38 protein-coding genes and 1 pseudogene (2 of these 39 cut by a window edge) are annotated in these 57671 nt (G+C 38.8%); 25 read left to right on the forward strand and 14 right to left on the reverse strand.

Translation table 11 applies throughout. The features are described from left to right. The 3 genes and pseudogenes from C8N37_RS03735 to C8N37_RS03740 all read left to right on the forward strand — a co-directional run. Positions 1-342: the 3' portion of a glycoside hydrolase domain-containing protein gene (locus C8N37_RS03735; RefSeq protein ID WP_108157607.1), read on the forward strand. It extends 1719 nt beyond the left edge of the window; the window shows 342 of its 2061 coding nt (coding positions 1720-2061); its start codon lies off the left edge, out of view; it ends in the stop codon at positions 340-342. Between the two features lie 122 nt (positions 343-464). Continuing rightward, positions 465-638, forward strand: a complete 174-nt coding sequence (locus tag C8N37_RS22730; protein ID WP_170114457.1) for a hypothetical protein — start codon at positions 465-467, stop codon at positions 636-638. A gap of 219 nt (positions 639-857) precedes the next feature. After that, a pseudogene (locus tag C8N37_RS03740) lies at positions 858-1627 on the forward strand (Rpn family recombination-promoting nuclease/putative transposase). A gap of 1581 nt (positions 1628-3208) precedes the next feature. Here the strand turns inward: C8N37_RS03740 and C8N37_RS22910 are convergent. Genes C8N37_RS22910 through C8N37_RS03765 form a run of 3 tightly spaced genes read right to left on the reverse strand, consistent with a single transcriptional unit; the run spans position 3209 to position 9902 of the window. Further along, entirely contained in the window at positions 3209-5269 is a 2061-nt protein-coding gene (locus C8N37_RS22910; protein WP_211322184.1) for a family 16 glycosylhydrolase, read from the reverse strand. A gap of 3 nt (positions 5270-5272) precedes the next feature. Continuing rightward, positions 5273-6823 (reverse strand): RagB/SusD family nutrient uptake outer membrane protein, encoded by a 1551-nt coding sequence (locus tag C8N37_RS03760; RefSeq protein WP_108157611.1) that lies wholly within the window; start codon positions 6821-6823, stop codon positions 5273-5275. Between the two features lie 25 nt (positions 6824-6848). Further along, positions 6849-9902 (reverse strand): SusC/RagA family TonB-linked outer membrane protein, encoded by a 3054-nt coding sequence (locus tag C8N37_RS03765; RefSeq protein WP_108157612.1) that lies wholly within the window; start codon positions 9900-9902, stop codon positions 6849-6851. Positions 9903-10072: 170 nt separating this feature from the next. Here C8N37_RS03765 and C8N37_RS03770 point away from each other — a divergent pair, with 170 nt between their 5' ends. Beyond that, positions 10073-12967 carry a triple tyrosine motif-containing protein gene (locus C8N37_RS03770; protein WP_108157613.1) on the forward strand — a complete coding sequence of 965 codons (2895 nt, stop codon included), beginning with the start codon at positions 10073-10075 and terminating at the stop codon, positions 12965-12967. 165 nt (positions 12968-13132) lie between these two features. Here the strand turns inward: C8N37_RS03770 and C8N37_RS03775 are convergent, their stop codons facing one another. Further along, a complete protein-coding gene (locus tag C8N37_RS03775; protein ID WP_108157614.1) occupies positions 13133-13609 on the reverse strand; it encodes a hypothetical protein in 477 nt (158 codons plus the stop codon). A 164-nt stretch (positions 13610-13773) separates the two neighbouring features. On the opposite strand from C8N37_RS03775, the gene C8N37_RS03780 reads away from it, so the two are divergent. The 21 genes from C8N37_RS03780 (at position 13774) to C8N37_RS03880 (ending at position 44358) form a co-directional block, all read left to right on the forward strand. Continuing rightward, complete coding sequence (locus C8N37_RS03780; protein ID WP_108157615.1) at positions 13774-15750, forward strand: tetratricopeptide repeat-containing sensor histidine kinase; 1977 nt, start codon at positions 13774-13776, stop codon at positions 15748-15750. Beyond that, complete coding sequence (locus C8N37_RS03785; protein ID WP_108157616.1) at positions 15743-16375, forward strand: response regulator; 633 nt, start codon at positions 15743-15745, stop codon at positions 16373-16375. The genes C8N37_RS03780 and C8N37_RS03785 overlap by 8 nt, the downstream gene beginning before the upstream one ends. A 187-nt stretch (positions 16376-16562) precedes the next feature. After that, positions 16563-17513: a hypothetical protein gene (locus tag C8N37_RS03790; protein ID WP_108157617.1), complete on the forward strand. Its 951-nt coding sequence runs from the start codon at positions 16563-16565 to the stop codon at positions 17511-17513. 309 nt (positions 17514-17822) lie between these two features. Further along, positions 17823-18578, forward strand: coding sequence for a nucleotidyltransferase domain-containing protein (locus C8N37_RS03795; RefSeq protein WP_108157618.1), 756 nt, complete (start codon positions 17823-17825; stop codon positions 18576-18578). Position 18579: 1 nt separating this feature from the next. Continuing rightward, positions 18580-19638 (forward strand): DNA polymerase beta superfamily protein, encoded by a 1059-nt coding sequence (locus C8N37_RS03800; protein WP_108157619.1) that lies wholly within the window; start codon positions 18580-18582, stop codon positions 19636-19638. Between the two features lie 243 nt (positions 19639-19881). Further along, positions 19882-20547, forward strand: coding sequence for a fructose-6-phosphate aldolase (fsa, locus tag C8N37_RS03805; protein WP_108157620.1), 666 nt, complete (start codon positions 19882-19884; stop codon positions 20545-20547). Between the two features lie 11 nt (positions 20548-20558). Next, complete coding sequence (locus C8N37_RS03810; protein WP_045755330.1) at positions 20559-21410, forward strand: transketolase; 852 nt, start codon at positions 20559-20561, stop codon at positions 21408-21410. Positions 21411-21511: 101 nt separating this feature from the next. Further along, positions 21512-22489, forward strand: coding sequence for a transketolase family protein (locus tag C8N37_RS03815; RefSeq protein ID WP_108157621.1), 978 nt, complete (start codon positions 21512-21514; stop codon positions 22487-22489). 266 nt (positions 22490-22755) lie between these two features. Next, complete coding sequence (locus tag C8N37_RS03820; RefSeq protein WP_108157782.1) at positions 22756-23601, forward strand: alpha/beta hydrolase; 846 nt, start codon at positions 22756-22758, stop codon at positions 23599-23601. Between the two features lie 136 nt (positions 23602-23737). Beyond that, a complete protein-coding gene (locus tag C8N37_RS03825; protein ID WP_108157622.1) occupies positions 23738-26194 on the forward strand; it encodes a glycoside hydrolase family 95 protein in 2457 nt (818 codons plus the stop codon). 91 nt (positions 26195-26285) lie between these two features. Then, complete coding sequence (locus C8N37_RS03830; protein ID WP_108157623.1) at positions 26286-27767, forward strand: xylulokinase; 1482 nt, start codon at positions 26286-26288, stop codon at positions 27765-27767. Positions 27768-27773: 6 nt separating this feature from the next. Then, entirely contained in the window at positions 27774-29102 is a 1329-nt protein-coding gene (xylA, locus tag C8N37_RS03835) for a xylose isomerase (RefSeq protein ID WP_108157624.1), read from the forward strand. A gap of 276 nt (positions 29103-29378) precedes the next feature. Then, complete coding sequence (locus tag C8N37_RS03840; RefSeq protein WP_211322185.1) at positions 29379-31232, forward strand: sialate O-acetylesterase; 1854 nt, start codon at positions 29379-29381, stop codon at positions 31230-31232. 63 nt (positions 31233-31295) lie between these two features. Beyond that, on the forward strand, positions 31296-33383 hold the full coding sequence (locus tag C8N37_RS03845; protein ID WP_108157625.1) for a hypothetical protein: 2088 nt from the start codon (positions 31296-31298) through the stop codon (positions 33381-33383). A gap of 35 nt (positions 33384-33418) precedes the next feature. After that, a complete protein-coding gene (locus tag C8N37_RS03850; RefSeq protein ID WP_108157626.1) occupies positions 33419-35002 on the forward strand; it encodes a glycoside hydrolase family 43 protein in 1584 nt (527 codons plus the stop codon). Between the two features lie 67 nt (positions 35003-35069). Continuing rightward, positions 35070-36479: a glycoside hydrolase family 43 protein gene (locus tag C8N37_RS03855; protein ID WP_108157627.1), complete on the forward strand. Its 1410-nt coding sequence runs from the start codon at positions 35070-35072 to the stop codon at positions 36477-36479. Between the two features lie 373 nt (positions 36480-36852). Next, positions 36853-38259 carry an MFS transporter gene (locus C8N37_RS03860; protein ID WP_211322186.1) on the forward strand — a complete coding sequence of 469 codons (1407 nt, stop codon included), beginning with the start codon at positions 36853-36855 and terminating at the stop codon, positions 38257-38259. Between the two features lie 10 nt (positions 38260-38269). Further along, complete coding sequence (locus C8N37_RS03865) at positions 38270-39424, forward strand: endo-1,4-beta-xylanase (RefSeq protein WP_108157629.1); 1155 nt, start codon at positions 38270-38272, stop codon at positions 39422-39424. An 11-nt stretch (positions 39425-39435) separates the two neighbouring features. Beyond that, complete coding sequence (locus C8N37_RS03870) at positions 39436-40401, forward strand: glycoside hydrolase family 43 protein (RefSeq protein ID WP_108157630.1); 966 nt, start codon at positions 39436-39438, stop codon at positions 40399-40401. Between the two features lie 96 nt (positions 40402-40497). Then, complete coding sequence (locus C8N37_RS03875) at positions 40498-42537, forward strand: alpha-glucuronidase (RefSeq protein ID WP_211322187.1); 2040 nt, start codon at positions 40498-40500, stop codon at positions 42535-42537. A 57-nt stretch (positions 42538-42594) separates the two neighbouring features. Next, complete coding sequence (locus C8N37_RS03880; RefSeq protein ID WP_108157631.1) at positions 42595-44358, forward strand: glycoside hydrolase family 43 protein; 1764 nt, start codon at positions 42595-42597, stop codon at positions 44356-44358. Between the two features lie 344 nt (positions 44359-44702). On the opposite strand, the gene C8N37_RS03885 is transcribed toward C8N37_RS03880, so the two are convergent. The 10 genes from C8N37_RS03885 to C8N37_RS03930 all read right to left on the reverse strand — a co-directional run. Then, positions 44703-45536, reverse strand: a complete 834-nt coding sequence (locus C8N37_RS03885) for a sialate O-acetylesterase (protein ID WP_108157632.1) — start codon at positions 45534-45536, stop codon at positions 44703-44705. An 83-nt stretch (positions 45537-45619) separates the two neighbouring features. Next, the gene (locus C8N37_RS03890; protein WP_108157633.1) at positions 45620-45988 is read right to left on the reverse strand and encodes a hypothetical protein; all 369 of its coding nucleotides are present in this window, start codon (positions 45986-45988) and stop codon (positions 45620-45622) included. 22 nt (positions 45989-46010) lie between these two features. Then, entirely contained in the window at positions 46011-46370 is a 360-nt protein-coding gene (locus C8N37_RS03895; protein WP_108157634.1) for a hypothetical protein, read from the reverse strand. A gap of 63 nt (positions 46371-46433) precedes the next feature. After that, on the reverse strand, positions 46434-47714 hold the full coding sequence (locus C8N37_RS03900) for a foldase protein PrsA (RefSeq protein ID WP_108157635.1): 1281 nt from the start codon (positions 47712-47714) through the stop codon (positions 46434-46436). 104 nt (positions 47715-47818) lie between these two features. Continuing rightward, entirely contained in the window at positions 47819-49528 is a 1710-nt protein-coding gene (locus C8N37_RS03905) for an endo-1,4-beta-xylanase (protein WP_211322188.1), read from the reverse strand. A 29-nt stretch (positions 49529-49557) separates the two neighbouring features. Continuing rightward, positions 49558-50592, reverse strand: coding sequence for a DUF5627 domain-containing protein (locus C8N37_RS03910; protein ID WP_108157636.1), 1035 nt, complete (start codon positions 50590-50592; stop codon positions 49558-49560). A 20-nt stretch (positions 50593-50612) separates the two neighbouring features. Next, positions 50613-52382: a RagB/SusD family nutrient uptake outer membrane protein gene (locus C8N37_RS03915; protein ID WP_108157637.1), complete on the reverse strand. Its 1770-nt coding sequence runs from the start codon at positions 52380-52382 to the stop codon at positions 50613-50615. Positions 52383-52406: 24 nt separating this feature from the next. Continuing rightward, positions 52407-55265: a SusC/RagA family TonB-linked outer membrane protein gene (locus tag C8N37_RS03920; RefSeq protein WP_108157638.1), complete on the reverse strand. Its 2859-nt coding sequence runs from the start codon at positions 55263-55265 to the stop codon at positions 52407-52409. 36 nt (positions 55266-55301) lie between these two features. Beyond that, positions 55302-57155, reverse strand: a complete 1854-nt coding sequence (locus C8N37_RS03925) for a RagB/SusD family nutrient uptake outer membrane protein (RefSeq protein ID WP_244914331.1) — start codon at positions 57153-57155, stop codon at positions 55302-55304. A 68-nt stretch (positions 57156-57223) separates the two neighbouring features. Further along, positions 57224-57671: the end of a SusC/RagA family TonB-linked outer membrane protein gene (locus C8N37_RS03930; RefSeq protein WP_244914332.1), read on the reverse strand. It continues 2717 nt past the right edge of the window; the window shows 448 of its 3165 coding nt (coding positions 2718-3165); its start codon lies beyond the right edge, outside the window — the gene reads right to left on this strand; its stop codon occupies positions 57224-57226.

Raw genomic sequence — 57671 nt, forward strand, 5'->3', positions numbered from 1 at the left:
ATGGATGACGATGCCGGCGCCATGTCAGGCTGGTTTGTATTGACGGCATTGGGCCTACATCAGCCTTTGATCGGACAGCCTATCTATTATGTCAGCGTCCCCTTATTTCCAGAGATCGTTGTACAGCGGGGAGAGCAGAAACTTAAAATCAAAGTGATCAACTATAACGATAAAAACAAGTATGTCAAACGGATTTTGCTCAATGGTAAAGATATCGACAGACTTTGGTTGCATCATGACGAACTCCGTAAAGGTGGATTACTGGAGATAGAAGCCAGTCCGGAGCTCTCCACTTATGGTGCGGAAAATATCTGGGTTTCAAGTTTGAAAGATCTAGATTAACAGCGAATCCAACCGATCTATACACAACCGTTTGGGATAAACAAACGGCTGTGTATAGCATAAAATAATGATCGTATCTATATATTAAAAGAGCTTATCAATTACTGGTTTAAAGGGAGTGATTGGATAAAGAGTTTGAGTCTTTATTTCCTCCAGAGCCCAACGGTAAGGGAGTGCGTTTTGTAGATAAGTTTATCACCCTTCGGTTTACTTGTCTATTTCCTGTTCTATCTGACAGAATTGCTCAATTTGCAGTAGCCGACAGCAAACGACTACTGTCGACTACAAACGATTAATAAACGGCTAATATTTTTAGTTTTTATCATATTTGGTTTATCTAATTAATGACTTAAGCAAACCACAAAAATTATGTTAGCCCATTCAAAACCCGTATTTATTGATCCGACCACCGATGAGGGATTCAAACGTTTATTTGGAGACAAGATCAACCTGATCAATTTTCTTAACATCATCTTTCGCGGTCGCAAGAGGAGATCGGTAAGGTTATCTTTGATCTGGTTGTCCAACTCAGTACAGGGGAGGAAATTATTATCGAGATGCAGACCAGTACACAGACCAATCTTAACAGCGCATGCTATACTATGCCAGCAAGGTTATTTCAGATACAGCTCCCAAAGGCAATCGAAAGTCCTGGGGTTATGCCATTCCCCAAGTTTACACCATTGTCCTGATGGACGGTTTTCATATGCCGGGAGGTGATCATAAAACCTATTTTCATGATACCTGCCTGTGCAATAGAGATTCAGGACAAATTTTTTATGAAGGCTTGGGGTTTATTTATATGGAATTGATTAACTTTGTTAAAAGCGAAGCAGAGGTTGAAGACGAACTGGACAAAGTATTCTTTATGCTCAAGAATATGTCTACCTTAAAGACCTTGCCACGAATTATGAATTCGGCCGTATTTCAACGGTTCTTTCAGTTTGCCAGCTACGCAAAATTGACAAAGGAGGAACGAACTATGTATGATATTAGTTTAAAACGTAAATGGGATGCCGAAGCAGTGCGGATGTATCAACAGGAACAAGTTGAAGGATTAGAAAAACAATTGGAAGGACTAGAAAAACAATTGGAAGAGGCTAAAAAAGCATCAGTAGTAGCCAAAGCAGAAGGTGTTGCCCAAGGCGAGCACAAAAAAGCTATTGAGACAGCTTTTAATCTTACAAATATGGGTTTACCAGTAGAACAAATTGTTGAAGCTACAGGACTTTCCATCGAAGAATTCCAGAGGATTCTGCGCAGTAAAATCGAAAAACTCAAATAGATCATCTTTTTAAAATATACAGAACCGCTTGAGATGACCATGCGGTTTTTTTTGTGGGTTTGTTATGGATTAAGGGTGACACGCGAGCAATCCTAGTAACTACCTCAATATGCTAACTAAAAATTCGTTAAAAAACATTATTGTACAAACAACTATTTTTGTTTTTTTTAATCTTTTCATCTGCTTATATCAAGTTTCGACTGCTCGTCTGGGCATCCTTGTACTTGAGTCGGGATTGGTTCGAGATTTGTTTGGCAGTTCTTTGACTGCTATTCGGCAAGTTGCCAAAGAAAAACCAAAGAATAAGCATAGAATAACCAAACGAAGTACAAGGCAATGTGCACCAAAGGGGTTGGGAATACCACAGAATAAGCCTTAAAACGGTAAAGAATCGGCAATGAAATACCAAACAAACGGTAAAGAACAAGCAAGGAAATAGTAAAGGTGATGCGAAACGGCAGTTTCTGGCAGCAACCAGATCCATACCAGTTCCTAAGCAGATTCGCACCCTGTTTTACCGAAAGTCGTCTATATACCGCTTCTGCACCGTCTATTTACCGTCCCTGAACCGGGAAATGGACGGTGCATGGACTTTGCAACTGCGGTGCAGGGACGGGGAAGTTTAAAACAAGGTACGAACAAGGTTAAAACAAGGTACGACTCAGATCCAAATAGCCTTGACATCTTTGCTGTTAAATTTGAGGGAAAATAGGGCTTTCAAATTGGCCAAAAGTGTACCGTTAGTGTACGGGTTATTCACGGGGAGTGTACCCATGCGGTACCTAAAGTGTACGGAGAAGCTACTGCGAAGGTGCCAAAGAGCTACTAAAGCCAGTAGCTTGGCTAATGATCTACAGGCGGAGCCTAGACCAACACGGGAACACCGTTGTTCATGTATCTCCCAAGCATGCGTAGTGCATATCCTAAGCAATGGCTAAGCATAGATAGTGTGTAAAAGGGTACCTGTCGATACACTATCCATGCACTATCAACGCATTATCTATGCTTCATCTATACTTTATCGATGCCCGAAAATTGCTTTATTTCAAATAAGCGCTTTTAAACGATCTAATTTATTTTGTCAGGTATTATGAGTGTTTTGAGATTAACAATCTCTCTGATCGCTTAAAATGATTCTTAAATAAGAAGGTTGAGACTATTCAGGATGTTGTGAAGGCTTGCCTCAAAGATTTTTTGCTAAAATTTAAATTTTCAGTGTCGATGATCGCAGTGTTGATGTTTGAATGAAGGGGTCGTGGTAAGATATCCATTTTAAAAATCTGTTTGTGGCTTATGTGCAGCGGTGAAATTGACCGATTGGATTAAAAAAGCAGGAGCTTTCATGTCCGTTTGTTTTATTGTTGTGTATACAACTATATTGAATTTAAAAACAATTTTATGGCGCTGATGCGGTATGTTTAAATCAGAAAAAAGGAGGTGGCATCTCCATGCTAGAAAATTGAATACAAGAGAACCAAAGTGCATGCTATAAAAAAATCTTTCCAGCTCCATACTGGAAAGATTTTTTTGTTAAAATTAGATGTTTTACTTCTTCAATTCCAGATGGATAATGGGAATGATTTAAGGTAGCAATTCATATACCCGGACATAGTCAATTTCAAAAACTGAGGGAAATGATTTTTCATCGATCCCGTTTTTACCACCCCAGTTTCCGCCGATGGCTAAATTGAGCAACCAGTGGAATTTTTGATCAAAAGGCCATTCCGCAAAGGATTTATGTTCGTTTTCAATAGAAAAAATTTCTTGATCATCGATAAATCCTTTGATGTATTCTGGGGTCCAATCTACGCGGTATAAATGGAACACATCGGAAACACCAGCTACCTTTTTTGTGGCCGTTTTTTGAGTATTGATATTGTGGTTATACGCTTGGGTATGTGTCGATATATGCAATACATCTTGATCATAACCCACGTGTTCGAGTATGTCTATTTCACCTGAATTGGGCCAATTGCCATACGTTGATTCTGTAGGCAACATCCAGATCGCTGGCCAAGTACCGCGTCCTTTGGGCAATTTTGCTCGGGCTTCAAATCGGCCATATAAGAAATCACCCTTACCTTTACTGACCAAACGGGCAGAAGTGTAGGGTTTTCCACCTTTACTTTCTTTTAAAGCTTTGATTTTTAAAACTCCTTTGCCTACAATCGAGTTTTTGGAAGAAGACGCGACATAATACTGATCCTCATTATTGCCCCAGCCGTTATATTTTGAACCTACATCGTACGACCATTTTGTCGTGTCTGGTAAGCCTTCGTAATTAAATTCATCTGCCCAAATGGGATCACTTGAAAAACGGTAGGTGTTTTTTGTGCCTGCGGCGCTGATGTTTGACTTATTAGCCGTTACGTAAAAAGGGATGTTGGCTGTAGCCACGTTGTTGTGACCATCGGAAACATAGACAAATAATCGGTATGCGCCTTCTTCTGTGGGAGCTGTAAGCTGTGTGTGCTGTTCACCTTCAGCTGCAATACGTCCTGGAATAGCCTTTGGTCTTTCTTCACGATCACCTCCTTCTTTCAAGTCGGTACTTTCGTGCAGAAGCTCCCAACGTGTGGTGAGTTTGTCTCCATCTGGATCTTGTACAGACACCTGAATAGGATAACTTTTTCCGGGTTTGACATAAACAAAGTCAGCTGCCTTTTTTCCATCCAACAGCAAGGACGATACCTGTGGGGATCGGTTTGCAGGCCATTTTTTTGACCAGAGATATTCCATGACATCTACGACTGCATTTTCTTCACCTGCTTCTGTGAACAAGCCATACCAGGTAGGGGTACGCTCTTGTTTCTGTCCCCACAAAAATACATAAGAACCCAAGCAATGATTGTCTTTTCCGATCGAGGCCTCATAGCGACTTTTGTATACAGCAGCTTTTTCACTACTATTTTCTTCAATAGAAGCAGACCAAGGAGTCTGGGTGACTTCCCAGTGTCCTGTAGGTCCCCATTCGGTGACGATGTACGGTTTTTTCCAACCGACACGTTTTATCTGCTCAGGCACAGAGGCTAGACCGCCATATACTTGAACAGCAATGAGATCGATAGCCGGACATTTTTCTTGGATATAGTCAAACTCCTTTTGGTTGATACCTGCCAGCATAGTGGTCACCAAATGATTGGGATCCAGCTCATGGATCATGGCCGCAATATCATTAACAGCGTCCCAAACTTTGGGATTGCTATAATGCAGGTTGAGCTCATTGCCGATTCCCCAGGCTAAAAGTGCTGGATGGTTTCGGTATTGAAGTACGGTTTTTCGTATTCCTTCCAATTGCTGAGCGACCAGTTCAGGATTGTTATAGTCAAATCCATGCCGTTCAGCGCGGACATCCAATCCTAAGGTGACAGTCAGTCCCAAGCGTTGGGCCTCATCCAGTATTTTGTCGGCATTTTGGGGACTCCAAGTGCGTATGGAGTTACCTCCATACGCTTTTAGACGATCCATATAATTGGTGCCTCCAGCTCCTTTGATAAAATACGGTTGACCGTCACGCTTGATAATATAACCACCGTTTTCTTTAGCGATGACGGTTTTGACGGGTTTGTTTTCTTGCGATACTGCTAGCTGTACGCTAAAAAGGAGCAGGGAACATACAATTCCTATTTTTATATGACTCATAATTTATCTGAAATTAGGATTAGCATCTATTTGCGTTTGTGGTATTGGCAAAGATTCACTCATGCCTGGAATAAATTTAGCGCCAAATACATCTTTTGCTTTTCCAGTACGAACCAAGTCGTTGAAACGTTCGCCCCACCACTCACAAGCAAATTCTGCTCTACGCTCGTCAAGGATCTGGTTTAAAGTGACATTTGAAATTGCTCCTAATTTAGCTCGTTCTCGTACTAATCGGAACGGTTCGTCTCCATTTTGTCCCTTTCTTACTTTTGCTTCCGCATTTAAAAGCAATACATCGGCGTAACGAAGTATCCGGACATTATTGTTTGCGCCATATTCCATTCTTCCTGCTGTCATTTGTGCTTTTGGAAGATACGCTTTTCCATTAAAATATTTAACACCAAATGGATTACCATAAACGACGTCACCACTAGGCGTGGTTGCCGAGGTCGCAGGGTTGCCATTGATTCCACAATAGAGAATAGTTGTTTTTAAACGCTCATTATCTCCACGATTTGTTAGAAAATCGACAATATCTTGCGACGGAGGAACCCATCCCGCACCTGAAATGGGACTTCCTTTTTGATCCCCGGATGGACCTTGCCATTTAAAAAATGTTCCCCAGTCTACTCCCGGACGTACAATATCTCCTGTGCTTAAGCCAAAATCGGAATATTGCAATTCAAATAACGACTCGTTTGCTAGTTTTCCAGGTATCTTAAACAGTTCGTAATAGTTTGGATATAAAGAAAATTTATTGCTCGCAATGATCTTATTGGTTGCATCTAAGACTTCTTCCCAATGGGGACTGCCATTATCATTTCCGGCAAGGTCTGCAGCAGCCTTAGCTTTTAGGAGCAGTGCGGTATATTTGGTGACGGCACCGATATGGATGGACTGATTGGGACGTGCATCTTCGAGATCTTCGATACATTCATTCATTTCAGCCATGATAAATTGTCTTACTTCGGCCGCAGTGCTCTTCTCGATGGTTGCTAGACGTCCTATGTTTTCACTGTCGATCAAAATAGGAACGTTTCCGAAGAGGCGAGAAGCCATGAGATGAGCATAGGCTCTCAGAAATCTTACCTCAGCTTTATATTGCTTATTGAGGATCAGGTCTTTGGTATTGCTCGCGGGTATTTTTGCAGCAAAATTGTCCAGCTCAATCAAAGCATTATTGACTGCGATAACCAGACTGTAATAACTGATCCAAGATTGATTGAGTCCCCAATAGGACTGAACCGTTACATCATTTTGGAAATTTTTGATCGCCATTAACTCTGGATTATCATTTGGATTGGGTGCTGCCTGCAAGTAGTCATCATCACGCATACAGCGTATAGAAAGATCGATCCAATGCACCAGATTGTCGTCTGCTGCTGATCGGTATACCCCAGAAACAGGGCCATACATGAGGGCAGTATTGCTGTAGTCTATTTCTTCCGAACGTTGTTGATTTTCAAGAGGCTTGTCTAAAAACTTTTTACAGCTACTCATGGATAAAGGCACTGCTATACAACTTGCTATGAGGATATATTTAAAGGTATTCATAAGATTAAAAAGTAAGTGTTAAAAATTAAAATGAAACTTTGACTCCTAGGCTGTATGTGGATGCAATTGGATATACATTGGCATCAAATCCCATTTCCGATACTTCTGGTGTAAAACCATTATATTTGGTAAATATAAAAGGCCTATCTGCCGTTACGAATATGCGGGTCGGTAGTTTTGGAAAATCAAAATTATAGCCCAACTGAATGTTTTGAACGCGCAGGTAAGCACCGCTTTCGACAAAGAATGAGCTTGCCTGTAGGTTCCATGAGGCGACAGAGCCTGCTGCGGATGGATGGGTATTGCTTGTACCTTCACCGGTCCATAAATTTTCAACAAAGGCTGCATCCACATTCATTTGATTGTATTTTCTTCTCATCGCTCGGTTGAGGTTATGGATTTTGTTGCCACTTACACCTTGGAAGGCGATACTCATATCAAATTTTTTGTAATCGAATGCTAGGTTGAAACCATAAGTGATCTTTGGAAGGTAGTTCCCTAAATTGATACGGTCGTTTTCATCCAGTTCCCCATTATTATTTTGGTCTTTGTACTGGAAATAACCTGGTACAATAGGGGAGTTTGGATTCTGTTTATTGTATGCACTTGCGATCGGGTCGGCATCGATCTGCGCTTGATTTTGATAGACTCCTGCTACTTCATATCCATAATAATAGTTGATCGGCTCGTTGATCTGGATTCTTGCCGGGAATTCCGCTGACCATTCTGGGTAGCCGTTCATGATATTTTCTAATCCTCCCAGATTTTTGACTGTATTTTTTAATGTGGTTACATTTCCAGCAATAGCATAGCCTAATGCACCAATTTTATCTTTCCATTGAAGTCCGACTTCCCATCCACTGTTGGCTACACTGCCCCAGTTTCCATATACACGATCCCAAGAAAATGGAATTGGTCTGCTGAAAGCCAGATCATGAGTTGTTCTGTGGTAATAGTCTACGGTACCGCTCAAGCGATTGTTCAATAAAGCAAAATCTAGACCGCCATCCCATTCTTCCACGACCTCCCAGCGGACCTGTGAAAAGAATCTGCCGACGCGGTATCCTGGGATTCTTGTACCGTTGGTTGTACCTTCACTACCAAATATTCCTGAAAAATTGTTGCCAGAATACACGGTTGCATACCCTGCATTGGGCTGAATACCGTCATTTCCTAATTTACCCCAGCTTCCGCGTATTTTTAACTGATTGAAAAGCGTCTGATTTTCCATAAACTTTTCCTTAGTCAATACCCATCCTAATCCCACCGATGGAAAATATCCCCATTTCGTTTGATATTTAGAACTTCCATCGGCACGGAAAGTGGCAGTCAATAAATATTTGTTATCATAGTCGTACGTTCCTCTTGTAAAATAGGATATTCCTGCGTTACGAGAGCCCCTTTCACCATATCCCGTTGCCGAACCTATTCCCTGAGCACCCACGCCTACATACCAAAATTCTTCCGATTCGGGTACATCATTGGCCTGTACCCAGGTTTCGCGCCACCGTTCTTCACGTGAAGATTGCCCCAAAAGCACTGTCCAGTGGTGTTTTCCTGCCCCGTCTTTATACGTTAGTAAATTGTCTAAGATATAGTTGTTGTTACGCGCCTGTGCAGATCGTAGAAAAGAGCGATCGTTTCGCTGGTCATTATCGATATAATAAATGGGATTATAACCGATGTTATGTGTGGATTGGTACCGTTGGCTCAGCTGCGATTTGAACGTAATCTTATCTTTCCATAATTCTGCCTCTACGTAAAAACTCGGTAGGATCTGGAATCCTCTAGTCTGATTGTTTCTGTAGAAGGCTGTAGCGACCGGATTGTTGTACCAAAATCCCGATTGCATACCAATTGCGGTACTGGATCCAAATTTTTCAGGTTTCGCAAGTTCGAGCGATGGGTCGTACACCGGATATAAAGGCGATGCAAAATAGGCCTGACGGAAAGCAGCATTATCGGGATGATAGGATTTAAAATTATTTAAATGTGCCATAAATCCAACTTTTAACCAATCTGTGACTTTGGCATCAGCCTGCATGCGCATATTAAATTTTTGGTTATTGTTTTTAGCATCCATGATGCCTTCTTGTTTGACGTAGTTGAGTCCAAACGCATAGCTTATTTTTTCACTTCCGCCCATGACGTCGACATTGTGATTGGTTATTAATGCTTTTGAGCGTAGCAGCTCATTGAACCAATCGGTATCCATCGCCGGATTGGTCTCTGTGCCACCAAATTTTTCAACTGAATTTTTTACAAATGCACCATTTCCCGTGGCAGTAGCATAATGAGCATACTGCTGCGCATTTGCCATTTTTAGCATATTGGTTGGTGTTTGAAAGCCGGCAAAACCATTGTAAGTTACTCGGGATTTCATATTTAAACTCCCTTTTTTGGTCGTGACTAGAATGACTCCATTAGCGGCACGAACCCCATATATCGCTGCTCCAGATGCATCTTTTAAAATAGAGATGTCGGCAATATCGTTGGGGTTTAGGAAGTCAATATTGTCCATAAACATACCATCGACCACATACAAAGGACTTTCATTATTAAATGATCCTACTCCGCGAACCCGTACTGATGGTGTAGATCCAGGCGCACCTGAGCTGACAATCTGTACCCCCGTAACGGCACCTTGGAGGGCATCCATGGGATTAGAAACTGTACGTTTGGCCATATCTTGCATATTGACCGTTGAAATTGGTGCGGTGAGATCGCCTTTTCTTTGTGTACCATATCCTACTACGACGACTTCATCCAGATTAAAATCCGCATTAGCTTTTAATTGGATATTCACTGAATTGCCTGTTATGGCTACAGTTTTTGTTTCATAGCCCAGTGAAGAGACCATCAAATAACTGGAATTTTGAGGAATAGAGATTGTAAAATCTCCATTCTCGTTGCTACTTGTTCCAATTTTGGAATCTCCAGATACGGTAATACTTGCCACGAGCGGAATCCCCAGTTCATTTGTGACTTTACCTGTAATCGTTCTGTTTTGTGCACTTACTGGATTGGTAAGGCAAGACAGAAGAGCAACACTTGCCATGATGCTAACATTATTTCTCATGCTTGATAAATTAAAAATTTAGGAATGTTTATAATTAGCCCAAAATTAGACTTAGATCAGCGTAAGTTAAATTTTTCCACTACTTCAACACTACATCATATTGGGTTTATGATATAAAATTCGGTATATTTGGGGTACGTCAAGTTTACATCAAACCAATATAAATCTTTATGAAGTACCTTTTTGTCCTATATCTTATTGCCTCTTTTTTTTTACCGATTACCTCATCTGGACAACATCTAATTGGATTACCTCTCGTTAATAATTACAATAAAACCGTATATCAAGGGGGGAGCCGTACTTGGGATATCAAACAAGATAGTAGAGGAATCCTATATTTTGGCAATAGTGAAGGGTTGATTACTTTTGACGGGAGATATTGGAAATCTTATGTTTTACCCAACCATACTATTATTCGGTCTTTATGGATTGATGCACATGATCGGATATATGTAGGTGGTCAAGGAGATTTCGGTTATTTTGAACCTGCTGAACAGGGGGGATTGATCTATACTTCATTAAAAGAATTGATACCTGAAGAATACCGTAATTTTGCCGATATCTGGAATACCCTTTCATTGGGACAGTCTGTTTTTTTTAGAGCGACTAATGTGATTTTTGAATTTAAAGGTCAAAAAATAACGGTACATCCCGCTGCTGCAGAATGGAATTTTATGGGAAAGGTGGGAGACTCTTTATTTGCTCAAGATAAAAAATATGGGCTATTGGTGTACCGTAGCCATCATTGGTCTCCATTGATTGCCGCTTTACCGTATAGCAATATGAAAATATCTGCCATGATACCATTAGGTAAGGATCGTATCGTGGTATCCACTTTAAATAATCAGAATTATGAATTGAAAGACAAGGCATTAATCCAATTAAATAAGGAGGGTTGGGAGGATAGTTATACACCATCTTCAGCTCGAATTGATGATTCAACCTTTATTGTGGGCAATGCAAAAGATGGTTGCCATATCCGTCATATGGATGGTAAGACTATACAACGGATCGGTGTTAGGGAAGGATTACAAAACAAGAATATTTCAGCAGTATTTGTTGATCAACAGCAAAATATTTGGGTAGCCAGTGACAATGGTATTTCGGTGATCTCCTACGGATCTGCTGTACGATATTTGAGACCAAATCTCGAAAATGATGTTACTGGTTTATCTTCCTTAATTTTTGACTATAAGCTGTACTTATCTTCTTCAAATGGAGTTTATGTGGCCCCTATCACCAAGGGGATGAAGGATCAAAGCCGTTCATTGAGTTCATTTTCACTTTTTCCAAAAAGTGATGGTGGAGAGGCATGGCTCTTAAAAGAATTAAATGGTCACTTATTACTTGGACATAATAAAGGGCTTTTTCAGGTAAAAGATCAATCTTTAATACCCTTGTCCAATCGGACTGGTATTTGGAATGTATTGCCATTAAGCTCGGTATATCCGATAGATCATGCTGTCGTGGGAACGTATCAGGGTTTAGAGTTACTTCATTATGACCATGGTAGCTTTCATTCTGGAGGACAGCTGCGCGGGATACTTGATTCTTATCGTTTTATAGAGCAGGATGATCGAAAAACAATCTGGGCTTCACATCCCTATCGGGGTATTTACCGCATGCGACTTGCAGCAGATAGACAATCGTATCAAGCAGATCTATTTACTAAAAAAAATGGTTTGCCTTCTGATTATCAAAACTATGTATTTAAAATAAAAGATCAAGTTGTATTTGCAACAGAAAAGGGGATTTATAAGTATGATTATGGCAATCATGTTTTCGTACCTGCACTTGATTTTAAAGTATTTGATGGACTCACGATTCGTTATTTAAAAGAAGATCAGGATGGAAATATCTGGTTTTGTACAAATAAATATGTAGGAGTAGCACAATTTGATCCAAAGGGGAAAACGTATCAGCTGGTCAAATTTCCTGAAATGGAAGGAATGAATACCTCCGGCTTTGATCATATCAATACGTATGATAAAAATAATATCTATATCGTTGCGGAAAAAGGAATTATTCACCTTAACTATGAAAAGTATATCAAAGAAGCACGTAAACCAACGGTACTGTTATCACAGGTAACTGTAAAATCCAGTCGTGATAGTATTATTTTTGCAGGCTATTTTCCTAAAAATTTAAGCGGCAATGATAAGAAATTGAATGCTGACGAGCCACAACTAGCTTCTAATTTGAATTCTTTTCAATTTGCTTTTTCATCGCCCAGTTTTGGGATTCATGAACATGTGGAGTTTAGTTATCAATTAATCGGTTATGACGAAAATTGGTCTCCATGGGCTCATATTTCTGAAAAATCATACACCAATCTTCCGAGTGGTCACTACCGTTTTCAAGTGAAAGTTCGGAATAATCTCAATCAGATCTCCGAAGTATCGTCTTATGGTTTTACGATTTTACCGCCTTGGTATCTAAGCTTGTGGGCAAAGTTTGTATATGTCATCTTGGGTGTATTTGCTGTATATGGTTTTTTCACCATACAGAAACAAATATGGAAAAGGCAGCGTCTCCAGTATGAAAAGAAAATGGAACAGCTTCGGTATATCCATCAACTTGAAATTGAAAAAAGCGAAAAGGAAATTGTCAAACTTAATAATGAGAAACTAGAACAAGAAGTGATGGTCAAAACCAAGGAGTTGGCAAGTGCAAGCATGAAATTATTAGAAAATTCTGGAACTCTAGTTAAAGTTCGTGATGAATTGGCAAAATTAGAAATCGGTGAGGAAGAGGCATCTGATTTAAAACGTGTCCATAGTTTATTGAAAGATGTGGAGAAAAATAGTGCAAATTGGGATCAATTCGCCTCCCATTTTGATGAGCTCAATGATGGTTTTTTGAATAAGCTAAAGTCCAACCACTCTGGACTATCACGTAATGATTTAAAAGTGTGTGCCTATTTAAAACTGAATTTCACGACCAAGCAAATCGCGCAATTGCAAAATATTACGGTTAGGGGTGTGGAAATTCACCGTTATCGATTACGTAAAAAATTGCCGGTTGGAAAAGATCAATCATTAAGTGATTTCTTGAATGAAATCTGATGTACTAGCACATGCGCCTCAGTCAGCTAGGAAATAGCTATGGTTATGAATTTCATCTTTTGGGTGGTATCTTATTGGAAGAGCTTAATCGAAATTTGACTATGGACCGTAAGTCCATAGTCATTGTATTCATTAGAAAATATAGATTTTTAACAGTGATCTGTTTTAAAACGAATATTGTTTCGTTAAGTTAGCACCATCACCAGATAGGGTTGGATTTTCACTGACCTTAACGGTTCCGTCCACTTCAATTTTGTAGTTAACAGGTAGGTCTTCACCATAATTGATAATTTGTACACCACCAGAAAATGCCTGAATAGGCTGCGTTGTTTCAATAACGTAAGTTTTGGTTCCGCCAATGAAATCAGTCTTACTTAAACCTATCGCTGATTCTCCGGTTTTGACCACGCCGTTTACTTTCCATACATCATTTTTTCCAGCTGAAGTACCACCTGCAACAACTACCGATACATAATCGCGATCTTGATTTACGTTGCTTAATGTTACCGTAATTTTATAATTACTTCCTTTAGGTACAACTTCACTATTATCGTTGTCTTTGCTACAACTCGTAGTCAGTGATCCAAATGTGAGTAGGGATAAAACTCCTAAAAGGGCTATTTTAGCATTTACTTTTTTCATAACTGTATTTTTTTGTATTTTGTATGAACAAATTTCAACAGATTGCCCTATTGGAACAATCATCCTAAACCCTGATTTAATTTCTAATGGTTTACCATGATTTTTTCGGGAAATGAAAATAGCCTTCTTTTTATTTTGATATTTGTTATATAAATTGTAGATCGATGTTTAAGCATTTTTTTTTAGTATTCTTTTTTTTTATTTTCATCCTTATCAACAAAACCAAAGCACAGCAACTCATTCCTTTAGATGAAGAGCTGTACTTAAAACAAATAAACAACCTCATCAAGTCAGGTGATACGGATAGTATACGACTGAATAATTCTCTTTTGCTTTCCGAATATTGGGCTCCTATAGATAGTCTAAAAAGCAGGCAGTCGCTTGATGCTGTTTTGCATTCAAAAAGTAAACATGTATTGAGTAGCGGTCTTTTAAATTATTATCAAGCTGTTTTCTATACGAATCAGGGGGATAAAACACAAGCTAAAAATCGGTATGAAGAAGCTATCCGTATCTTGGAGAAAGAACCTCAAAATACAGAGATATTGATTAAATCTTGGTACAATTACGCTTACATTCAAGTGCCCGAAAAGGGATATGATTTTTTAGTAAAAACATTGACGGAGAAATGTATACCTCTAAGTGATAAAAGTGGAAATAAAGAACTTTTGGCTTATTGTTACACGCAGCTAGGGTTGACTTTTATGTCCGTTGGAGATTTTAATAAAGCCGACGAATATCATCAAAAAGCATTGGAAAAAATCCATCAGATTGTACCACAGAACACGGTTCACCTGCTTACTTACCTCAATATGGTAAGCAATTATTGCTACATGCCCGATAGTAAGACCGCGAAGCGCTACCTGGATAAAGCAACGCTACTGATCCAGCAATATCCAAATACGCAACATGCTGCCAATTATTACTATCAGGTGGCTATGTACTACACGACAACGCAGAATTTTGCACCAGCACTGGAAAATCTGGGTAAAGGAATTGCACTCGCAAAGCATAAAAAGCAACTCAAAATGTTGCAAATGTTAAATTTTCGGATGTATAATATTTACCTCATGCAAAAGGATTACAAAAAAGCGAAGGCTTTGATGGAAGGAATTTTGCAAGAAGGAATTTTGACAAAGGAAGGAATAAACCGCAAAATTGTTCTGACGCAATTGGCATCTGTAAACGAATTATTGGGTGATTATAAAGAAGCTTATCATTGGATGAAGGAATCCAGCGTATTGACTGATAGTATTCAGAAGCAGCAATTATTGGAAAAGATGAATGAGTATGAGATCTTGCATCAAACTTCAGTCAAACAACAAACGATCAACCGTTTGGAACAAGAAAAAAAGGAAAATCAACTTATTGCTCGTAATAAAAGCCTACGTACGACACTTTTAGGGATCGCACTTGGTTTAAGTTTGGTTATTGCCCTGCTGGCTTTTCTCAATTATACAAATCAACGAAAATTGAATAATCAAATCAGTTTGAGTCATCGGCAACAATTAATGCGTATCGAGGACGAAAGGAAATATGAGGCTACACAAGCTATTTTGAAGGGCGAAGAGCAGGAACGGCAGCGCATTGCTCAGGATCTTCATGATAGTATGGGGGGCATGCTGGCGAATATCAGAATGACGATTTCAAAAGACCTCGTCGGAAGTATAGATCAATCAAATGATATTATTCAAAAGTTGGATCGTTCTATTTCCGAAATGCGCAGAATTTCCAGAAATTTGATGCCTGAAACATTGAAAAATCTGGGATTGGAGATTGCACTAACAGAATTGTGTGAGTCGATGAGTCACAAGAATCTTCCTATTCAATTTGAAGCTTTTGATTTAACTGAAAATATTCCTTTTCAAACACAGTTGGCACTTTACCGTATTACCCAAGAAAGTATCAGTAATGCATTGAAATATGCTCAAGCAAGCAATATTATCGTGCAGATCAGTCAGCATAATAATCTGCTGCAGCTCACGATCGAAGATGATGGAATTGGATTTGATAAAAAAGAGATTACAGAAGGTTTAGGATTAAGAAATATTGAAAATCGTGTGCGATTAGTTAACGGAAGGGTTGATATCATTTCATCAAGAGGGGAAGGAACGACTATAAATATCGATTGTTATGTTTAATAAAAATACCCTAAATCTGGCCATCGTTGATGATCATCCTATGATTTTGGAAGGCTTGAAATCGCTCTTACAACAGGAGAAAAAATTTCAAATCTTTTCGTTTACAAAGGGCGCTGCTATCGTTGACTTTATTCAAGAGAATAAGGTGGATATTGTATTGTTGGATATTATTTTAAGTGATGGTAGTGGTCTTGATTTTTGTAAAATAATCAAACAGAGTTCGCCACATACTATTGTTTTGGGTATCAGCAATCAAGCAGAGCGCAGTATAATTTTTCGCTTTCTAGAAAATGGCGGAAATGGCTATATTTTAAAAAATGCGGATTCAGAAGAGATCCTTGCATGTATCGGAAAAGCATTGCATGGGGATTTGGCTTTAAGTAAAGAAGTGCAGCAGATTATGTTGCGTCCGACTAAAAATACGGTTGAAATCCCTAGATTGACCAAGCGGGAACAACAGCTTTTACAAGCTATTGCCAATGGGCATACCTCAGTAGTAATCGCTGAAAATCTGTTTATTTCAATTATCACGGTAGAGACACACCGTAGAAATTTATTGAAAAAATTTCAGGCGAAAAACATGATTGAATTGGTAAAGATCGCTACAGAAAACAAATTGATTTAGCAATATACAAGCTAGTATAATCATTTCAGCATCTTATTTTGATTATTTCTTGGATTAAATCTGCTCTTTAATTACGATCTATTGCGGTCAAGGAAGATGACTTGCTATAAAGCTTTGATTTATTCTATTTTTATTTAACTTTGACAATACTAGTAATCAATTTTAATAATCATAAGTTTCATCAGAAATGAATCAGATCTATATCAGTCGACTTTTAGCCCTATCTTTTATTTTATTTTTATTTGTTTCTTGTAAAAAATCTGAAGACAATCAGGAGCGTTTTAGTAATGGATTGTCCATTATCGTTCACGAAGGCCATGTTGCCATCAGTGGTTATCGATCTTTAGGGAGAGAACCAGGTACTTTTTACTGGTTGGATGGAGTGAAGACAAGTCAAACTAAGTTTGATCAACATCTTCCGAAAGGAACCTTATATCGCAAAGCGATTGATGATCAGGGTAAAATAAATTATGAATATAAAAATCAGATAGGGGGCAATGATTCCTATCAGCTGGATCAGGGCAGTTATCTGTTGGATACGGTCATGTACTATTATCAAAATAGTGTTCGGTTAAAAATGGAGAGTGACAGTGTGGGGGTATTGAGGACGATCGGGATCTATAAGGATAAACCTATTTTTGCAGGCATGTTTGGCAAAGTTTCAAAAGTTAGTGGAAGTGGTTCTTTAGCGATTAGCAAACCCTTCTTTTGGGACGGAGTGTCGGAACCTCTTGCATTGCCTCTACCGAATAAAGGAATCTTTAAAGAAGTCACCGCTATTTTTCAAAGTAATGAAAATACGGTTTATGTAGGGGGTAATTGTGGTTTTCCGGTTTATTGGAAAAATCAGGAACTGGTTATACTGGATGATCGCTATGGGGAAGTTTTGCAAATCACACAATCTAAAAATGATATTTATGCGGTCGGTTTGATTAATAAATATCAATCCAATAGTACACGACATACAGCCTGCTATTGGAAAAATGGTACTCTGTATGAACTGGAAGATAATGCGCAGGCTTCTGGAATTTATATTGATGGAGAAGACGTGTATGTAACAGGTTCTACTGGTGATGTTCCTGTCAATTATAAACCATGTTACTGGAAGAATGGTGTCCGTGTGGATTTGCCCATATAAAGAAGAAAAACTGATCCTCAATCCTTCTCAAAGACCCATAAAAAAAGATTACCTTTTTTTTCAAGAAGTGATTACATGCTTATGGGAGAGGTTAAGATATATAGGTATTGGATATGTTATCAGCACTACGCAATGAAACTGCGTAGTGTTTTTTTTTAGTTCAATGATGTATTTTTATGATTTTTTTATTTTGTTGATAGACAGTGGAATATTTTTAATTTTTCTATTGCGCAAATAGGTTGCTTCGGGTGGATCTCATCTTTGTCATGAGTTCCAAAGGAATGTTCCTTGGAGTAAAAGAAAATTAAAATGGATCATAAATATCTATGTGGAGTCATCCAAAAAATTGAAATCAAGGAAAATATTAAAATACTATATGCTTGTGAGTCTGGAAGCCGAGCTTGGGGATTTCCCTCTTTAGATAGTGATTATGATATTCGCTTTATCTACCAGAGAAAGCGCAAAGATTATTTATCAATATTCGGAAAACCTGAGGATATCAGTTATCCTATTGAGAATGATCTTGATGTTTATGGCTGGGATATCCGAAAGGTATTGAAACTCTTATCTAAAAGTAATTGTACATTATTTGAATGGCTTCAATCCCCTATTTGTTATGGTGATTTTATTACCTTCAAAAATGATTTTATGCCCTTATTGGATTGTGCTCCTAATCTTCGTGCACACATGTATCATTATTTAGGATTGTTTCAAGGTAAAATGGAGGGATTGGATCTTCCGACTGTAAGATTGAAATCTTTTTTTTATATGACTAGAAGTTTGCTATCTGCTCTATGGATCGCAACTTACCAATCCTATGCACCCATGGAGATGAAACACTTGATGATCTTGCTTCCCCCTGATTTAGTGAATAGGTTGGAATTGATGATCTTGCTCAAATCCTCAGTTCAGGAAGATTTTACTTTTGTTTTAGAAAAAGAATGGATCAGTTATATGAAAGAAACATTTTTCAAATTAAAGGAAACTGTTGCATTCATCCCCACAATGAAAATTCCGATAGAAACGATTGATTATTATTTCACACAGTTACTTGAAAAAGAATAAAATGACTATCCAAGATTTACATGACAAAAACCTCATTCTGTTTAAGGCAATTACAGGAAGCAAAGCGTATGGACTGCATACTGATACATCTGACATCGATATTAAGGGTATATTTTACTTACCAAAGGCTTATTTCTTTGGTCTGGATTATATACCCCAGATCAGTGACGAGACCCATGATGAAGTATATTATGAATTGGGTAGGTTTATTGAATTGCTTAGTAAAAATAATCCAGCAGCAATGGAATTATTAGCCAGTTCTGCTGATCATGTGCTGATTCGTCATCCACTAATGGAGGCATTTGATTTACAAAATCTCTTTAATAAAATGTTGGTTGACAGTTTCGTTCAATATGCATTGCAACAAGTAAAGAAAGCTAAGGGCTTGAACAAAAAGATCAATAGCCCACACTTGAACCAGCGAAAAAGTTTATTGGATTTTGTTTACGTTATGATAGGAAGTCGGAGTTACCCCTTATTGTCATGGCTACAGGAACGTGGTTTAAGTATTCATTATTGCGGATTGACGAAATTGGAGCATGCTAAAAATGTTTTTGCATTATATTATGATAAGAAAGAAGAAGGAAAATATCGAGGGATAATAGCGAAGCTCGATAGTCAAGAAGTGGCCTTAAGTTCTATTCCACTCGGGGAGGAGAGTCTAGCTTTACTTTTTGTCAATCATGAAGCATATTCTTCACATTGCAAAGATTTTATAGCTTATCAGGAATGGAAAAAGAAACGTAATGCAGCTCGATATGCAGGAACGGTGGAACATGGACAAGGATATGATGCTAAGAATATGATGCATACTATTCGTTTGATGGAAGTGGCGAAAGATCTACTAGTGCATGGAACCCTAATTATTAAAAGGTCTAATCGTCAAGAATTGCTCGATATAAAAAGTGGAAAATGGACTTACGAACAGCTTTGCTCTCAAGTTGAAGATATGCGAATCGAGATCAAGGAGCTGTATTCTAAAAGTTCTTTGCCTGATTCCTTGAACATTAAATCTTTATCTGATTTACTTGTCCAGATCCGTGAGGTATTATATGGATAAACCTGCTAATTCGGGTATATCCATATTTTTTTAAATCTCATTTAAAAATTTGACTCTAGTCATAAAGTAATTGATTAAGTGCTGTTTTAAAGGATTTGGGAGGATGTTTTAAACATTTTTACCCTTATTTTTAAGATCTGTTTCATTTTATGAGCACTTAATCATATAGTTTTGTTATACAATTAGAGATTTTTCAACTGCTAATTGTTGACCAAAAATAAACAACTAAACTTAAATTGATAAATGAAATTTTTTATTGACACAGCCAACTTGAAGGATATTCAAGAGGCCCAAGACTTCGGGGTGTTGGATGGTGTAACGACCAATCCTACATTAATGGCAAAAGAGGGGATTAGTGGAGATGACCATGTTAAGAAACATTACCTCGATATATGTGCTATCGTGGATGGGGATGTAAGTGCTGAGGTGATTGCTACTGACTATGCAGGTATGATCTACGAAGGGGAGGAGTTGGCTTCTTTAAATACTAAAATAGTGGTTAAAGTACCGATGACCAAAGATGGGATAAGGGCTATTAAATATTTCAGTAAAAAGGGTATAAAAACAAACTGTACATTAGTGTTTTCTGCAGGGCAAGCCTTGTTGGCAGCAAAGGCGGGTGCAACTTATGTGTCTCCATTTATTGGCCGCTTAGATGACATCTCTGTCGATGGCCTCGGTCTTATCAATGAAATTCGTGAAATATATGATAACTATGGATTTTCAACGCAAATATTAGCCGCTTCTGTTCGCAACAGTTCGCATATATTAGGCTGTGCTAAAATTGGTGCTGATGTCATTACATCTCCTTTGTCAGCGATTCTTTCTCTTTTAAAACATCCTTTAACGGACAGCGGACTTGCTCAATTCTTAGCTGATCATAAGCTTGTGGCTGATCAAAATAATTAATAGTTATGGAAATGAATAAAAAAAGTGTTTCCGAACTAGAAGAAATTGTTTCTCAGGTTCGAAGAGATATTGTTCGGATGGTTCACTCCTGTCAATCTGGACATCCTGGAGGATCTTTGGGTTGTACAGAGCTTTTGGTTGCTTTATATTTTGAAGTGATGAATAGGAAGGAGGGATTTGATCTCGATGGAAAAGGGGAAGATTTATTTTTCCTTTCTAATGGTCATATTTCACCTGTCTTCTATAGCGTATTGGCAAGAGCAGGTTATTTTGATGTAGCGGAGTTGGCATCGTTTCGTAAGATTGGATCCCGATTGCAAGGTCATCCCACTACCCATGAGGGATTGCCAGGTATTCGTATCGCATCAGGTTCCTTGGGACAAGGGTTGTCTGTATCGATTGGTGCAGCTCAAGCTAAGAAATTGAATCACGATAAAGGCTTGATTTATGTGCTGATGGGTGATGGCGAATTGCAAGAAGGTCAAGTATGGGAAGCTGCTATGTATGCCCCCCACAATAAAGTGGATAACCTTATCGCTATTATTGATTATAATGGGGCACAAATTGATGGAGCAACTCAAGATGTTTTGTCACTAGGAAATCTTTCCGCCAAGTGGTTGGCCTTTGGCTGGCATGTCATCGAAATAAAAAATGGAAATGATATTGCTTCTATACTGGAGGGGCTTTCCGAAGCAAAATCACAAGCTAATAAAGGTGTGCCTGTTATTATTTTATTGCATACCGAAATGGGGAATGGTGTCGATTTTATGATGGGTTCGCACAAATGGCATGGTGTAGCTCCAAATAACGATCAATTGGCTATCGCTTTAGCTCAGAATCAAGAAACATTAGGTGATTATTAATTATTATTAGTGTGTAAAGTATTGGTATTTAAAGTTTAGTGATGTTTTGCTTAAACCTAAATACCAATTAATCCATACGAACTATTCTATACTGGTAAAAAATGAAAAAATATACATATACAGAGTCTAAAGATACACGATCTGGTTTTGGAGCTGGTTTATTGGAAGCTGGACGAAAAGATCCAAATGTCGTTGCGCTTTGTGCTGATCTGATCGGGTCATTAAAAATGAATGATTTCATTAAAGAATTTCCTGAAAGATTCTTTCAGATCGGTATTGCTGAGGCCAATATGATGGGGATCGCTGCAGGGTTAACGATCGGAAATAAGATTCCGTTTACGGGAACTTTTGCGAACTTCTCAACGGGAAGAGTTTATGATCAAATCCGTCAATCCATAGCCTATTCTGATAAAAATGTTAAGATCGCGGCATCACATGCAGGCTTGACGCTTGGCGAAGATGGTGCTACACACCAAATTTTGGAAGATATCGGATTGATGAAGATGTTACCGGGCATGACGGTGATTAACCCTTGTGATTATAACCAAACGAAGGCAGCTACAATTGCCGCTGCGAAGTATTACGGACCTGTTTATCTTCGCTTTGGAAGACCAGTAGTCCCTGTTTTTACGCCAGAAGATCAAGAATTTGAGATCGGTAAGGCAGTTATGCTTAATGAGGGTAAAGATGTAACCATCATTGCAACTGGACATCTGGTATGGGAAGCAATTCAAGCTGGTGAGGAACTTGAAAAAATAGGTATAGATGCAGAAATTATTAATATTCACACGATTAAACCATTGGATGAAGAGGCTATTTTAACTTCAATTAAAAAAACAGGATGTGTTGTTACAGCTGAGGAACATAATCGCTTAGGAGGTTTGGGAGATAGTATCGCACAATTACTGGCAAAAAAACAGCCTAGTCCTCAAGAGTATGTTGCTGTAGATGATAGCTTTGGTGAATCGGGAACTCCTGCTCAATTGATGGAAAAATACGGTTTAAATGCAGCTAGTATTGTATTAGCGACTAAAAAAGTGCTTTCTAGAAAAGTATATCAAGATGCAACAGTAGCCTAAAATAACCACTTATATTTCCTTAACATTTATTTGAAAAGGAAATTATTTGCATAATTAATGAAAATAATTTTAGCTAAATAAAACCAATATTATTAAATTACAATATATATATCTGTTTTACTATTTGATTTATGATTTTTTGGAATGCATAAATGCAGCAAGTATCGTCAAGATAGGATCTTTGGAAGCGTGCTTCTCTAAAATTTAAACCGAATAAAAGTCTATTGAAATTAAATAGTCAAAACCTAATTATAAACTACATGATCATGAAGAACGTATGGATTATACTACTTTTAGTTCTATCAATTTCCTTAGTGAGCGCGCAACAGAAGCATGCTCCTGCAGGATTTGATTTATATCAATCGGATATTTCACATGGTAAGATCGATACGATTTTTTATTTTTCATCAACTGTAGAGGCGGAACGAAGTGCTTTAGTATATCTGCCACCGGGTTTTTCTCCGAAAAAATCTTATCCCGTACTTTATCTTTTACATGGAATCGGAGGTGATGAATATGAATGGTTGAAAAATGGTACACCTCAAATCATCTTGGACAATCTGTATGCCCAAGGTAAATTAGAACCCATGTTAGTGGTATTGCCAAATGGCCGTGCGATGAAAGATGATCGTGCAAGCGGCAACATCATGGCTGCTGATAAAATTGAAGCTTTTGCTACATTTCAACGGGATTTATTAAAGGACTTGATTCCATATGTTGAAAAAAATTATCCTGCAAAGCCTGGTCAAATCAATCGTGCGCTGTTTGGATTATCTATGGGGGGAGGACAGGCTTTAAATTTTGGACTTGGGAACCTGGATACATTCGCTTGGGTAGGTGGTTTTTCTTCAGCACCAAATACACGTATGCCGGAGGAACTTATTCCTAATCCACAGGAAGTTAAGGATAAACTCCAGTTACTTTGGATTTCATGTGGAGATCAAGATGGTTTAATTCAAATCACCAACAGAACGCATGATTATTTGGAAAAGCACCAGGTACCTCATGTGTTTTACATCGAACCTGGAGGCCATGATTTTAATGTCTGGAAGAATGATCTGTATCTGGTTTCGCAATTATTGTTTAAAGATAGTGATCAAGATCATCAATAATTCTTTCAAACTACTTTAAATGGCGGACATCAATATCGTTGATGAGTCTCCCAGCGATAATTGGGATGATGGATAGGAAATAAGTTTAATACATTGGATGAAATATGGGTAAATCCGATGTAGTCAAAATAAAATTATGAGATTAATATTAGCTGTTTTTTTAAACGTGATTTTTATAGGGATTATATCCGTGTTTAATTGTATGTTATTTGCTCAAAACAAGAATGCTCTTAAATTATGGTATGATAAACCGGTGTTAGATCATATTTGGGAGCAGGCGTTGCCTATAGGGAATGGTCGCTTGGGTGCTATGGTTTATGGTATTCCGCAACGGGAAGAATTACAGCTAAATGAAGAAACGATTTATGCAGGAGGACCTTATCGAAATGATAATCATCATGCTTTGGCGACACTTCCTGAAGTTCGACAATTAATCTTTGATGGAAAACCTGAAAAAGCGGATCAATTATTAAATCAATCATTTTTTACCAAAACCCATGGCATGCCCTATCAAACTGGGGGCAGTGTCATTTTAAATTTTCCGGACCACAAAGAATATCAAAATTATTACCGTGAATTGGATATTGAAAGCGCTGTTGCACGATCTCGTTATACGGTAGGTAACGTGACATACACCCGTCAGGTGTTTTCGTCATTTGCGGATGATGTGATTATGATGCAGATTACAGCAAGTAAAAAGGGGGCGCTTAATTTTGAGATGGAATATGCAAACCATTCCGATCATCAAGTTTTCAAATCAGGTGAAAGTTTAATTTTGGAAGGTAGAGGATCAACGCATGAGGGGATTAAAGGTCAAATTATCTATCAAGAGCAGACGGCTGTAAAAAATAAAGATGGTATACTCGCCGTAACAAATAATAAAATAACTGTATCGGGTGCAACTTCTGTCGTGCTGTATATTTCGATTGCTACAAATTTTGTGAATTACAAAACAGTCGATAACGATCACGCAAGCAGAGCTGCACGTAAATTGTCATCAGCACAAAAAAAGAGCTTTCAAGAAGCACTTAAGCAGCATATAGCAATTTATAATAAACAATTTGCACGATTCAAATTAGATCTTGGTCAAAAAGCTGATGTTAACAACATGACTATCACGGAGCGGATTGACAATTTCAAGACCACGCAAGATCCATCTTTGGTGGCCTTATTGGTTCAATTTGGACGTTATTTATTGATCTGTTCTTCGCAACCGGGTGGCCAGCCGGCAAATTTGCAAGGCATTTGGAATAGATCGATGAATCCACCTTGGGACAGCAAATATACGGTCAATATTAATACCGAAATGAATTATTGGCCTGCCGAAGTAACGAATCTTTCTGAAACAAATGAGCCTTTGTTTCAGATGATTAAAGAGTTGAGTGAAAGTGGTCGTGAAACTGCTCGCATATTGTATGGTGCTGATGGTTGGGTGACGCATCACAATACAGATCTATGGCGCGTAACAAGCCCAATTGATTTTGCGGCAGCGGGTATGTGGCTGACCGGAGGGACATGGCTAACGCAGCATGTATGGGAACATTATCTATACACGGGTGATAAAAAATTCTTAGCGGAGCTATATCCAGTGATGAAAGGGGCTTCGGACTTTATTTTGTCCATATTAATTGCTCATCCAAAACATCCGGATTGGCTTGTTATTTCTCCATCTATATCCCCGGAGCACGGACCTATTTCTGCTGGAGTGACCATGGACAATCAACTGGCATTTGACATCCTGACGCGTACTGCCTTGGCGAGTGAAATTTTAGGCCAGGATCCGGATTATCAGACTAAATTGGTTTCTATTGCGCGACAAATACCTCCTATGCAAGTCGGAAGATATACGCAATTGCAAGAATGGTTAGAAGATCTTGATGATCCGAAAAGTGACCATCGGCATGTATCACATTTGTATGGATTGTATCCTGGCCATCAAATATCTCCATACCGCACAGCGGAGTTGTTTGAGGCTGCAAGAAATTCATTGCAGTACAGAGGGGATTTTGCAACGGGATGGTCTATCGGTTGGAAAATAAATCTTTGGGCACGTTTGCTTGATGGAAATAAGGCGTATCAGATCATTGACAATATGTTGACTTTAGCTGATAAAATGAATCCAGAGGGACGTACGTATCCCAATATGTTTACCGCACATCCTCCATTTCAGATTGATGGTAATTTTGGTCTGAGCGCTGGAGTAGCCGAAATGCTGATGCAAAGTCATGATGGAGCTGTTCATGTATTGCCCGCTTTACCCGATTTATGGGGGGAAGGGTCTGTGGCGGGTATGGTGGCAAGAGGTGGCTTTCATGTTGATATGAACTGGAAAGATGGGAGCATTGAGAACATGACAGTTACGTCCAAAATTGGCGGTAATTTACGCGTGCGATCGTATTGGCCACTGGCCGCAAAAGGCTTAAAGGAAGCAATGGGTGAAAATCCAAATGTATTGTTAAATCCTGTCACGGTAAAAGAGGCACTGGTATCGGCACAGGCCAATTTGAAGGGTAACCATTTGAGAAAAGTATATGAATATGATATTCCCACTCAGGCGGGCGAAAAATATGTTTTTGTACATGATCAGCAATAATGAGTAAAAAAATTAATTAAGGAGATCAAGACGACTTTGGTCGCTGGTGGTTGATATAAATGTAAACGATAAATCATAAGGAAGATATTATATGTTATTATTAGGAATAGATCTAGGGACTTCCTCTATTAAAGTATCTGTGATCGATGCGCAGACCAATAGACGAATAGCATCTACACAGTACCCGGATAGTGAGGCGGCTATCATCTCGGAGCAGCAGGGATGGGCAGAGCAAGATCCACATGTCTGGTGGGATTATACGAAATTGGCGATCCAAAAACTGAACAGTACAGGCTTGTATAATCCGAAGCATATCGGTGCAATCGGTATTGCCTATCAAATGCATGGTTTAGTGATCGTGGATCATGACCAGCAACCGATACGCAATGCGATCATCTGGTGCGATAGTAGGGCGGTAGCAATAGGAGATGAGGCTATCTCCAATTTGTCAGCTACTGGTTTTTTAGGATCCCACCTCAATTCTCCAGGTAATTTTACGGCTTCAAAGTTGGCTTGGGTAAAGGAAAATGAACCTGAGCTGTATGCTAAGATTTATAAATTTATGCTTCCTGGTGATTATTTGAGTATGTGTCTGACTGGTGAGATCAATTCCAATATCAGTTCCATATCTGAAGGTATTTTATGGGATTTTAAGCAGAATAGTATTTCCGATACTTTACTTCATTATTATGGAATAGATCGCGATCTAGTACCCGAAATCTTACCAGTCTTTTCCAATTACGGTCAGATTAAGGCGGATGTTGCCGATGAGCTGAATCTGTCTAGGGAAGCATTTGTGAGCTACAAAGCCGGAGATCAGCCCAATAATGCATTATCATTAAATGTATTTGAGCCTGGAGAAGTTGCTGCAACTGCTGGTACATCTGGTGTTATCTATGCGGTCACAGATCAACTGGTCTATGATCAAGAGTCGCGTGTGAACACTTTTGCACATGTCAATCATGATCATGTCCAGACGAGCTTGGGCGTGTTGCTCTGTATCAATGGTACGGGTATTCAAAATAGCTGGATGAAAAAAATAACTGCTCGAGGGAATGATTATGTACAGATCAATCAATTAGCTTCCAATATTGCTATTGGTTCTGATGGTATTATCGTACTGCCATTTGGCAATGGAGCTGAACGCATGCTAAAAAATAAGATGGTGCATGCCCATATCGAAAATATAGATTTTGTACGACACGATGATGCACATTTATGGCGTGCAGCACAAGAGGGAATAGCCTTCTCTTTTCGGTATGGTCTTGATATTTTGAGACAAAATGGTATCGAACCAAAGGTCATTCGAGCAGGACATGCCAATTTATTTTTGAGCCCTGTATTCCAGCAATCTTTTGCAGGAGTCACCAATGTGGAAGTCGAGCTATATGACAATGACGGCAGCGTGGGGGCGGCATTGGGTGCAGGACTGGGTGCGGAGATATTTGTTTCTCGTAAAGAAGCTTTTGCAGGATTGGAAAAACATGCCATTATTGAACCTTCACATGTTGGTTTATATGATGAGTTATATGAAAAATGGAAAAATAGTTTAAATAGGAAATTGTTAAATTAATTAAAAATGGAAGTTTTATTAGGAAATCAAGAGTATTTTAAAAACATTGGTCAAGTTAAATATGAAGGTGTCGAATCGGATAATCCGTTAGCCTTTCGCTGGTATGATGCTAACCGTGTGGTAGCAGGAAAAACAATGGCAGAGCATTTTAAATTTGCTTGCTCTTATTGGCATTCGTTTAATGGTAATGGATCTGATCCATTTGGGGGACCTACGCAGTTTTTTCCTTGGGATGCTAAATCTGGAATAATAGATCGAGCTAAAGATAAAATGGATGCTGCATTTGAATTTATGACAAAAATGCAATTGCCTTATTACTGTTTTCACGATGTTGATTTAGTGGACTATACCGATAATGTTGTTGAAAATGAGCAAAATCTGGAGCGTATTGTGAGTTACGCTAAGGAGAAGCAAGCGAAAAGTGGTATTAAATTGCTTTGGGGTACAGCAAATTTATTTAGTCATCACCGATATATGAATGGTGCATCGACTAATCCTGATTTTCATGTACTCGCTCATGGTGGAGCGCAGGTAAAGGCAGCGATTGATGCTACAATTGCTCTTGGTGGCGAGAATTATGTTTTCTGGGGTGGTCGTGAAGGCTATATGTCACTCTTGAATACCAATATGAAGAGAGAACAGGAGCATTTGGCTCGCTTTCTACATGTTGCGAAAGATTATGCACGTAAAAATGGTTTTAAAGGGTCATTTTTTATTGAACCAAAGCCATGTGAGCCTTCTAAACACCAGTATGATTTTGATGCGGCAACCGTGATTGGCTTTTTGAGAAAATATGATTTATTGGGTGATTTTCAGTTAAATCTAGAAGTTAACCATGCTACATTGGCCGGACATACTTTCCAGCATGAATTACAAGTTGCAGCTGATGCGGGACTTTTAGGTTCTATAGACGCTAACCGTGGTGATTATCAAAATGGTTGGGATACGGATCAATTTCCAAATGATTTGAATGAATTGACAGAATCTTTGCTCATTATTTTAGAAGCTGGTGGCTTAAATGGTGGCGGTGTTAATTTTGATGCTAAAATACGCAGAAATTCAACAGATCCTGCTGATTTGTTTTATGCCCACGTTGGTGGTATGGACAATTTTGCAAGGGCTTTAGTGATCGCTGACAATATTCTTCAAAAATCTGATTATAAAAAAATTCGTTCACAACGTTATGCAAGCTTTGACACTGGGGCTGGCGCTGACTTTGAACAAGGTAAATTGACTCTAGAAGATTTAAGAAACTTTGCTGCCGAAAATGGTGAACCAAAATTAATTAGCGGTAAGCAAGAATACTTAGAGAATTTGATCAACCGTTTTATTTAGTCGTTTCATTTAATTGTTTTTTTGCACGTTAAGTTATGGGAAGAGCAATCGCTCTTTTCATAACTTATTTTAAACCAACTTCGACCGATTAAGAGCATTTAATAAAGCAATTTTACATCTCTACATTTACGATATAAAGATTAGAAATCTTCCATCTTTCTATCACAAGAACACTTAAATTCTTCCTCATAAAATAAAGGAAGAAAAGAATGCTATGTCATGATGATAATTAATTACGATATATTTTTAAATACAAGAAAAATAATAGTTGTTTTTATGAGAACTGTTGCTGTTGTGTTGAGCTTTATCATGTTCCAAACTGTGTTTGCAAAAGTAAAGCTTCCTGCTTTAATTAGTGACCGTATGGTATTGCAGCGCGATATCGAACTTAAACTATGGGGCTGGGCAGATCGGGGCGAACAGGTTACTATTCGTTTTCAAGGAAAAATTTATCAGACGCAACCAGGAGCTGACGGTAAGTGGTCGGTGATATTGCCCCCGCAGAAAGCAGGCGGTCCCTTTATTATGGAAGTTAATGAGATTATTATTCGCGATATTTTAATTGGTGATGTGTGGCTGGCTTCTGGACAGTCAAACATGGAAACTCCTATTTTGAGGTTAGTGGATCGATACCCCGAGATCAATGTGTCCAATAACCATATGATTCGCTATTATAAAGTGCCCACACAAGAATCGATACATGAACAAGATGAAATCGCTTCTGGTGCCAAATGGTGCTCCGCAATCGCTTCGGACGTGATCAACTGGACGGCTTTGGCTTATTTTTATGCACAAGAGGCTTACAGACATACAGGTATTCCTGTTGGTATGTTGGTGTCTAGCAAAGGTGGGAGTACGATTCAAAGTTGGGTGGATCAAGATCATCTGAAAGAATTTCCAGCATTGATTGTAAATAAAGAAGCATTGCGTACAATGGAAACTGCTGCCATAGATGAAGGATCAAACAAATGGAATCGTGCAGACTTTAACGATCTTGAATGGCAAACCGTAGATATACCAAGTCGTTGGAATGAGACTGGATTGAATATCAAGGGTACTGTTTACTATCGCAAGGATTTTGAATTACCTGCTGCTATGGAGGGAAAACATGCTAAGTTATACTTAGGCACTATGATCGATAGTGATTCTGTTTTTGTGAATGGAAAATTTGTAGGTTCTACTTCATATTTCTATCCTCCGCGTAAGTATGATATTCCTGCAGGAATATTGATTGCGGGAAAAAATAATATCACCATTCGCTTAACCGCAAATGCAAATAACGGTGGATTTATTGAAGATAAACCGTATAAAATTGTAAATGATGAAATAGAAGTTGATCTGAAAGGATCATGGAAATATAAGGTTGGTCAAGATCTAGAGCTCTTGGAACAAACTAAAAAACAATTAGTAAACCTCCAATCCATGGGTTCAAGCTTATATCATGGTATGATTTATCCCCTGCGCGATTATCAAGTGAAAGGTGCGATTTGGTATCAAGGAGAAGGCAATGCTGGAGATCCAAATTACCAAAAATATTTAAAAGCACTGATCACAAACTGGCGAACGGTATTGAACCGACCTGAATTACCTTTTTTGCTTGTACAGCTCCCTAATTACTCGGCAAAATCTGTTCAACCTCCATTTCAGAGTGGATGGGCAAGTATACGAGAAGCTCAATTACACACGGCGTTGACCGTGCCGCAAACTGCAATGGCAGTGACTTATGATCTGGGCGAATGGAATGATATTCATCCGTTAAATAAAAAAGATCTTGCTTATCGTTTGTTTTTGCAAGCACGAAAATTGGTGTATGGAGAACAGTTGGTTAGTGATGGTCCTTTGTATAAAAATATGAAGATCGATGGAAACAAGATTATTTTATTTTTCCATCCTAATGCAGGCGGTCTAAAGAGCCGTGAAAATAGTTTAAAACATTTTGCAATAGCAGGTGAAGATCGGGTGTTTGTATGGGCAGATGCGATAATCAAAGGTCATACCATTATCGTGAGCAGTCAGGAGGTCGCAAATCCAGTGGCTGTTCGTTATGCCTGGAGTGATAATCCAGAAGAGGCTAATCTTCAAAATAAAGATAGATTACTAGCCTCACCCTTTCGGACTGATCAATGGTAGCACGAGCTGCTGTTGGATGTATTTGATATAATAACATAAAAAATTATAAGTAAAACTAACTATATGTTTAAGAAAAAGACTGCTTTTTTATTATGTGCAGGGATGCTAATGTTATCGGCATCCGCTGTCATGGCACAACAACAGGCGTTGAAAAGCAATAAGACACAAAAGTTTGTTCACCAAGCTGCCGGCAATCCTTATCTGCCACTTTGGGAACATTTACCGGATGGCGAGCCTCGCGTTTTTGAAGATCCGGATCATCCTGGGAAATATCGTGCATATATTATTGGATCGCATGACCTGAGGTTTGATAGTTATTGTGGTCCTGATATTCGGATGTGGTCTGCACCTGTAGACGACTTGTCAAGCTGGAGAGATGATGGTCCGATATTTACTTACCAGATCGATGGACAGTGGGATGTGATGTATGCTCCAGATTTAGTGGAGGTGAAGAGAAAGGATGGGCGTAAAGAATATTATTTGTATCCGCACAGTAGGGGTGAAAATCGTGAAGCCATGGTGGCTAAAGCCAGTCGCCCTGATGGTCCTTTTACACCGATCAACATGACGGAAGATGGCAAGCGTACGCTACCTGGAAGTGTTATTGGATTTGATCCTGCAATATTTGTTGAGCAAATTACCGATCCAAAAGATCCTGATTTTGAGATTGGTTTTAGAGCATATGCCTATTGGGGATTTCAACGTTCTTTAGCTGCCGAGTTGGATCAGAATACCATGTATTCGGTGAGACCTGGCCGAAAAATTATTGATCGTTTTATTCCTGCAAGTGCAAGTTATGGTGTACTCCGGGATCCTAAAGGAACAACTTATGCTCATATCTTACCTGGGGAAGATCTAGGTTCTTTCAACTTCTTCGAAGCATCTTCGATACGTAAAGTTGGGAATAAATATGTATCGGTGTATAGTGGGTACTCAGGACCTGAGTATGGAGTGAACAGTTCTAATTCGACATTACGTTATCTGATCGGTGATTCGCCGTTAGGACCATGGAAGAGTGGCGGGGTGTTGGTCGATTCGCGGGGACCTGTGTTAAATTTAGATGGAACGGCTATTGTGACGAGTAATGCGGGGCATAATACACATGGAAGTCTTGAAGAAATTAATGGACAATGGTATGTTTTTTATCATAGACCGCCAAGAGGATTTGGATTTGCGCGTCAAGCGGTCGTGGCTCCAGTTATTATAGATTGGGACGAGAAATCGGTTGCTCAAGGGGGATCTGTAAGAATTAGAGCTTTTGATCCTTATGGAGAAAATAAAATGGTGACTGTGAAGGATAGCCAAGGTAAAGAATATAAAGGAGCAGAAGTAACCTCTGAGGGCTTTCATATCTTTGGGCTTGATCCTTATCAATATTATTCTGCAGGATATGCAGCCTATCTTTCGGATATCAGCACCATACAGGATTCATGGGATATATGGGACAATCATATGCCTGTGACCAATCTGCAAAACGGGAATATTACTGGTTTTAAATATTTTGGTTTTGGGGGGCTTAAAAAGGATCAATTTGGTTTGAAAGCTTTTCAAGGTACAAAAGAAGGTAACCATACCATGTTTAACCTATTTCTAACTCCAAAATCTAAAAAATCATTTAAAGTTAATGTATGGTTGGATGGTCCTTATGATAATGCGGTATGGAATGGTAAAAAAATAGGCGAAATCGTGGTGCCTGCTCAGTCGAAATTTGAGACTACACAGTTTAAAATCGATGTATCCAAATTTGTTGATCATCTTGATAAAAAGCATGCGATATACTTGGTGGCAGAGGGTGAAGATCATGAAATACTCTATGATTTGATCGGTCTGGGCTTTAGTTCGAAGAAACATAAAATTGATCGCCCAATCGTGCCTCAAGTGCGTATCGCTGTCAATGGCAAAGCACTGGAAATACCGGCTGTACCTGTTCGATCGACCAATGCGAATGGCATTGTTGATTATGATCAGTATGAGATCAAAAGCAAAATTTCTTCGCAATCATCAACTGCACCTGTCGTGACGGCATCTGCAGATCATCCTGATGTCAAAGTGACGATTACACAGGCGGACTCTGCTTCGGGGACAAGCAGCGTCGTATTTAATTACAAAGGAGTATCCAAGATTTACAAGGTCATATTTACATCTGAATAAATCTATAAATCAATTTCAAAAAATAGATCAGCGTTATGAAATTTCATTTTAAAGGTATGCGCATATTATGTCATGTGGTCTGGGTCTGTGTGTTATTCATAAATCCAATTTATGGACAACAGATCGATCATCAGGCGCGTAATCCTATTATTTTTTCCGATGTACCGGATCTCTCCATGATACGAGTAGGTGAGACTTACTACATGAGCAGTACGACCATGCACATGAACCCCGGTTTACCGCTGATGAAGTCGAAAGATTTAGTGAATTGGGAAATGATCGGATACGGGCATCATGCTCTGGCGGATATGGACGAACTGAATCTCGATGATGGGAAAAATACATACGGTCGGGGATCATGGGCAAGTAGCTTACGCTATCATAATGGGACCTACTACGTCAGTACATTTGCACAAACAACGGGTAAGACGTATATCTATTCCACTCAAAATATCGAGAAGGGACCTTGGAAGCGCACAGAGTTTAAGCCTGCTTTGCACGATCATAGTTTATTTTTTGAAGGAGATCAGATTTATATGGTATGGGGGGGCGGTCAAATCAATATCATTGAATTGCTGCCTGATCTTTCGGGAGTGAAGCCGGAGACTCAGCGTGTCTTGATTGAAAATGCCACTTTACCAACCACACCACTAGGCAAACAAGGGGGGCTTCCTGCTGAAGGCTCCCAATTGTTTAAAGTGAATGGAAAATATTATCTATTTAATATTTCCTGGCCTCCGGGCGGAATGCGGTCGGTGATCGTGCACCGTGCTGATCAACTTCATGGACCATATGAAGGACGTGTGGTGTTGCAAGATAAAGGGGTAGCACAAGGTGGATTGATTGATCAACCAGATGGTAAGTGGTATGCTTATCTCTTTCAGGATTATGGTGCCGTTGGGCGCATCCCGTATTTAGTACCTGTCCAATGGATCGATGACTGGCCGGTATTGGGTATTGATGGTCAAGTCCCGGATGTGCTGGATCTTCCTGCTAGTAAAGGATTGATTCCTCATCTGGTTAACTCGGATGATTTTGATCGTAAAGGTGGAGAACCTGCTTTACCACTGGTGTGGCAGTGGAACCATAATCCTGTGGCGGATCTTTGGTCCGTAAGTGCTAGAAAGGGACATTTGAGGTTGAAGACTGGGCGAGTAGATCAACAATTTTTACAGGCTAGAAACACATTGACACAGCGCACCTTTGGTCCAACATGCACAGGATCTACAGCTATAGATATTGCTAATATGAAGGACGGGGATTTTGCAGGTTTATCTTTATTGCAGAAAAACTATGGTTTGGTCGGTGTCCGTATGGACGGAGGAAAACATTTTTTAGTGATGGTCAATGCGATGACGGGAGCGGAAGAAGAGGTGGCCCATATTCCTTTACACCAAAAGAAAGTTTATTTAAAAGCCAACTGTGATTTTACCAACAAAAAGGATACGGCCACTTTTTTCTATAGCCTTAATGGAAAAGAGTGGCTTCCAATAGGTCCGCAGTTTAAAATGAGCTATACGATACCTCATTTTATGGGATATCGATTTGGCCTATTTTATTATGCGACCAAAACTGTCGGTGGATTTGTTGATTTCGATTATTTCCACATTAGTCCTTAACATTTGCATACATTTTTGAACTTCTCAATCGTATTTTTTGTAAAAAACACTTAATCATCCTTTAAACATGAAGAAAACAAAAATTGTATTGGGCATTTTAGCTTCTTGTGTGAGTACAGCTTTATATGCTCAGAACCCAATTATTCAAACTCATTTTACTCCCGATCCTGCTCCTATGATTTATCAGGATAGGGTATACGTGTATACGGGAGATGATCTACCGGGATATGACTTTTATTATATGACTAAATGGAGAGTGTACTCCTCTGCTGATATGGTCAATTGGACTGATCATGGTGTTCCGATTTCGCTAGAGTCTTTTAGTTGGGCACGGGATCGTGGTTGGGCAGCACAATGTGTGGAGCGGGATGGTAAATTTTACTGGTATATCTGTGCACAGACAATAAATAATGATATGGCTATTGGTGTTGCGGTTTCCGATAGTCCAACTGGGCCTTTTAAAGATGCATTGGGCAAGCCGTTGATTACCACTGGAAGCTGGTCTAATATTGATCCTACTGCTTATGTCGATGATGACGGTCAGGCTTATCTTTATTGGGGCAATGCCCATCTTTATTATGTCAAGCTCAATAAGGATATGATTTCGTACGCCGGAGATATCACAGAGGTTCCGCAATCTGTTGCATCTTTTGGTGGACTCCGAAAACCGGGAAGAAGTGATGAGGCTTTAAAAAAGGGAGAGGAGTATGAGGATGTGTTTGTGGAGGGACCATGGTTTTATAAACGAAACAAAAAATACTATTTGATGTACGCCGGAATGACAAAGGGTGTCGAATGTTTGTCTTATTCTACGAGCAGTACACCTGTAGGGCCTTGGCAATATCAAGGAAAGATCATGACGGGACAGCCTACAAATAGTTTTACCAATCACGGAGGAGTCATTGACTTTAAAGGCAACTCCTATTTATTTTATCATACGGGTTTATTGCCTGGTGGTGGAAGTTATGGTCGATCTACGGCTGTGGAAGCGTTCAACTATAACAAAGATGGCAGTATTCCTAATATTGCCATGAGTAAGGAGGGCGTAACCCCTGTAGGGACTGTCGATCCATACAAAAAAAATGAAGCCGAGATGATGGCCTGGTCCGAAAAATGTACGACAGCAGAAAATGCGGAGACTGGTGTATATGTTACTCAGATCCGAACTGGAGGATATATCAAAGTTCGAGCGGTAAATTTTGGTGATCGTGGTGCTGAATCATTTTCAGCTCGGTTGGCGGCAGGACTTGATGGTGGCATTTTAGAAGTACGTTTGGATAGCTTGGCTGGTACTCAGGTAGCTGCTGTCCAAGTTCCCCGTACTGGAGGATGGAATACATGGCAAACCTTTGATGTTCCTCTATCGCAATCTGCTTTAGGGATTCGTGACGTGTATTTTGTATTTAAAGGACAAAATATTACGGCAGGTCGTGAACTGTTCAATTTTGATCACTGGTCATTTCATGAAAAGAAATAGTGCCCTAGTCTTCTTCATATGTTCATCTGTATAACCTTTTCAGATCTTACTTCAATAGTAGACCATCACAACCATCATCCTAAGTTTATAATCTTCTTATTAAAATAAGCGCATCAAGTGATTGATTATTTACTAAAAAGAGAAGATCAGCCGTTTTTTGTTGTTATTTAAACATTTTTATCTGTTAATAAGACATATGTATCAGGTGCTAAATCGTCGTACTAGTAATTTTACAATGGTAATAGCGAACTCTTGACCGATAATAAATCAATTCTATTCAACATGATTGCGCATCAATCATGTTGAAATAGGAAGTAGACTATACCATTATGATAATCAATAACGACCAATTATTTACACTATATAAATGAAAATGAAAACGCAAACGATAGGCGAACAAAAAGGTTTCTATAAGCTTTCGCAATTGCAACGAATAGGATTTGGATCTGGTGATTTGGCGCAAAACCTCATTTATCAGACGGTATCCATGTATCTGCTTATTTTTTATACCAATGTGTTTGGTATATCTGCAGCTGCGGCGGGAATTATGTTTTTAGTCGTGCGGATCGTTGACGTGATCTGGGATCCCATTGTGGGCGCATTTGTAGACAAGAAGAATCCAAGAATGGGTAAATACCGTTCTTATTTGATTTTAGGCGGCATCCCTCTGACCGGTCTTGCCATTCTTTGTTTTTGGAATGGATTTTCTGGTTCATTGGTCTATGCTTATATCACATACGTTGGTCTATCGATGATTTATACCTTAATCAATGTTCCCTATGGCGCCTTAAATGCATCCTTGACTCGCGATACCGATGAAATTACCAAACTGACTTCAACGCGTATGTTTATGGCTAATATGGGAGGGCTGGCGGTTGGGTATGGCGTACCGATCATGGTGCAATATTTTTCTCCTGATGGAAAGATTAATTCGCAGGAATCTGCTGAAGCGTGGTTTATTACGATGACGATTTATGCCATTGTCGGCTTGTTTTTACTGATCTTCTGTTATACACAGACTCAGGAGCGTATTGTTATGGATGAAAAAGAGACTGAGAATGTAAAAGTTTCTGATTTGTGGACTGAATTTAAACATAATGGACCGTTGCGGGTGTTAGCTTTTTTCTTTATCACGGCATTTGCCATGATGGCAATAGGTAATTCAGCAGGGTCATATTATATGATTTATAATGTTCAAGCTCCAGAAATGCTTCCCTATTTTATGGCATTGGGGTCTATTCCGGCTTTTATTTTTATGCCTCTTGTACCTGCTATTAAACGTGCGATCGGTAAAAAACGCATGTTTTATGTGTTTTTAACCATTGCAGTATTAGGAATGGTCATGTTGTATAGTATTTCAGTTGTCCCAGCGCTAAAGACACAAGTCTGGTTGGTGTTAGTGGCACAATTTATTAAATCTACGGGAGTAATTGTTGCGACCGGATATATGTGGGCATTGGTTCCGGAGGTGATTTCCTATGGTGAACATGCAACAGGAAAACGCATATCTGGTATCGTGAATGCCTTAACGGGTATATTTTACAAAGCTGGAATGGCTTTAGGTGGTGTTGTACCTGGACTTGTATTAGCTTATGTCGGGTTTGATAAAGATAATACAGTTTCGCAATCTGCCTATGCGGAACAAGGTATCCTTTGGTTGGTGGCGATTATCCCTGCCATTTTATTAATAGGCGCCATGTTTATCATCTCCAAATATGAATTGGATGATGCTGTTATTGACAAAATAAATCATGAAATAGAATCTAGACATAAGAATTAAATCATTAAAAATGAAGATAGCAAAGATATTTTTGTTAACGGGTATGGCTACATTAAGTTTAGCTTGTAGTTCAACTAAATCACAGCAAATGCAGCTTGAAAGTACTTATGACAACCAAGTCGTACTCAAGAATGCTTTTAAGGGTAAGTTTTATATCGGTACTGCGTTGAATCTGGATCAGATATGGGGACGCAATGATGCTGCTCTTGCTGTTGTTAAGGAACAATTTAGTGCGATCGTTGCCGAGAATTGTATGAAAAGCATGTATATGCAACCACGGGAAGGCGAGTTTAACTTTAAAGATTCCGATCGTTTTGTTGAATTTGGAGAGAAAAATGGTATGCATATCACCGGACATACCCTTATTTGGCATTCACAAGCGCCCAATTGGTTTTTTGTAGATAAGAACGGGAAACAGGTTTCGCGCGAGATCTTGATTGAAAGAATGCGCAAGCATATCCATACGGTTGTTGGTCGATATAAAGGACGAATCCAGGGTTGGGATGTTGTCAATGAAGCTGTTTTGGATAACGGAGAATTGCGTAAAAGTAAGTTTTATGAAATCATTGGTGAAGACTTTATCAGGCTTGCTTTTCAATTTGCTCAAGAGGCAGATCCAAATGCAGAGTTGTATTACAATGACTATTCTACAGCCATTCCGTCTAAAAGAGATGGGATAGTCAAGCTGGTAAAGAACGTATTAGACTCGGGAGGTCGGGTTGATGCTATTGGGATGCAAGAACATCATGGCCTTGATAATCCTGCAATATCTGAAGTTGAAAAAACAATCATCGACTTTGCGAGCTTGGGTACAAAAGTAATGGTGACCGAAATGGATATCTCGGTACTTCCTCATGCTCGACCTCATATGGGGGCTGAAATCAGTGAAACGTATCAATATAAAAAGGAATTAAATCCTTATGTGGATAGTTTGCCTACGGCAATTTCTGCTGCTTTGGCAAATCGTTATCAGGAGTTTTTTGGATTATATCTCAAACATGATGACAAAATAACTCGTGTGACGCTATGGGGAGTCGGTGACGGTGACTCATGGAAAAATGGATGGCCTATTCCTGGACGTACAGACTATCCTTTGTTATTTGATCGTCAATATAAGCCTAAAGCTTTTATAAAGGATATCGTTGAATTAGCAAAACAAAAATAAACATATACTGGATGAATAAGGGAAGATATTTAGCGCCACATGATTTTATGGCAGATCCGTCGGCTCATGTTTTTGAAGATAAAATTTATATTTATCCTTCACATGACTGGGAAAGCGGGATTTTAGAAAATGATAATGGTGATCATTTTAATATGAGGGATTACCATGTTTTCTCCATGGATGATATCGATGGAGCGGTCGTGGATCATGGCAAAGTATTAGAAGTGGGCGATATTCCATGGGGTGGTAGACAGCTGTGGGATTCGGATGTAGCACAAAAAAATGGTCAGTATTATCTTTATTTCTCCTTAAAGGATAAGACCGATCTTTTTAGGTTAGGGGTAGCCGTGAGTGATACGCCATATGGTCCTTTTATCCCACAAGAAAACCCTATTTTGGGCAGTTACAGCATTGATCCCTGTGCTTTCGAAGATGATGATGGCACGCATTATATTTACTTTGGAGGTATATGGGGGGGGCAATTACAATATTATAGAGACAATAAAATCAATTATCCAATGGATTTGCCTCATTGGCATGAATCAGCTCTATGCCCAAAAATAGCCAAATTGTCGGATGACATGTTGCAGTTTGGAGAGGAACCAAAAGATGTTCTTATTCTAGATCAAGAGGGTAACCCACTCAAGCAAGGTGATCTGGATCGTCGTTTTTTTGAGGCTTCTTGGATGCATAAATATGGGGATAAATATTATTTTTCATACTCTACTGGCGATACGCATTTACTGTGTTATGCTATCGGGGACAATCCATATGGTCCTTTTACTTATCAAGGCGTTATTTTGACACCAGTTGTAGGTTGGACGACGCATCATAGTATTTTAAAGTTTAAGGGCAAATGGTATTTATTTCATCATGACTGTGTTCCATCGGGTGGTAAAACCTGGTTGCGAAGTATGAAAGTAGTGGAACTGGAGTATGATGAACATGGGCTGATCAAGACTATTGAAGGACAATAAGATCAAAATTGTTTTTTTTAACAATGATTCTGCTAACCTACTTACTTAACTAAATTTCAACTGAGATATCTCATTATAAATACGATACTTACAACTATGATGAAAGTCATTATATTGCTTTTACTCTTTATTTTTCCTTACTCTATTGTTCGCGCAGAGGATGGAAGTAAGCTTTGGCTTCGATATGTTTCTGTTTCTAAAGATGTTGCTCATAATCGTTCGATCAGCATTCATTCGAAGGATCCGATTATTCTATTAGCAAAGCAAGAATTAGTTAACTTTTGGGGGAAACAGTCTATTGAATTAGCGGTGGATCGAAAATTAACGTATTTAAAAGATGGATTTAAAATAACGGGCAATTTAAATCGGATAAAAGTGATTGCGCATGAGCCTGTAGGGTTATTATATGCAGCTTATCATTTGTTGCAACTTCAGGCGACCAATCAACCTGTTTCAAATTTAAATATAGAAGAAATACCCTCATTTGATATCCGGATTCTCAATCATTGGGATAATCTGGATCGCACCGTTGAACGTGGTTATGCAGGATATTCGTTGTGGAAATGGGACGAATTGCCAGGTGTCATATCTCCTCGATATGAGGAGTATGCACGAGCTAATGCTTCTATTGGTATCAATGCTGTTGTTATTAACAATGTAAATGCCTCTCCTCAAATTTTGAGTTCGCAATATGTGATTAAATTAAAAAGTCTGGCTGATATCTTTAGAAGATATGGCATCAAAGTTTATCTGTCTGTTAACTTTTCTTCTCCAAAAATTTTAGGGGGTACGAAAGATTCAGATCCGCTTAATCCTGAGGTCATTTTATGGTGGAAGAATAAGGTGAAAGAGATTTATCAGGTAATTCCTGACTTTGGTGGCTTTTTGGTGAAAGCTAATTCTGAAGGACAGCCAGGTCCCCAAGACTATGGGCGTACTCATGCAGATGGGGCAAATATGCTTGCAGATGCCTTAAAGGCATACCATGGTGTGATTATGTGGAGAGCTTTTGTTTATAATCCTTCTTCTGAAGATCGAGCCAAACAGGCCTATCAAGAATTTGTCCCTCTCGATGGTGCATTCAGAGATAATGTGATCATTCAAATTAAAAATGGACCGATCGATTTTCAGCCTCGTGAACCCTTTAATCCACTCTTCGGTGCACTTCAGAAAAGTAATGAGATGGTCGAATTTCAGATCACGCAAGAATATCTGGGGTTTGCGAATCACTTGGCCTATCTCGCACCACTATTTAAAGAAACACTGGATAGTGATACTTATGCCGATGGAAAGGGGAGTACAGTTGCAAAATTGACGGATGGTACATTAAGACCTGCACGGAAAACAGCGATTGCTGCAGTGGCTAATATTGGTGAAGATATCAATTGGACAGGTCACCATTTTGGGCAGGCAAATTGGTTTGCTTTCGGAAGGCTGGCTTGGAATCATGAGCTATCGTCTGAACAAATTGCGGAGGAATGGATTAGCATGACCTTTTCGACTGATAATAAGTTTATTGACCCTGTGAAGAAAATGATGATGGGTTCGCGCGAAACAGTCGTTAACTATATGATGCCTTTGGGGCTACATCATATATTTGCCTTTGACCATCACTATGGTCCTGAACCTTGGGGTGATCAGGAAGGAGGTCGTCCAGACTGGATGCCTTGGTATTATCATCATGCAGATACTGTAGGGTTGGGATTTGATCGCACTTCTAATGGCAGTAATGCTATATCTCAGTACCGTCCACCTATTCAAGAGGTTTTTGGAGATATCCAATTATGTCCAGATCAGTATTTACTTTGGTTTCATCATGTGCCATGGAGCTATACCATGAAAAGTGGACGTTCCATGTGGGATGAATTGTGTTACAAATATGATGCGGGTGTGCAACAAGTACGTGCCATGCAGCAAGTTTGGGATAGATTGGAGGGGCAAGTGGACCAGCAGCGATTTGTTGAGGTACAGTCGAAGTTGAAGATTCAGTCTAGGGATGCGGTATGGTGGAAAGATGCCTGCCTTCTTTATTTCCAAACATTTTCAAAAAAGCCTATTCCATATGATATCGAAAGACCTGTTCATGAACTGGAAGATCTGAAAAAAATAAAGTTAATGATCAAACATCATAATTAAATGAGGTCTGAACAGAATGATTCGCGCTTTAATGTGTTCAATAATTATAAATATAAAATGCAAATAATACAACAGATAAGAGATAAAACAGCAGCAGTATGTTGTGTACTGACGCTCGTTATATTTTCATCATGCCAAGCGATGCGGACAGATGATGGAAAAGGTAACCTAAAAAGACCACAAGGATCACCTCTATTTAGTAATTTCAACTATACAGGTAATGATCTGATTTACAGTGAAAATCCAATTATTCCAGGGAAATTTTATAGTACTATTTTGCAAGGTTGCTATCCTGATCCTAGTATAACACGGAAAGGTGACGATTATTATTTAGTAGCTTCTTCCTTTGTGATGTTTCCTGGTGTTCCTATTTTTCACTCTAATGATATGGTAAATTGGAAACAGATAGGCCATGTTCTGAACCGTGAGTCTCAGCTACAAGTGGGCAATGCCGGTATCAGTGAAGGTGTCTATGCTCCTGATATCATGTATAATCCTAATAACGATACATTTTATATGATCACTACGCAGTTTGCTTCGGGTATTGGTAACATGGTCGTTAAAACAAAAGATCCTAAAGAGAACAATTGGTCAGACCCGATAAAATTGCAATTTGAAGGAATTGACCCTGCCTTATTTTTTGATGATAATGGAAAAGCCTATGTGGTCCATAATGATGCTCCTGATGCAGGAAAAGAATTGTATAAAGGTCATCGGGTGATCAAAATCTGGGAGTATGATGTGGAGAAGGATCAGGTTGTAAAAGGTACGAGTAAGATCATCGTTGATGGGGGAGTAGATCTTTCCAAGCAACCCATCTGGATTGAAGCTCCACATATTTATAAGAAAGATGGACAATATTATTTAATGTGTGCAGAAGGAGGTACTGGAGGAAATCACAGTGAGGTTATTTTTTCTAGTGATCACCCTATGGGGCCTTATATTCCTGCAAAAAATAATCCAATTCTTTCACAGCGTCATCTACCCGCTGATAGACCCAATAAAGTCGATTGGGCAGGTCATGCAGATTTAGTACAAACTGCTGATGGGGAATGGTATGGTGTGTTTTTAGCGGTTAGACCTAATGAAAAAGGTCGTGTCAACTCCGGCCGGGAGACATTTGTATTACCTGTTGATTGGTCGGGTAAATGGCCCGTTTTTGAGGGAGGAATGGAGCCTTTGAAGGCATTGGTGCGAACACCCAAAGGGGTTATAAATAGTCAAGGTAAAGCAGGTTATTTTCCAAATGGGAATTTCACTTTTAAGGACAAATTAAATGGAAAAGTACTAGATGAACGCTGGATTGCATTGCGTGGCCCTCGTGAAAAGTTTTTGGTAAATGAAAAGAATGGATTGACGATTAAACCTTTTGATATTCATATTAAAGAAAAGAAGCCGATATCCGCTTTATTTTATAGACAACAACACTTATCATTTACTTCTGAGGTAGTAATGGATTATATCCCAAGTTCTGAAAAGGATCTTGCTGGTATTACTTGCCTACAGAGTGAAAAGTTCAATTATGTATTTGGTGTTACAAAATCAAATCAGGAATACTACATACAACTCGAGCGTAGTGAAAATGGTGTCACACAAATAGTGGCTAGGCAAAAACTCAGTACATTGGGTAAAATGAAATTGCGCGTTAGTGCATCAGGTGATGACTATACATTTTCATATGCTTTAGCTGGTCATGATTATCAGAATCTAGGTGGAACTGTATCGGGAGATATTCTTTCTACAGATGTCGCAGGTGGTTTTACTGGGGCTATGATCGGTCTTTATGCAACCTCTGCTCATTCGATTAATTCAGTTAAGTAATTATATGTGTTTAAATATGCTGATCAGGTAAATGTTATTTCAATATTTACCTGATCAGCATATTTTTTGCTCTTTATTTCTCTGATTAGTTAGCTATTACTGCGTATGATCTTGAAAAATCTTCTGCTCATTGCAGTAAAGCTATAATATATCTTTTGATCAAGATCTGAAGATATTCCTTATGGTCTTATCTTCTTTGTTGATACACATTGAATAGCAGATTTCAGCTCTCTTAATTTACTCTATGTTCGAGAAAATGCGTAGACATGCATGCTCTTCAATACCTTCTTTCCGATTTAAAATTAAAAATGATAGGAAGCAAAATATGCGATCGTTATCATGATTTAGGGCTTAAGGGCTAATACGACTTTGGCATAGTTGATGCCAAGCTGTCTATAACCTGCGGCACTAAAATGCAAGCCATCTGTCACTCCTTCACAATCCTTTGAAGAGACAACATGAGCATTTTTAATAGTTTGGGGTAAAGTTTGAATAATGGTATTCATGCTCGCACATTTACCGCCTTGATCTGCTGCTAATAATTCACCAGCTAGGAGTGAAGTTTTTTCTTCCTGCAATCCTAGATCTTTCAATAGGTTGTGATATACTTGACTTACCTTGTTAGGCCAATCTTGGTCTACCGTATTTGATTCGCCCTGATGCAGTAAGATCCCTTTGATGACTCCACTTTGCTGTGCGATCTTTCCCATTTCAACTAATCTATCATAGGGATTATTATCGTAGGCAGCTAACATACCTTTCATCCAGTTAGGGGCTCTATGTACATAATTGGTTACGCTATCTTTATCAAAAAGCTGAATATGGCAGCCTCCAATGGATACATTGATGATACCGACACGAATGCTATCTGGGAGATTTTCAACGAGTGTTTTACCAAAATAATCTGCAGGTGTAAGACCTGTATTGCATCGGGTTATAGGAGGTTTGGCTAGGTACCATTCTCCTTTTTTACGATTGAGGTCTGGACAGTCAACCGCTTGAAGTGAATAGAAACGGTGATTGACTAAGGTATCTTGATCTTCAAATTTGCTATGTCCTTCCATATTGGATTGACCAAAGCAAACATAGATATGAAAGTTCTTATCCTGAGCATATCCAAGCGTCTGAAAAAATAAGAACAATAAAATAAATATAGATTTAAGTGTGTTGATTTTCATGTTTTTATATGTTATAATTTTATAGAGAGGGAACATTTTCCCCTCTCTATACCTCATCAATTATCCAATGTTTTTTATGGTGACTACCACATTAACTCCACTAATCCAATAGAATTGGATGCGCAGTAAATGCCAACTTCCATAGCATACCAATATCCAGAAAATGTTTGATAATTTCCGGTTGAAGCTCCAAAGATATAATTATGAATCGTTGTACTTCCATGTTTTAAATATGCCGAACCAGAGGTGGGAATATATGACGGTTCACCCGCGCCAGTGTAGGTAGATCTAAAAGCGATTTCACAATAGCTGTTTATCCAGACCACTTGACTGTTATTGGCAGGGTACATACCCGGAACAGAGGACGCCATTAGGCCTATACCATTGGTATAAGCAAAGCTCATGGTCACACTGGTGACTAATAAGCATAAGATTAAAATGATTTTTTTCATGATTTTTTTGTTTACAAAATGATTAAAACCAACTTACGGTTGCCGTTCCTTGTGCTCCAAGTGGCCCTCCAGCATAAATATATACGGTTAAAGATGACCAATATCGACCAGATCCCAATACCGAATATCTACTTTCTCCGTTTCCTTGTGACCAACCATACTGTCCAAGTAATTCATCACCAAAAGCTACCGCGGTTCCAGAAGTTGCATTACTCCATTCACAGTTGAAAAGGAGATAAGTGCAATTACTATTGATGTTAACTCCCATTTGAGCATGCTGATTTGGAGTACTTGCGTAAGCAGTTACACTTTGTTGATTAAAGGCGTAAGTGGCTGCTGAACTGATTAATAGTAGGCTTAAAATTAAAATGATTTTTTTCATGATTTTTTGTTTATTAAATGATTAAATATGAATAATTGATAGTGGTTCTTGAATAGTAGTAGTTTAAGTCATTTTATCCACGACTAACTTATAATTGGTTTTTAATCGGTCTATTTGTTTTCGATATTCTTCTTTCTCTTTTTTGATTAAAAATTGCTGCTTTAGACTATCGTTCTGCATGTTAAAATTGGATTGAATAGCTTTTTGTTGAGGTTGAATATGAGGAAGTATAACGTGTTCTCTGAAATAATTTATATAAAAACGATTTCTTAGCCAACCTTTAAATAATAAGTATTCGCTATCGTTTTCAGGTGAAAGTTTTTGAGCTTCATCATACAGAAATAGGGTAATTAAATGGGTATTGATCATCTTCTTGACATCTTCTGTGTTTTGAAGGGAGCCAAAAAACATGGGTTGATATTGGATGAATTCTTTAAAATCTTTTCCTTTGAATTGTTTTGTATTGCCATGAAATGTATATTCCATCAACAGCATACCGTCTACCTTACTGCTCCATTTTTTTTCTTTTAGATCATAATGACGACATAAATCTGTTATCGCTTGATCATAGAATCTAGGTTTTGTTTCCGCTTGTATGTGCTTGACGCTTTCAAATACATATTTATTGGTCATTCTTATCGTTATAGCCTGACGCAATTTGTGCTCCATTTCTTTATAGGGGCGGAGTGGAGCTGGTACTATATTTTTTACCATCATCACATATACACCTTCATCTGTTTCAAAAGGACCTATGATATCGTTAATTTTGGCTTGGTCAAGTTGTGTGGTGAACACTCCGTATGGAAGAAATGGATAGGTTAATGTGATCTGATGGAACTGTCCCTTTGGTGTTATCTTTTTTAAATTATTAAATTGGCTTTGATTGAACATGCTTTTTTGTAAAGCGCTAGTGTCTTTATCGGAGAATTTGATCAGATCGATCTGATATACAAAAGCACTTTTTTTATAGGCTGTTTGAAGTAAACTATCTGTAACTTGTAATTTTGGTTTTACTTTTTTGTTCCAAAGGTAACCGTCCACCTGAGCTACATAAAATTTCAGTGCATAGTCCAGACGCTTATGGAGCTCATTGATGGTATCATAACGATGCTCTTTTGCAAATGCTAATAGGTAGGCTTGATCCCGTATTTCTTCAAGTAGCTGGATGGAGTCATGATGATTACGTTTTAATTTTTCTTTTAGATAATGATATTCATCTTGCATGAGTGTATATGTACCGACCTGTAATATGACTTCATGACCCTCTTTTGGGGAAGATTGATGACTACAACTGTGCAAGAATAAAAGCAGTAAATAAGCAGCTGTTTTTATGATCAATTTCATCTTGATTGTTTGAATGATGTGTTGTAACCCTATCGAATAAAAAAGAGGGAAGGGCTTCTATTTTTTTTAACCCTCCCCTCAATTTACCAGATCATTTAATCCCCTTACTTCTGTTTTTGCAAAGCCTCTGCTACCGCTTGATATGCAGGTTTACGAACAAAGGATTCTGTCCATATTCCAATCGGTTCTCCTCTTCTCCAAAAAGAATTTTCGCGATCAGGACTGTCCAAAGGACTCCATAAGGTGATCCCATATTGTTGTGCTTTTGGGATAATTTCAAAGTATTTTTCAATGACAAATTGATACATTTCTGCTTGCTGTTGATACATTTCTGCAGTCGCATTTGCCGTTTTGATGTTATCTCCAAGACCGATATCAAGCTCAGATACTTTTATCATTTTACCGGTTGCGGCGAGTAATTTGTACATATTGACGATCTGATCTTTATTGGCCGTGCTATTGATATGCATCTGCGTACCGATGCCATCTACCTTGGCGCCTTTACTTTCCACATAATTGACGTAGGCAATTAAACCTTTACATTTATCTCCACCACCCTCAAGACCATAATCGTTTATAAAAAGGATATCATTGGGATTACCATATTTACGAGCAAGTTGAATGGCTTTGACCGCATAATCTTTACCCAGATAGTCTTGCCAATAAAATTCGTCCTCTGCTAACTCGGTTTTGCCAATTCCAGTTTTCAAAGCGTACTGATCAGGCCAGTCGGACATAGGCTCATTGACCACATCCCAAGCTTTGACATAATCTTTGGATACAGAAAACATACCTGCAATAAAAGTTTCTAATGCTTCAGTAAGAATTGTTTTTTTCTCTTCAGGTGTTTTTTCAACTCTGATACCACCAGGTCCGCCATATCCTTCACCTACTGCAGATTGTGAGCGGGTAGAACTGTTGCCCCATCCTATCCATCCAGTGATGTCTTTTTCAAAATCTCCGTCAGGGATGAGCTCAACATTACTACCAGCCTTTTTTAAGGAAATATTGTCTACGAAAACTGTTCCTGCAAACTGACCGAAATTAATGATTAATCGAGTGCGTAGTGCCGTGGTTTTTACTTTAAGTTCATACTCCTTATAGTCTGTAGTAAAAGCAATAGAACCAAAACTATCACCTGTATATGTGACTGTTTCTTGAAGATCTAAACCAATATTTCCAGCCTTACTACCTCTTACTGTAATTTTTAGTATGTATTCGGTATTGTCTTCTAGTCCTTTGGGGTCAAAAGCTGTTTGTGCTTCCCACGCATTGGCAACTGATGGGTTAGTCATCTTTAGTGCATAACCCGAAAGTGATGGGACATTGATACCTCCTGGTACTGGTGCCGAACCAGGGGGTAGTAATACTGGAGCAATCAGGCTATTTAAGTAAGCTGCATTTTGTCCTGAATGCCAAGTAAGGGTATGACCGTAGAGCTGCATATTATTTTCTTGTGCTGCTTTGATCAGCCGCTCTAGTTTACTTAAGTTCAGGTTGCCATCAGCTTGTACAATTGAAGCATGCTTCATTTCGTATCCCATGACCATTTCTTCAAAGTTTCGATTTGCTAAGCGAAACATTACGCCTTTATTGAGGTAATCGTCCATATTGAGGGCCACTCCCCATTTGAAATTTGGATGAGCCTTTTTATCGATGTATGAGATCAATGGGCTATAGGCATCAATATCTTCTTGCGCAATAATACTTTCAGGTTTTTCTACTGAATAATTTAAAACTTCATGTTTTGCACAGGAATTTAAAAAGAGACCTGCTATCAGGCTCGATCCAATGATTCTATTTAATCTTTTCATGTTCATTTTTCGATTTATAGATTAAAGAATTATGGTTTTATTGCAACAGAAAATGTTTCCATTTTGACTCCTCTGTCACGCATGACCAATGTATCCTGCGTGCTCACAGTCATTTTGGGCATATCGATTTGGTATGTTAAATACAAAACATCCCGATCGGTATTTCCCCAACTATTTTTATCTCCTCTTTTAACAAAAGTTCCTTTTCCCGAAGCTGTTGCTCCCGCTGTTGCCGAAGTGACTGTACAGTTGTTGTTATCATCAAATGACAATAGTAGATTGCAATCTATATTTTTATCGTCTACATCCTTAAATGTTAATGGAAGGATCGTATTTTTCAAAGACGCTGTGGTCAGGCTTTTAACCTCATCTTTTTCTACGTAAGCATTTCTTCTAATTTGCGTTTGAGTGAGGGCATTATTTCCATTTTTACCAACAATCATATCACGGCCGCGGCGGAGATAATTACCCTGCCAGGTATTGATATATTTAATGGCATAGAAGATATAATCTTTTGGGGCCGTGTCCCAGTCGTCAGCTACTGCTTTTCGGCGTAGGCTTCCTGCCTTTGGAATTCCTGATAAGATAGAATCTGCATTCATGACCTGAGTGAGACGTATAGGAAGCACATAATTGGTTGTGATTGCTTTAGGGTCGGCAAAGAAATCTGCTGTTAACTGTATTTCTACTCCTCCAGTAATGCTCCCTTTTGGAATCACGATTTTATTGGACGCTATCGTATAATAGTTACTTGGCAATGGGATCACATCGGCATCATTTGAACCATATACGATTTTGTTGGTCATCGTATTGTCTACCGTAAAATCAATGGTGATATCTTTTTTATTATCATAGACACCGCCAGTAGTAGCCATTACCTTGAATTTACCTTCATTATCTAACGAGGTGTCAAATAAGTCTTCTCCCATAGTAATCGTACGTATCGGATATTGATAAGCGAAATATACCGTCTGGTATTCGAAATCTGGAAATTCCCAGTCCTGATTTTTACAGGATGTAAATACTAATATTAGTATAACGGAAAATATATGTAATTTTTTCATCTGATTTTTTTATAAATGTTTTACCATCCCATGTTTTGTTCGAGGTTACTGTATTTTAGGATTTCACTATAAGGAATAGGACCGTATTGCATATAGGGTTCATATACTCTATTTTCAACCTGGATAGTTGTATAACTATTATTTTGAATGCTGATACCCCGAGCTGGTTCGGTCAAATTTTTATTCCATCTTCTGATATCCCAAAATCGAAAACCTTCAAAACATAATTCTAATCTTCTTTCATTTCTGATGAGTTCTCGCATCAGCTCTTTATTGTTTTTGACCTGATTGAGGTAGGGGTCTCCATTAGTCGTACCTACACCAGCACGTGTTCGGATTGCTTTGATGATATCGTAAGCCGAAAATGACTGTGTACCAGTACCAGTAGGTCCCCAAGCTTCATTAGCCGCTTCGGCGTAGGCGAGATATATCTCAGTCATACGCAGGCGCGGAGTGATATGATATTGTCCCGATGTAGAAGAAGGGTTAAGATTGACGTCCTGACGTAATAATTTACGTAAGTAATATCCTGTCCGGGTGGATGTTTCCACTTTATTTAATCCATCATTGGTTGGACTGTTTACCGTTGTATTGATTGCCGTATTATTTACGCCTGATGTCGTCCCGTTAACTAAAATATAGTTTTTAAGTCGCGGATCGCGGTTATCATAAGGAGATTGAGCATTAAATCCACTATTTGCAATATCGGTCACTGGATACCCATTGGCCATTGGAAACGCATCGACCAGATTTTGGGTTGGATTAATCCGCCCACGACCAAACAATGTAGGAGGAAATTGATCCGCTTCTAAATTTGACGATACATCACCACGATCTACACGCCATAGTATTTCTGACGTATTGCGACCTTCGTTCATGGCATTCACGCTATTTTGCTGATAAAATAATGCTCCTTGTGGGTCTATGCCAGATACACCTCCTTTTTGCTGGATCACAAGACCTGCGTAATTTGCAGCGTCAGCCCAGGTAGTTGTATTGCCACTTGCAAAAGCTGGACTTGCGGCCATAAGCGCTGCTTTGGCCTTGATCGCTTGAATAATTCGTTTACTCATCCGTAAACGAAAATGTTTGCCGAAAACTCGATTGTAATCATCCATTTTGATTGCTAATGCTTGATATTTAGCGGGAACTTCGCTTTGCGATGAAATATCTTCATAATCTAGCGGTAGTAAGTCCTCCGCTTTTTGAATATCTGCATAAATTTGTTGCATACAGGCTTCAAAAGTGGCTCTTTTATGGTTAAAATCGGATGATAATACCTCATGTTCCAGTATAATGGGTACGCCCATAAGTTCACCGCTACTCGTTTTCCCTGCGTGGGATTGAAGCAGATGGAACATAAATAAGGCACGGAGACCATAGGCTTCACCTTTCATCCGATCATTGAACATAGTGGTGACCTGTTCTGTCGAGGCCCAACTTACTTTGTCTGTTAATTCTAAAAAGTTGTTGATATACTGTATTGCTGATTTGCTATTCCGCCATTGATCAAATGGATTGTTGATAGCAGTCCATTGCCCCGTAGCTATTTTTTGATAATCATTTGCCCGTTCGTTAATTACGGCATCGTCTGTGGCTACATCGTTAAATGACCAACTGTTTGTGGGTACTCTTGTATAACCATTTAATAATAATCCTTGTGCGTACAAAGGCCTATCGTATGCGGTCTCAATATCTAAAATATTTTCGATGGCAGGCTCAAACATATCTTCACAGGAAGTGAGCGATAGGACAGAGGCAATGCTGAATATGAATATGATTTTTTTCATGTCAATTATTTTTTCACTGATAATTTAGAATAAGGCCTTTACACCAAAATTGAAAAATCTTGTTCTCGGTGTACCACCTACGTTGAGTTGCATCGTTTCTTTTTCTTTGGCAAGGGTCATCAAATTATAACCATTTGTATAAATTCCAAGTTCTTTGACGATTCCCTTTCCTAAAACACGTGTTGGAAAATCATAGGAAATCTGAACCTTGGAGAGGTCAAATCGATTGCTTTTATACATCCAAAAATCTGAAATTCGGAAATTGTTATCGCTATTTCCAGTTGTTAAACGTGGATATGTCGCAGTTTCTTTATTTTCTTCCGTCCAACGATCACGTGCTATAATGGAGTATTTATCTTCGCCATCCATCCAGAAATAAGAGCTGTTTTTCATTTCATATGCACCATATCTTGCTGTTGCAACAGCAAATAATGTTAGATTTTTCCATTTAGCAGTGAAGTTGAAGCCCAATGAAAATGGAGCTCCTGCCCAACCGGCTTTGCCTAAGTAGACCTCATCGCGGGTATCAATCGTTCCGTCACCATTTTGATCTTTATATTTAATATCTCCAGGTTTTACTTCTCCAAAAGTACTGACAGGTGACTGATCTACATCTGCTTGATCTCGGTAAAATCCTTCATTTTGCAGCCCCCAGATTGCATCCAATGGTCTATTGGTACGGTTTTGATATGAATTTTCATACAATTCATCCCGTTTAGCTGCTTTCGTGTCATAATAAAGCCCCGTTACCCCTAACGAAAGAAAACTATTTTTAAAGCTTTTATTGATATTTAAACCAAAATCTACACCTTGGCGCTCATCTATATTAAAGTTGACAAATGGCATATCTGAATAAGTAGGCCAGTAGGACATAAAGTACATCGGATACAGTGTATTTGGTTGTACCAGCATCCCATGCATCTGGTTGTAAAAATAAGAGGCATTAAATGTCACCAAGTTATTGTACATGCCGGCTTCTATGCCAAAGGTGATCTCCCTACGTTGTGGGTATCGCATATCCATATTTTCACCTCTGAAACGATCAAAAGTGTGTACCAGTTGACCATCACTCCAACTGTACCATGCCGCATTGTTATAGGTGTAATATCCTTTATATAAATAATAATCTTCTATATCGAGGTCGGTATTGATTATCCCGGCAGAGGCCTTTAATTTTAAGTTATTAAAGACACTATTGTCCTTCATGAATTCTTCTTCACTCAGACGCCATGCCATAGATAAAGTTGGTGAAATGGCCTTACGTTTGGCTTCTGGTAATTTAGCAGAATGCGGTATAGCGGCACTAAAATCAACAAAATATTTATTAGCAAAATGGTATCCAAACTGTAGACCTAGATTAGCATTGCTTTGTTTATGGTATTCAGCAGACTTTCCGATTTGAAAAGCATTGGCCAATAGGATTGCGGAGACATGATGTTGCTCATTAAAGGTGCGTGCATAGTTTAATTGCGCTGTAAAACCTAATGTTTGTCTGTAGGCACTTCCACCTATATTTTGCACCCCAGAAATACGATCGTCGCCATATTTGGTAAGACTACTGATGAGATCGTTACCATTATAGTTGTTCCAATTGGCTTGGTATATGGCATAATTATTATTATACGATTGATTATACTGATTTTGATAATCAATAGCCATCGCTGTTTGAAATGTTAAACCCTCCAGTACATCGTTTAGATTAAAATCTAGCCCCGTGTTAAACTGAAATTGTCTGTTGAGGTGTCTATTACTTCCTCCGGCATAGATGTTGGCAAATGCGTTTGTCTGATCCAATTGACTACCCCCTAATAAATATTTGCCATCTACTAGAAAGTTACTGTTGTTAACTAGAATCAAGGAGTTTTCATCACTTTCTTCAATCATGCTGATCGGCACGAGCGGAGAAAAGCGGTGTGGTCTACCTGTGGCGGCAGCAGCCCAATAATCTGCATTGACACCTTTGGATGTATAAAAGCTCGCAGCTGCGTCCACATTTAATGAAATGATATTATTTAATTTAACATTAATATTACCCCGCATATTAAAGCGATTGGAAGTGTTATTATCGACTGCTTCACCAAAGTTTAATAATGATCCAGCAGACCAAAATCCAAAATTGGTATAATACTGCGTCCTTTCATTGCCACCAGATACTTCTGCGGTAGCATCGTATCTATTGTAGCTCTTTTTAATGTAATCTGATGAATAATAATCTACATTCGGGTAGCGATAAGGATTCTCTCCTGTACCATGCTTATAAATATTTTCCTGTGTATATAGATTAGGAAGTCCGTCATTGCGTCTCGCTTCATTGTAGAGTGTCATATATTCTGCAGAACCGAGATATTTCGGATAACTGATGGGGGTATTGATCCCTGCATTGGTACGGATGTTAATTTTTTGATTACCAGCTTTTCCACGTTTGGTCGTAATATAGATCACACCCTTTGCTGCACGGCTACCATAAAGTGCGATCGCATTTGCATCTTTCAATACTGAGATCTGTTCAATTTCAGTAGGCATGACATTGTCGGCATCACGGGGGAATCCATCAATTAACAGCAGGTAACCTGCAGATCCCCATATATTTCCATTATATCCAGAAATCAATGCATCTAGGTTTTCGAGACTATAGGTTGTATAGTTTTTTTCCATTAACTGTGCTAGATTAATCGCTTGGACTTCGCCCATGAGATTTTGCTTTTTGACCTTACGAAAAGCCACTTGTATGAGCTCTGTACTATCCGTTTGCACGGTATCTTTTAATCCGAATCTTGCTGGTGATATTGGGGCATATTGAAATAAGCGAGATGCTGATGCGTCAAGCGTACCCAAACCGACCATACTCAGGCACAATGCTATTTTTAATTTTTTATATTTCATTGTCTCATAATTTTATGAATTGATCGCTCATTCGAGTTACCATCCGGGATTTTGTGAAAATTCAGGATACATACTGACATCAGATACTTTTAATGGAAGCCAGTAATGCTTGCTTGTGAATTTTCGTTCTACTAATACTTTTTCTTTCATATTAACCACACGGTTTTCAGTAGGGTCTGTTGTATTGAAAGTCCCTGTTCTATCAAATTCAAGTGCAGTTTTTAGGGTGTATGGACTTTCGGTGAGTAACAACCATCTTCTCAAATCATTGAAACGATGTCCTTCATAGGCGAGTTCAACAGCTCTTTCGCGGCGTAATTCACCAATAAAAGCATCTGAAGAAGCTAAGAATTTAGTGTTTACATCGGCGACTCCAGCACGTTTACGAATTATATTGACTGCCTCTACCGCTGTTTTGTTATAATTGGCCGATTTTCCATTAGCAGAATTATTTCCCATAGATGCCGCTTCGGCATACATTAGGTAGACATCTGACAGACGCATATACGGAACATAGATATGCATATTGGATCCATAGTCAAAAGCTCTGTCATAATCGTTTGTTGTTAAGGGAATAAATTTGCGAAGCGTATAACCTGTACGGCTTCCATTTTGAATATTACGATAAGATCCATTGGTATAGAGTTGTGCATATCGATATTCATTTTCCGGTCTATCCTTGGGAGGTATAGTTCCTTTTATGACCTTAACGCCATCAAAGACGATATCATTATAAAATCTAGGGTCACGTCCTTTCCATGGATATTGTGGATCATATCCAGATTCTGCATCTGCTTGTGTAATATCTTTAATGGGTAAACCGTTTGCCATTCCATAATAATTGACATAATTGGCAGTAGGGACAAATTTGAGAGCATCGCCTTCGGTGATCAAGCTCGGCATGTACTGTTTACTGGTTCCATAATGGGTGTTGTTACCCGCATTATAAGGACCTCTAAAGATGGCTTCAGTACTACCTGGAAGTGCCCAATTTTCACTGATGGTATAGAAATTGAGATGATAGTTTTCAAAATCCACCAATTTATAAGGAGTCTGTCCACTTTCGGTGAGCGACAACAATTCGCCAAAAGCTTCCGCTGCTTTTTTACAATAATCGGCTTGATAAGTGCGGCTACCGGTTACCGTAAAATTCATCAATGGACTACCTGCCCACAGATAATTTTTACCCAGATAACCCAAAGCCATTATTTTATTGATGCGCAAAGCATTTTTCCCCAGTGTTCTTTTTCCCGGATTGGTATCATCCCAATTGATGGGTAAAAGATTGGCTGCTTCACGGAAATCTGCTGCTGCCAAATCTGCACATTCATGATAATTTAGACGGGGAAGGGTCAGTTTCTCATCACTTGGCAATACCTTATTAATATAAGGCATACCACCAAAATATTCCATCAACCGATGGTGAAACCAACCTCTAAAGAAAAGCAACTGTCCTTTAATAAGGTCCCGTTCTTCCTGAGTGGCTTCGGTCATTTTATCCATATTTTCAAGACCAATGCTAATTTTTCGTAGACCAAACCAAGCTGCATTCCAGAGATCTTTATTGATGTTGCGATCGTTTCCTCCTAAAAATTCTGTTGTAAAATCACTTTGTTCCATCCAGCCCGAACCCCAGCCATCGTGCTGTGCCTGCCAGCCCCAAAAATTGCCATTATCGATCTTGTGTATAAAATGGTAGGAGCCAGCGGTAGAGGTAATCTCGTCTTCTCCCCAGTTCCACGAATTTGTATAGTAGAGATTACTGAAATTAACAATACAATGGTAGAGCTCCTCGGTATAGCCTTGGAAATTATTAAAGTTTTTAAAAGCTTCTTTTTCTGAAATAATAGATTGTTCTTCTTTATCGAGATACTTTTTACAGGAACTCATGTATGAAGAGGAAACTATGACACCAAAAGACACTATAATTTTTAAATATTTTTTCATCATCATGTCGATTAAAAAGTAATGTTTGCACCTAGGTTAAAACGTTTGACGGTAGGGTAGGCGCCTTGTGATGCCCAGCCTGTGCCTGCATAGTTGGATTCACGATCATCGGGCATTTTGGACCAAAATAAGAGGTTATGACCATTGAGGAAGATGCGAATGTGTTGAAATCCCATACGGCGTATGAAATTGTTGTCTGCAGTCAGGTTATAAGCAATTTCCGCAGTCTTGAGTCTGATATAGGATCCGTCGTACATAAAGCGATCACCTGCCGTATAACTACTTGGTTCAGAAAGCCAACGAGGTAAAGGTACATCTGCATTCGTTTGATCTTTAGACCAATAGGAACCTTCATAATAAGCCAAATTGCGCTGTCTCTCGAAACTGTTTAATACGACCTGACGCGTGACATTGTTCACACCATACCATTGGGTCATGATGCTTAAATTTTTCCAGTCA

The sequence above is a fragment of the Sphingobacterium faecium genome (genome assembly GCF_003054045.1).
GTDB lineage: Bacteria > Bacteroidota > Bacteroidia > Sphingobacteriales > Sphingobacteriaceae > Sphingobacterium > Sphingobacterium faecium.

Excerpts from the sequence above, each read along its gene's own strand:
- C8N37_RS03815 (WP_108157621.1), top strand. The coding sequence starts at position 21,512 with ATGAAAAAATATACATATACAGAGTCTAAAGATACACGATCTGGTTTT.
- C8N37_RS03845 (WP_108157625.1), top strand. The coding sequence starts at position 31,296 with ATGTTTAAGAAAAAGACTGCTTTTTTATTATGTGCAGGGATGCTAATG.
- C8N37_RS03800 (WP_108157619.1), top strand. The coding sequence starts at position 18,580 with ATGACTATCCAAGATTTACATGACAAAAACCTCATTCTGTTTAAGGCA.
- C8N37_RS22910 (WP_211322184.1), bottom strand. The coding sequence starts at position 5,269 with ATGAGTCATATAAAAATAGGAATTGTATGTTCCCTGCTCCTTTTTAGC.
- C8N37_RS03885 (WP_108157632.1), bottom strand. The coding sequence starts at position 45,536 with ATGAAAATCAACACACTTAAATCTATATTTATTTTATTGTTCTTATTT.
- xylA (WP_108157624.1), top strand. The coding sequence starts at position 27,774 with ATGGAAGTTTTATTAGGAAATCAAGAGTATTTTAAAAACATTGGTCAA.
- C8N37_RS03780 (WP_108157615.1), top strand. The coding sequence starts at position 13,774 with ATGTTTAAGCATTTTTTTTTAGTATTCTTTTTTTTTATTTTCATCCTT.
- C8N37_RS03855 (WP_108157627.1), top strand. The coding sequence starts at position 35,070 with ATGAAGAAAACAAAAATTGTATTGGGCATTTTAGCTTCTTGTGTGAGT.
- C8N37_RS03840 (WP_211322185.1), top strand. The coding sequence starts at position 29,379 with ATGAGAACTGTTGCTGTTGTGTTGAGCTTTATCATGTTCCAAACTGTG.
- C8N37_RS03880 (WP_108157631.1), top strand. The coding sequence starts at position 42,595 with ATGCAAATAATACAACAGATAAGAGATAAAACAGCAGCAGTATGTTGT.
- C8N37_RS03890 (WP_108157633.1), bottom strand. The coding sequence starts at position 45,988 with ATGAAAAAAATCATTTTAATCTTATGCTTATTAGTCACCAGTGTGACC.
- C8N37_RS03785 (WP_108157616.1), top strand. The coding sequence starts at position 15,743 with ATGTTTAATAAAAATACCCTAAATCTGGCCATCGTTGATGATCATCCT.
- C8N37_RS03770 (WP_108157613.1), top strand. The coding sequence starts at position 10,073 with ATGAAGTACCTTTTTGTCCTATATCTTATTGCCTCTTTTTTTTTACCG.
- C8N37_RS03920 (WP_108157638.1), bottom strand. The coding sequence starts at position 55,265 with ATGAAATATAAAAAATTAAAAATAGCATTGTGCCTGAGTATGGTCGGT.
- fsa (WP_108157620.1), top strand. The coding sequence starts at position 19,882 with ATGAAATTTTTTATTGACACAGCCAACTTGAAGGATATTCAAGAGGCC.
- C8N37_RS03865 (WP_108157629.1), top strand. The coding sequence starts at position 38,270 with ATGAAGATAGCAAAGATATTTTTGTTAACGGGTATGGCTACATTAAGT.
- C8N37_RS03790 (WP_108157617.1), top strand. The coding sequence starts at position 16,563 with ATGAATCAGATCTATATCAGTCGACTTTTAGCCCTATCTTTTATTTTA.
- C8N37_RS03870 (WP_108157630.1), top strand. The coding sequence starts at position 39,436 with ATGAATAAGGGAAGATATTTAGCGCCACATGATTTTATGGCAGATCCG.
- C8N37_RS03915 (WP_108157637.1), bottom strand. The coding sequence starts at position 52,382 with ATGAAAAAAATCATATTCATATTCAGCATTGCCTCTGTCCTATCGCTC.
- C8N37_RS03905 (WP_211322188.1), bottom strand. The coding sequence starts at position 49,528 with ATGAAAAGATTAAATAGAATCATTGGATCGAGCCTGATAGCAGGTCTC.
- C8N37_RS03765 (WP_108157612.1), bottom strand. The coding sequence starts at position 9,902 with ATGAGAAATAATGTTAGCATCATGGCAAGTGTTGCTCTTCTGTCTTGC.
- C8N37_RS03925 (WP_244914331.1), bottom strand. The coding sequence starts at position 57,155 with ATGAGTTCCTGTAAAAAGTATCTCGATAAAGAAGAACAATCTATTATT.
- C8N37_RS03895 (WP_108157634.1), bottom strand. The coding sequence starts at position 46,370 with ATGAAAAAAATCATTTTAATTTTAAGCCTACTATTAATCAGTTCAGCA.
- C8N37_RS03875 (WP_211322187.1), top strand. The coding sequence starts at position 40,498 with ATGATGAAAGTCATTATATTGCTTTTACTCTTTATTTTTCCTTACTCT.
- C8N37_RS03830 (WP_108157623.1), top strand. The coding sequence starts at position 26,286 with ATGTTATTATTAGGAATAGATCTAGGGACTTCCTCTATTAAAGTATCT.
- C8N37_RS03910 (WP_108157636.1), bottom strand. The coding sequence starts at position 50,592 with ATGAAAAAATTACATATATTTTCCGTTATACTAATATTAGTATTTACA.
- C8N37_RS03775 (WP_108157614.1), bottom strand. The coding sequence starts at position 13,609 with ATGAAAAAAGTAAATGCTAAAATAGCCCTTTTAGGAGTTTTATCCCTA.
- C8N37_RS03760 (WP_108157611.1), bottom strand. The coding sequence starts at position 6,823 with ATGAATACCTTTAAATATATCCTCATAGCAAGTTGTATAGCAGTGCCT.
- C8N37_RS03795 (WP_108157618.1), top strand. The coding sequence starts at position 17,823 with ATGGATCATAAATATCTATGTGGAGTCATCCAAAAAATTGAAATCAAG.
- C8N37_RS03825 (WP_108157622.1), top strand. The coding sequence starts at position 23,738 with ATGAGATTAATATTAGCTGTTTTTTTAAACGTGATTTTTATAGGGATT.
- C8N37_RS03900 (WP_108157635.1), bottom strand. The coding sequence starts at position 47,714 with ATGAAATTGATCATAAAAACAGCTGCTTATTTACTGCTTTTATTCTTG.
- C8N37_RS03850 (WP_108157626.1), top strand. The coding sequence starts at position 33,419 with ATGAAATTTCATTTTAAAGGTATGCGCATATTATGTCATGTGGTCTGG.
- C8N37_RS03860 (WP_211322186.1), top strand. The coding sequence starts at position 36,853 with ATGAAAACGCAAACGATAGGCGAACAAAAAGGTTTCTATAAGCTTTCG.
- C8N37_RS03810 (WP_045755330.1), top strand. The coding sequence starts at position 20,559 with ATGAATAAAAAAAGTGTTTCCGAACTAGAAGAAATTGTTTCTCAGGTT.
- C8N37_RS03820 (WP_108157782.1), top strand. The coding sequence starts at position 22,756 with ATGAAGAACGTATGGATTATACTACTTTTAGTTCTATCAATTTCCTTA.